Origin of the sequence: Dyella sp. LX-66 (assembly GCF_018599165.1) — a bacterium.
GTDB classification, from domain to species: domain Bacteria; phylum Pseudomonadota; class Gammaproteobacteria; order Xanthomonadales; family Rhodanobacteraceae; genus Dyella_D; species Dyella_D marensis.
In genome coordinates this window covers 514,314-570,154 of the sequence record NZ_JAHFVJ010000001.1, presented here as the reverse complement: position 1 = coordinate 570,154, position 55,841 = coordinate 514,314, and the positions used below count along the sequence as shown (strand labels likewise).

General features: G+C 65.9%; 55 protein-coding genes and 1 tRNA gene (2 of these 56 cut by a window edge). 38 read left to right on the top strand and 18 right to left on the bottom strand.

Features of this window, described 5'->3' with window-relative positions; all coding sequences use genetic code 11:
- From KK141_RS02530 to KK141_RS02520, 3 genes are all read left to right on the top strand, one after another.
- Positions 1 to 395, top strand: the 3' portion of a protein-coding gene (locus KK141_RS02530; RefSeq protein WP_214570805.1) for a hypothetical protein. Its footprint begins 40 nt before the window's first position; the window shows 395 of its 435 coding nt (coding positions 41–435); its start codon lies beyond the left edge, outside the window; its stop codon occupies positions 393 to 395.
- A gap of 113 nt (positions 396 to 508) precedes the next feature.
- Complete coding sequence (locus tag KK141_RS02525; RefSeq protein ID WP_214570804.1) at positions 509 to 1,174, top strand: hemolysin III family protein; 666 nt, start codon at positions 509 to 511, stop codon at positions 1,172 to 1,174.
- Positions 1,171 to 1,518, top strand: a complete 348-nt coding sequence (locus KK141_RS02520; RefSeq protein ID WP_345777570.1) for a TfoX/Sxy family protein — start codon at positions 1,171 to 1,173, stop codon at positions 1,516 to 1,518. Before KK141_RS02525 ends, KK141_RS02520 begins: the two co-directional genes overlap by 4 nt.
- Before the next feature lie 38 nt (positions 1,519 to 1,556).
- On the opposite strand, the gene KK141_RS02515 is transcribed toward KK141_RS02520, so the two are convergent.
- Both KK141_RS02515 and KK141_RS02510 read right to left on the bottom strand, forming a co-directional pair.
- Positions 1,557 to 3,332, bottom strand: coding sequence for a DUF885 domain-containing protein (locus tag KK141_RS02515; protein WP_214570803.1), 1,776 nt, complete (start codon positions 3,330 to 3,332; stop codon positions 1,557 to 1,559).
- A gap of 82 nt (positions 3,333 to 3,414) precedes the next feature.
- Positions 3,415 to 3,897 (bottom strand): DUF456 family protein, encoded by a 483-nt coding sequence (locus KK141_RS02510; protein ID WP_214570802.1) that lies wholly within the window; start codon positions 3,895 to 3,897, stop codon positions 3,415 to 3,417.
- 95 nt (positions 3,898 to 3,992) lie between these two features.
- Here KK141_RS02510 and KK141_RS02505 point away from each other — a divergent pair, with 95 nt between their 5' ends.
- Complete coding sequence (locus KK141_RS02505; protein WP_214570801.1) at positions 3,993 to 4,649, top strand: serine/threonine protein kinase; 657 nt, start codon at positions 3,993 to 3,995, stop codon at positions 4,647 to 4,649.
- A 16-nt stretch (positions 4,650 to 4,665) separates the two neighbouring features.
- On the opposite strand, the gene KK141_RS02500 is transcribed toward KK141_RS02505, so the two are convergent.
- Positions 4,666 to 5,442, bottom strand: coding sequence for a ferredoxin--NADP reductase (locus KK141_RS02500; protein ID WP_167258573.1), 777 nt, complete (start codon positions 5,440 to 5,442; stop codon positions 4,666 to 4,668).
- A 560-nt stretch (positions 5,443 to 6,002) separates the two neighbouring features.
- Here KK141_RS02500 and KK141_RS02495 point away from each other — a divergent pair.
- A complete protein-coding gene (locus tag KK141_RS02495) occupies positions 6,003 to 6,677 on the top strand; it encodes a response regulator (protein ID WP_214570800.1) in 675 nt (224 codons plus the stop codon).
- A 196-nt stretch (positions 6,678 to 6,873) separates the two neighbouring features.
- On the top strand, positions 6,874 to 10,767 hold the full coding sequence (locus KK141_RS02490; RefSeq protein WP_214570799.1) for a transporter substrate-binding domain-containing protein: 3,894 nt from the start codon (positions 6,874 to 6,876) through the stop codon (positions 10,765 to 10,767).
- Between the two features lie 944 nt (positions 10,768 to 11,711).
- On the opposite strand, the gene KK141_RS02485 is transcribed toward KK141_RS02490, so the two are convergent.
- From KK141_RS02485 to umuD, 4 genes are read right to left on the bottom strand one after another with little or no spacing between them, the layout of a single operon-like run.
- On the bottom strand, positions 11,712 to 14,807 hold the full coding sequence (locus KK141_RS02485) for an error-prone DNA polymerase (RefSeq protein WP_214570798.1): 3,096 nt from the start codon (positions 14,805 to 14,807) through the stop codon (positions 11,712 to 11,714).
- Entirely contained in the window at positions 14,804 to 16,216 is a 1,413-nt protein-coding gene (locus KK141_RS02480; RefSeq protein ID WP_214570797.1) for a DNA polymerase Y family protein, read from the bottom strand. The genes KK141_RS02485 and KK141_RS02480 overlap by 4 nt, the downstream gene beginning before the upstream one ends.
- A 4-nt stretch (positions 16,217 to 16,220) precedes the next feature.
- Positions 16,221 to 16,853, bottom strand: a complete 633-nt coding sequence (gene imuA / locus KK141_RS02475) for a translesion DNA synthesis-associated protein ImuA (protein WP_214570796.1) — start codon at positions 16,851 to 16,853, stop codon at positions 16,221 to 16,223.
- A gap of 7 nt (positions 16,854 to 16,860) precedes the next feature.
- The gene (gene umuD, locus KK141_RS02470) at positions 16,861 to 17,430 is read right to left on the bottom strand and encodes a translesion error-prone DNA polymerase V autoproteolytic subunit (RefSeq protein WP_250901491.1); all 570 of its coding nucleotides are present in this window, start codon (positions 17,428 to 17,430) and stop codon (positions 16,861 to 16,863) included.
- 166 nt (positions 17,431 to 17,596) lie between these two features.
- Here umuD and KK141_RS02465 point away from each other — a divergent pair, with 166 nt between their 5' ends.
- The 4 genes from KK141_RS02465 (at position 17,597) to chrA (ending at position 21,287) form a co-directional block, all read left to right on the top strand.
- Positions 17,597 to 18,028: a hypothetical protein gene (locus tag KK141_RS02465; RefSeq protein WP_214570795.1), complete on the top strand. Its 432-nt coding sequence runs from the start codon at positions 17,597 to 17,599 to the stop codon at positions 18,026 to 18,028.
- The gene (locus tag KK141_RS02460; protein WP_214570794.1) at positions 18,021 to 18,233 is read left to right on the top strand and encodes a helix-turn-helix transcriptional regulator; all 213 of its coding nucleotides are present in this window, start codon (positions 18,021 to 18,023) and stop codon (positions 18,231 to 18,233) included. The genes KK141_RS02465 and KK141_RS02460 overlap by 8 nt, the downstream gene beginning before the upstream one ends.
- A 254-nt stretch (positions 18,234 to 18,487) precedes the next feature.
- Positions 18,488 to 19,873, top strand: a complete 1,386-nt coding sequence (locus KK141_RS02455) for a serine hydrolase domain-containing protein (protein WP_214570793.1) — start codon at positions 18,488 to 18,490, stop codon at positions 19,871 to 19,873.
- A gap of 205 nt (positions 19,874 to 20,078) precedes the next feature.
- Positions 20,079 to 21,287, top strand: coding sequence for a chromate efflux transporter (chrA, locus tag KK141_RS02450; protein ID WP_214570792.1), 1,209 nt, complete (start codon positions 20,079 to 20,081; stop codon positions 21,285 to 21,287).
- 48 nt (positions 21,288 to 21,335) lie between these two features.
- On the opposite strand, the gene KK141_RS02445 is transcribed toward chrA, so the two are convergent.
- Positions 21,336 to 21,566, bottom strand: coding sequence for a hypothetical protein (locus tag KK141_RS02445; protein ID WP_214570791.1), 231 nt, complete (start codon positions 21,564 to 21,566; stop codon positions 21,336 to 21,338).
- A gap of 210 nt (positions 21,567 to 21,776) precedes the next feature.
- On the opposite strand from KK141_RS02445, the gene KK141_RS02440 reads away from it, so the two are divergent.
- The 5 genes from KK141_RS02440 (at position 21,777) to KK141_RS02420 (ending at position 25,292) form a co-directional block, all read left to right on the top strand.
- Positions 21,777 to 22,322 (top strand): TetR/AcrR family transcriptional regulator, encoded by a 546-nt coding sequence (locus tag KK141_RS02440; RefSeq protein ID WP_214570790.1) that lies wholly within the window; start codon positions 21,777 to 21,779, stop codon positions 22,320 to 22,322.
- A gap of 139 nt (positions 22,323 to 22,461) precedes the next feature.
- A complete protein-coding gene (locus KK141_RS02435; RefSeq protein WP_214570789.1) occupies positions 22,462 to 23,628 on the top strand; it encodes a M23 family metallopeptidase in 1,167 nt (388 codons plus the stop codon).
- Between the two features lie 118 nt (positions 23,629 to 23,746).
- Positions 23,747 to 24,061 carry a hypothetical protein gene (locus KK141_RS02430; protein ID WP_214570788.1) on the top strand — a complete coding sequence of 105 codons (315 nt, stop codon included), beginning with the start codon at positions 23,747 to 23,749 and terminating at the stop codon, positions 24,059 to 24,061.
- 39 nt (positions 24,062 to 24,100) lie between these two features.
- Positions 24,101 to 24,409: a hypothetical protein gene (locus tag KK141_RS02425; protein ID WP_214570787.1), complete on the top strand. Its 309-nt coding sequence runs from the start codon at positions 24,101 to 24,103 to the stop codon at positions 24,407 to 24,409.
- 565 nt (positions 24,410 to 24,974) lie between these two features.
- Positions 24,975 to 25,292: a hypothetical protein gene (locus KK141_RS02420; protein WP_214570786.1), complete on the top strand. Its 318-nt coding sequence runs from the start codon at positions 24,975 to 24,977 to the stop codon at positions 25,290 to 25,292.
- A 293-nt stretch (positions 25,293 to 25,585) separates the two neighbouring features.
- Here the strand turns inward: KK141_RS02420 and KK141_RS02415 are convergent, their stop codons facing one another.
- On the bottom strand, positions 25,586 to 26,506 hold the full coding sequence (locus KK141_RS02415) for an alpha/beta hydrolase (RefSeq protein ID WP_214570785.1): 921 nt from the start codon (positions 26,504 to 26,506) through the stop codon (positions 25,586 to 25,588).
- Positions 26,507 to 26,940: 434 nt separating this feature from the next.
- On the opposite strand from KK141_RS02415, the gene KK141_RS02410 reads away from it, so the two are divergent.
- The 5 genes from KK141_RS02410 to KK141_RS02390 all read left to right on the top strand — a co-directional run bounded on the left by KK141_RS02410 (position 26,941) and on the right by KK141_RS02390 (position 31,039).
- Positions 26,941 to 28,113 (top strand): hypothetical protein, encoded by a 1,173-nt coding sequence (locus KK141_RS02410; protein ID WP_214570784.1) that lies wholly within the window; start codon positions 26,941 to 26,943, stop codon positions 28,111 to 28,113.
- Positions 28,114 to 28,284: 171 nt separating this feature from the next.
- On the top strand, positions 28,285 to 28,896 hold the full coding sequence (locus KK141_RS02405) for a hypothetical protein (RefSeq protein WP_214570783.1): 612 nt from the start codon (positions 28,285 to 28,287) through the stop codon (positions 28,894 to 28,896).
- A gap of 45 nt (positions 28,897 to 28,941) precedes the next feature.
- Complete coding sequence (locus tag KK141_RS02400; RefSeq protein WP_214570782.1) at positions 28,942 to 29,712, top strand: NAD(P)-binding domain-containing protein; 771 nt, start codon at positions 28,942 to 28,944, stop codon at positions 29,710 to 29,712.
- Between the two features lie 12 nt (positions 29,713 to 29,724).
- Entirely contained in the window at positions 29,725 to 29,979 is a 255-nt protein-coding gene (locus tag KK141_RS02395) for a hypothetical protein (RefSeq protein WP_214570781.1), read from the top strand.
- A 301-nt stretch (positions 29,980 to 30,280) separates the two neighbouring features.
- Positions 30,281 to 31,039, top strand: coding sequence for a hypothetical protein (locus KK141_RS02390; protein ID WP_250901490.1), 759 nt, complete (start codon positions 30,281 to 30,283; stop codon positions 31,037 to 31,039).
- 28 nt (positions 31,040 to 31,067) lie between these two features.
- On the opposite strand, the gene KK141_RS02385 is transcribed toward KK141_RS02390, so the two are convergent.
- A complete protein-coding gene (locus KK141_RS02385) occupies positions 31,068 to 31,778 on the bottom strand; it encodes an rRNA pseudouridine synthase (RefSeq protein ID WP_214570780.1) in 711 nt (236 codons plus the stop codon).
- Between the two features lie 134 nt (positions 31,779 to 31,912).
- Between KK141_RS02385 and KK141_RS02380 the strand changes: the two genes are divergently transcribed.
- Positions 31,913 to 32,782, top strand: coding sequence for a hypothetical protein (locus tag KK141_RS02380; protein ID WP_214570779.1), 870 nt, complete (start codon positions 31,913 to 31,915; stop codon positions 32,780 to 32,782).
- A 168-nt stretch (positions 32,783 to 32,950) separates the two neighbouring features.
- On the opposite strand, the gene KK141_RS02375 is transcribed toward KK141_RS02380, so the two are convergent.
- Positions 32,951 to 33,910 (bottom strand): LysR family transcriptional regulator, encoded by a 960-nt coding sequence (locus tag KK141_RS02375; RefSeq protein WP_214570778.1) that lies wholly within the window; start codon positions 33,908 to 33,910, stop codon positions 32,951 to 32,953.
- A gap of 130 nt (positions 33,911 to 34,040) precedes the next feature.
- Between KK141_RS02375 and KK141_RS02370 the strand changes: the two genes are divergently transcribed.
- Entirely contained in the window at positions 34,041 to 34,436 is a 396-nt protein-coding gene (locus KK141_RS02370; RefSeq protein WP_214570777.1) for a RidA family protein, read from the top strand.
- 143 nt (positions 34,437 to 34,579) lie between these two features.
- A complete protein-coding gene (locus tag KK141_RS02365) occupies positions 34,580 to 35,227 on the top strand; it encodes a dihydrofolate reductase family protein (RefSeq protein WP_214570776.1) in 648 nt (215 codons plus the stop codon).
- Between the two features lie 43 nt (positions 35,228 to 35,270).
- Here the strand turns inward: KK141_RS02365 and KK141_RS02360 are convergent, their stop codons facing one another.
- Entirely contained in the window at positions 35,271 to 35,828 is a 558-nt protein-coding gene (locus tag KK141_RS02360) for a TetR/AcrR family transcriptional regulator (RefSeq protein WP_214570775.1), read from the bottom strand.
- A gap of 119 nt (positions 35,829 to 35,947) precedes the next feature.
- Between KK141_RS02360 and KK141_RS02355 the strand changes: the two genes are divergently transcribed.
- From KK141_RS02355 to KK141_RS02335, 5 genes are all read left to right on the top strand, one after another.
- Entirely contained in the window at positions 35,948 to 36,394 is a 447-nt protein-coding gene (locus tag KK141_RS02355) for a VOC family protein (RefSeq protein ID WP_214570774.1), read from the top strand.
- A gap of 845 nt (positions 36,395 to 37,239) precedes the next feature.
- Positions 37,240 to 38,223 (top strand): tRNA dihydrouridine(20/20a) synthase DusA, encoded by a 984-nt coding sequence (gene dusA / locus KK141_RS02350; protein WP_214570773.1) that lies wholly within the window; start codon positions 37,240 to 37,242, stop codon positions 38,221 to 38,223.
- A gap of 168 nt (positions 38,224 to 38,391) precedes the next feature.
- Positions 38,392 to 38,625, top strand: coding sequence for a hypothetical protein (locus KK141_RS02345; RefSeq protein WP_250901488.1), 234 nt, complete (start codon positions 38,392 to 38,394; stop codon positions 38,623 to 38,625).
- The gene (locus tag KK141_RS02340) at positions 38,625 to 39,317 is read left to right on the top strand and encodes a response regulator transcription factor (RefSeq protein WP_026635803.1); all 693 of its coding nucleotides are present in this window, start codon (positions 38,625 to 38,627) and stop codon (positions 39,315 to 39,317) included. Before KK141_RS02345 ends, KK141_RS02340 begins: the two co-directional genes overlap by 1 nt.
- A gap of 46 nt (positions 39,318 to 39,363) precedes the next feature.
- Positions 39,364 to 40,701: an ATP-binding protein gene (locus tag KK141_RS02335; RefSeq protein WP_250901487.1), complete on the top strand. Its 1,338-nt coding sequence runs from the start codon at positions 39,364 to 39,366 to the stop codon at positions 40,699 to 40,701.
- 3 nt (positions 40,702 to 40,704) lie between these two features.
- Here the strand turns inward: KK141_RS02335 and KK141_RS02330 are convergent, their stop codons facing one another.
- Both KK141_RS02330 and KK141_RS02325 read right to left on the bottom strand, forming a co-directional pair.
- Positions 40,705 to 41,472, bottom strand: coding sequence for a M90 family metallopeptidase (locus tag KK141_RS02330; RefSeq protein ID WP_214570770.1), 768 nt, complete (start codon positions 41,470 to 41,472; stop codon positions 40,705 to 40,707).
- 9 nt (positions 41,473 to 41,481) lie between these two features.
- Positions 41,482 to 41,796, bottom strand: a complete 315-nt coding sequence (locus KK141_RS02325; RefSeq protein WP_250901486.1) for a hypothetical protein — start codon at positions 41,794 to 41,796, stop codon at positions 41,482 to 41,484.
- Positions 41,797 to 42,039: 243 nt separating this feature from the next.
- Here KK141_RS02325 and KK141_RS02320 point away from each other — a divergent pair, with 243 nt between their 5' ends.
- The 9 genes from KK141_RS02320 to KK141_RS02280 all read left to right on the top strand — a co-directional run bounded on the left by KK141_RS02320 (position 42,040) and on the right by KK141_RS02280 (position 50,853).
- Positions 42,040 to 43,011 (top strand): biotin--[acetyl-CoA-carboxylase] ligase, encoded by a 972-nt coding sequence (locus KK141_RS02320; RefSeq protein ID WP_214570769.1) that lies wholly within the window; start codon positions 42,040 to 42,042, stop codon positions 43,009 to 43,011.
- Complete coding sequence (locus KK141_RS02315) at positions 43,008 to 43,766, top strand: type III pantothenate kinase (RefSeq protein ID WP_214570768.1); 759 nt, start codon at positions 43,008 to 43,010, stop codon at positions 43,764 to 43,766. The genes KK141_RS02320 and KK141_RS02315 overlap by 4 nt, the downstream gene beginning before the upstream one ends.
- Before the next feature lie 36 nt (positions 43,767 to 43,802).
- The gene (locus KK141_RS02310) at positions 43,803 to 44,549 is read left to right on the top strand and encodes an SPOR domain-containing protein (RefSeq protein WP_214570767.1); all 747 of its coding nucleotides are present in this window, start codon (positions 43,803 to 43,805) and stop codon (positions 44,547 to 44,549) included.
- 41 nt (positions 44,550 to 44,590) lie between these two features.
- Positions 44,591 to 44,666: transfer RNA gene (locus KK141_RS02305), tRNA-Thr, on the top strand.
- 150 nt (positions 44,667 to 44,816) lie between these two features.
- Positions 44,817 to 46,979 carry a sensor domain-containing diguanylate cyclase gene (locus KK141_RS02300; RefSeq protein WP_214570766.1) on the top strand — a complete coding sequence of 721 codons (2,163 nt, stop codon included), beginning with the start codon at positions 44,817 to 44,819 and terminating at the stop codon, positions 46,977 to 46,979.
- Between the two features lie 86 nt (positions 46,980 to 47,065).
- Positions 47,066 to 48,034, top strand: a complete 969-nt coding sequence (locus KK141_RS02295) for a patatin-like phospholipase family protein (protein ID WP_214570765.1) — start codon at positions 47,066 to 47,068, stop codon at positions 48,032 to 48,034.
- A gap of 108 nt (positions 48,035 to 48,142) precedes the next feature.
- On the top strand, positions 48,143 to 49,057 hold the full coding sequence (gene rocF / locus KK141_RS02290; RefSeq protein WP_214570764.1) for an arginase: 915 nt from the start codon (positions 48,143 to 48,145) through the stop codon (positions 49,055 to 49,057).
- Positions 49,058 to 49,099: 42 nt separating this feature from the next.
- Complete coding sequence (locus KK141_RS02285; RefSeq protein WP_214570763.1) at positions 49,100 to 50,470, top strand: tryptophan--tRNA ligase; 1,371 nt, start codon at positions 49,100 to 49,102, stop codon at positions 50,468 to 50,470.
- A gap of 53 nt (positions 50,471 to 50,523) precedes the next feature.
- The gene (locus tag KK141_RS02280; protein ID WP_214570762.1) at positions 50,524 to 50,853 is read left to right on the top strand and encodes a hypothetical protein; all 330 of its coding nucleotides are present in this window, start codon (positions 50,524 to 50,526) and stop codon (positions 50,851 to 50,853) included.
- Between the two features lie 434 nt (positions 50,854 to 51,287).
- Here the strand turns inward: KK141_RS02280 and KK141_RS02275 are convergent, their stop codons facing one another.
- From KK141_RS02275 to pdhA, 4 genes are all read right to left on the bottom strand, one after another.
- Positions 51,288 to 51,671: a VOC family protein gene (locus KK141_RS02275; RefSeq protein ID WP_214570761.1), complete on the bottom strand. Its 384-nt coding sequence runs from the start codon at positions 51,669 to 51,671 to the stop codon at positions 51,288 to 51,290.
- A 113-nt stretch (positions 51,672 to 51,784) separates the two neighbouring features.
- Complete coding sequence (locus tag KK141_RS02270; RefSeq protein ID WP_214570760.1) at positions 51,785 to 53,170, bottom strand: dihydrolipoamide acetyltransferase family protein; 1,386 nt, start codon at positions 53,168 to 53,170, stop codon at positions 51,785 to 51,787.
- Positions 53,171 to 53,210: 40 nt separating this feature from the next.
- Positions 53,211 to 54,191, bottom strand: coding sequence for an alpha-ketoacid dehydrogenase subunit beta (locus KK141_RS02265; RefSeq protein ID WP_167257127.1), 981 nt, complete (start codon positions 54,189 to 54,191; stop codon positions 53,211 to 53,213).
- A gap of 3 nt (positions 54,192 to 54,194) precedes the next feature.
- Positions 54,195 to 55,280, bottom strand: coding sequence for a pyruvate dehydrogenase (acetyl-transferring) E1 component subunit alpha (pdhA, locus tag KK141_RS02260; RefSeq protein ID WP_214570759.1), 1,086 nt, complete (start codon positions 55,278 to 55,280; stop codon positions 54,195 to 54,197).
- A 221-nt stretch (positions 55,281 to 55,501) separates the two neighbouring features.
- Between pdhA and KK141_RS02255 the strand changes: the two genes are divergently transcribed.
- Positions 55,502 to 55,841, top strand: the 5' end (the start) of a protein-coding gene (locus KK141_RS02255; protein WP_214570758.1) for a tryptophan 2,3-dioxygenase family protein. The gene runs 509 nt beyond the window's last position; the window shows 340 of its 849 coding nt (coding positions 1–340); the start codon lies at positions 55,502 to 55,504; its stop codon lies off the right edge, out of view.

Here is a 55,841-nt window from a genome sequence, read left to right as displayed (position 1 = left end):
CCCTCTTTGCGGCGCTGCCGGCGCCGGCCCATGCGGCCGACGTGTCCTGCCGGATGGACTTCCAGGTCTCCGGCTGGTCGGTCTTCTACCAGACGGCTTCCGGCAGCGGCACGGTCCATTGCGACAACGGCCAGAGCATGGCGGTGCGCATCCGCGTCAAGGGCGGCGGCCTCACCTTCGGCAAGACCAAGATCACCCACGGCGTGGGCAAGTTCACCGGCGTCGACGGCATCGGCGAGATCAAGGGGCATTACGCCAATGCCCAGGTCCATGCCGGCGCGGAAAAATCCGCCGCGGCCCAGGTGCTGACCAAGGGCAATGTCTCGCTGGCGCTCAGCGGTACCGGCGAGGGCTGGAACATCGGCATCGCGTTCGGCGCCTTCATCATCGAATAGCGCACGGTTTCCTTCGCCGCGCCCACCGTGCGCGGCAGTATGCAAGCCCCGGCCGCGCGGGTAAGGTGGGCGGGAGCGCCAGCCGGCGCATCCCCGCTTTCGAGGAAGTCCCCATGTCGGTTTCGTCCAGCGCCGCCCCGCGCTATGCCTTCGGCGACGAACTTGCCAGCAGCGTGCTGCATGGCATCGGCATCCTGCTCAGCATCGCCGGACTCGCCACCCTGGTCGCCTATGCCGCGGTGCTGGGCGATGCGCGCGCGGTGGTGGCCAGCGCGGTGTTCGGCAGCACGCTGATCCTGTGCTACACGGCCTCCACGCTGTACCACGCCATTCCCGGCGAGCTACCCAAGCGCGTGCTGCGCACGCTCGACCATATCGCCATCTTCCTGCTGATCGCCGGCACCTATACGCCGTTCACCCTGATCGCCCTGCCGGGCGCATGGGGCTGGAGCCTGTTCGGTGCGATCTGGGCGCTGGCCATCGCCGGCAGCGCGCTGGAGCTGGGCCTGCTCAAGCGCTCGCGCAAGCTTGCCGTGCTGCTGTACGTGGCGATGGGCTGGGTCGGCATGATCGCGTTCAAGCCGCTCAGCGCGCACCTGGAAACCGGTGGCATGGTGCTGCTGATCGCCGGCGGCGTGGCCTATACCGCGGGCGTGCCGTTCTACCTGGCGCGGCGCATGCCGTATCACCACACGGTGTGGCATTTCTTCGTGCTCGCCGGCAGCGTGCTGCATTACCTGGCGGTGCTGCTGTACGTGATTCCCGACCAGGCCGCGTGAGCGCGGCCCGCCAGGACCTGGAAGACGCCGCCACGCATCTGGGCCTGGCCCACGAGCTGCGCTTCAAGCCGATGTTCGGCGGCCTGTTCGTCTACTTCGCCGAACGGCCCTGCGCGTGGATCGACGCGCAGGGGCTGGCACTGAAAGTCGCGCCGGAACAACAGGCCGAACTGCTCGAGATCGAAGGCGTCACCCGCTTCGTCCACGCCGAAGGCGCCAAGCCGAGCCGGCAATACCTGCGGCTTCCGCCCGCGCTCACCCGCGACACGCCCGTGTTCGCCGCCTGGCTGGAACGCAGCCTGCACGCGCCGCAAAAAAAGCCGGCGCGCAAGCGCCGGCCTTGAGCTGCATCGAAGCGAGCCGCCCGTGCGGGCGGCCTGCTTCAGCGCTTCTTGTTGTATTGCGGAATGAACTGCGTGCGCACCGCTTCGGCCAGCTGTTCCGGCGGTAGCAGGCCCTGGCCGATCACGAAGTCGTTGAAGGCCTTGCGGTCGAAACGCGAACCCAGCGCCAGCTCGGTTTCCAGGCGCAGCTGCTGCAGGCGCATGTAGCCGTAGAAATACGCCGTGGCCTGGCCGGGGCTGTTGAAGGTGTAGCGGTCCAGTTCCTGCCGCGCCATGGCTTCCGACAGACCCACCTCGTGAGTGAGCACGTCGTGCGCGCGCTCGCGCGTGATCAGTCCCAGGTTGAGCATCGGGTCCAGGTACGCGCGCGCCGCGCGCAGCATGCGCGCCTGCAGCGCGCCGAACTGGCCGGCCGGCGGCTCGTACGGCAGCGTTTCGGCTTCCGCATACAGCGCCCAGCCTTCCACGTTCACGCTGTTGAAGGCGAACAGGCTGCGCGCCAGCGATACGCCGCGCTCCACCATCGCCGCGAACTGCAGCTCGTGTCCGGGACGGCCTTCGTGCGCGGTCAGCGTCCAGGCGGCGGCCTTGTAGGTGAAGTCGTCGTAGGAGTCGGAACTGCCCGACTTCGACGAAGGATTACCCATGGTCAGCACGAAGGTGCCCTGTTCGCCCTTGTTGTTGACGAAGGGCGGCGGATCCATATGTGGCGCCGGCACGGCCGCGGCTTCCGCCTCGGACGCCATGCGGATGGCCATCTTGCGGTCGGGCAGGGTGACGATGCGCTCGCGGCGGATGATCTCTTCGATCTTGCCGATCACCTCGTGGTACCAGGGCATCACCTGGTCCTTGGTCAGCTGCTGCTTTTTCAGCGCCTTCATCACGTCGCGGTAGTCGGTGGCCTGGATGTTCTCGGCCTTGGCCACCACCGGCGCCATCATCTGCATGGCCTGGCGCAGCTCGACGAATTCCAGCTCGGCCTGCTTGATCAGTTCCTGCGGCGGGATATCGATGCCGACCTGCTTGAGGTTATAGGCGTACAGCGGCTCCGGCAGGCGGAAGTCGGCGCGGGTACGCGGCAGCACGGTGCTGCGGATCCAGGCGTCGTAGTCCTTCAGCTGGCTGTCCAGTGCGTCGAGCGCCGCCTTGCCGTCGGGCGTATCCAGCTTGTACTTGGCGAACAGCTGGCGGATGCCGTCGGCGTAGCGCTGGGTATTGGCCAGCTTCTGCTCGATCTCGCCCTTGTACGGGCCGAGCAGCGACTTGTTGTCCAGCCGCTCGGTGGTGCGCGCCTTGGCCAGCGTGGCGATCGGCTCGCAACCCGGCGCCTTGCCGACGTAGCACTGCAGGCGGTTGAGCGCGAGCGCGCGGCGCTTGGGATCGACGTCGTCCTTCAGCAGCACGAACTCGCCGTTGAAAATCAGCTGCGCCACGTCCTGCACCGGCAGCATGTACTGGCGGTTGAGGTCGATGCCCTCGATCTGCTCGTCCACCGACTTGACCATGATCTGCAGATCCTGCCGCACGTTGGCGTCCTTCTCGGCCACCAGCAGCTTCTGCAGCTTGCCCTTCACCTCGACCATGGCCGCACGCGTGCGCTCGTCGATGCCGGGCTTGAGGTCGGCGACCTTGTCGTCGTAGCCCGGGATGCCGATCTGCGAGGCGGATTCGGGCGAGAAGCGCGCGGTCGCGTCGAGCAGCACCTTGGCGTCGGCATTGCTGCGTTCGATCCATTCGGGCGACTTGGCTTGCGCGTGGGCGGAACCGGCCGCCGCCAGCGCGGCGGCGATCACGAAGGCGAGAGGTCTGGACATGGAAGGATTCCCTGTAAGGTCTGGCCAGCCTAGGCGGCCGGCGGGTTGCGTGCCTGTGCCGAATGGCGGGGCGCCAGGCCGGTCAGCCGATCAGCATGGCGAAGCCGAACAGCCCGATCATCAACAGCGAAATCACCAGCTTCACCAGGGTGCCGAACAACAGCCCCAGCCAGGTGCCCACGCCCACATGAGCCGAGCGCAGCACGCTCTTGCCCGAGGCCAGCTCCCCCGCCAGCGCACCGAGAAACGGCCCCAGCAGCAGCCCCGGTATGCCGAAAAACATGCCGACCACCGTGCCCAGCGAGGCACCCCACAGCGCCGCCTTGCTCGCCCCGACCCGCTTGGCCCCCAGCACGCCGGCCATGAAATCCACCAGCACGCCGAACGCGCCCAGCGCGCCGATCACCAGCAGCCAGCCGGTGCCCACGCGCTGGTATTCGTTCACCGCCGCGGCCAGCCAGATGCCGCCGAAGATCATGGGGATGCCCGGCAGCGCCGGCAGGATGTTGCCGACCACGCCGCCGATCATCAGCAGGGCGGCCAGCACGTAGAGGGCGATATCCATACAGCTCCCGGCGCGTGACGGTGGAGGATCGGCCACAATAGGCCGCATTGCGCATGGCGGGCGAGTGTACCCCGCCGCCGCTCGCGGGAAGCCACGTGGACAGCACCGACGACACCCATCTGCTCAAGGCCGACGAACTGGGCCGCATCGAACTCACGCGCCGCGACGGCGTGCCGGTGATCCGCCGCGACATCGGCGGCGCCCGCTGGTGGGCGCGCGCGTTTGCGCGCCGCGCCGCGGCCCGCGAGGCGCGCGCGCTGGCCAAGCTCGCCGGCGTGGACGGCGTGCCGGCGCTGCTGGGCTGGAACGGAAAGGAATTGCTGCGCGGCTATATCGCCGGCGCGCCGATGCAGCAGGCGCAGCCGCGCGACCGGGCGTATTACCGCGATGCGCTGCGTTTGCTGGCGGCCCTGCACCGCCGCGGCATCGTGCACAACGACCTGGCCAAGGAACCGAACTGGCTGGTGCGCAAGGACGGCAGCCCGGCCCTGGTGGATTTCCAGATCGCCTGGACCCGCGGCCGCCGCGGCGCGCTGTTCCGCCTGCTGGCGCGTGAGGACCTGCGCCATCTGCTCAAGCACAAGCGCACGTACTGCGCCGACGCACTGAGCGCGCGCCAGCGCGCCATCCTCGCCACGCCGGCGCCGCATGCGCGGCTGTGGCGCGCCACCTTCAAGCGGCTGTACAAGCTGGTGGCGCGGCGGATCTTCGGCTACTGGGACAACGAGGGGCAGGGGCGCATCCGCCAGTGACGGCGCGCCCGCCGCGTCACTTCTCGACGAAGGCGCGTTCCACCACGTAGTCACCCGGCTCGCGCGTGCGCGGCGAGGCGTGGAAGCCGCGGCCGTCGAGCAGGGCGCAGGCGTCTTCGAGCATCGACGGGCTGCCGCAGAGCATCACGCGGTCGGTGTCGGGGTTCAGCGGCGGCAGGCCGATGGTCTGGCTCATCAGGCCGTCGGCGATGGCGTCGGTGATGCGGCCGCGGTTGCGGAACGGCTCGCGCGTGACGCTGGGGTAATAGATCAGCTTCTCGCGCACCAGCTCGCCCAGGTATTCGTGCGCGGGCAGCTCGCGTTCGAGGTAGTCCGAATAGGCCAGGTCGTTGACGTGGCGCACGCCGTGGGCGAGCACGATCTTGTCGAAGCGCTCGTAGGTATCCGGATCGCGGATGACGCTGAGGAACGGCGCCAGGCCCGTGCCGGTGCCCAGCAGATAAAGATGCCGGCCCGGCTTCAGGTCGTTCAGCACCAGGGTGCCGGTGGGCTTGCGGCTCACCGTCACCGGGTCGCCGGGCTTCAGGTGCTGCAGGCGCGAGGTGAGCGGCCCGTTCGGCACCTTGATGCTGAAGAACTCCAGGTGTTCTTCCCAGTGCGCGCTGGCGATCGAATACGCGCGCATCAGCGGACGGCCCTCCGTTTCCAGGCCGATCATCACGAACTGTCCGCTGTCGAAGCGGAAGCCGGGGTCGCGCGTCGTGCGGAAGCTGAAGAGGGTGTCGTTCCAGTGGTGCACGTCGATCACGTGCTCCGTTGCCAATGCGACCATGGGGTTACCGTTGATCTCAAGAAGATTCGTATAAGAACCGCGCGGCGGGCGCGCCAGGCGCCGCCGAAGCGCGAACTCGTTAGCGCGAACTCGTCAGCGTGGACTCGTTGGGGTGGCGAGGGCTGCCTGACGAGCACTGCCGGACGGCAGTCGATGCGGCTCATTATGCCATCTGCCGGCCGGAAGCGCCGAAGCCGCGCCCGGGGCGGCGATCTGGCGACCCCGAAAGCCCGGACGCGGCAGACCAGGAAAATTCTAAATCTTGGCGTAATCGGAGAAATCCGAAGCGAATTCGATACATTTTCGGACAAATGGGACCCAGCCGCGGATGCCCATGCACCGTCCGTTGGAGTTGAATGAAGACTTCGCACAGCCGTTCGCGACGGTTCGCGAAATGCAGGGAACGGCCACGCTCGTTCCACCCTGGCAGCACCATCCAGCGCCATTCGTTTTCTCTTACGGAAAACACCGCGGGTATCGCGGTTCGAGGTGGTGGTGGACGCTTTCCCAGAGGCACGGACGCATGGCATGGGGATCGGCGTACAGACGAGGGCAGCGTGATGATTCGAGTCATCGTGGCGGACGACCACCCGGTGGTGGTGATCGGCGTCAGGACCGTGCTGGAGCGGCACGGCGACATCAAGGTGGTCGGCGAGGCCTGCAACGGCAGCGAGCTGATCGACCGGCTCGACCGGCTGCCCTGCGATGTGATCATCACCGACTTCTCCATGCCGGGCGACGCGCCCGACGAGCTCTCCGGCGAGAGCGCCAGCGAACCGCGCCACGCCGATGGCCTGCCGCTGATCACCTTGCTGGCCACGCGCTATCCGCAGATTCCGGTGATCGTGCTGACCATGCTCAACAACGTGGCCGTGCTGCGCGCGATCCGCGAGAAGGGCATGAAGGGCCTGGCCTACAAGAAGTCGTTCGCCACCGACCTGCCCAATGCGGTGCGCGCGGTGAAGCGGGGCGATACCTACGTCAGTCCCAGCCTGCGCGAGCGCTTCCATCAGCGGGAGCACTCTCCGGAAACCATCGCAAAGGAACTTTCTCCCTGCGAGATGGAAGTGCTGCGCCTGTACGGCATGGCCCAGCTCACCGTGACGCAGATCGCCGAGCGCCTGCATCGCAGCATCAAAACGGTGAGCGCGCAGAAGCGCAGCGGCATGAAGAAGCTGGGCATCCTCCACGACAGCGCGATCGGCGAATACCTGGAAAAGCTCGGCTTTCGCTGACGCATCATCGTGCTCGGATTTTTCTATGTCGTTTTCAGAACACGCTGATTTACTCGCTGCGAAAGGCCTGATTACGGCAGCCGCTCCGGCCGTGCATGCTGCCCGGCCCATCCAAGCGGAGCGTTGCGCGGGGGCGGTTCGGCGGCAGATGCCGGGGCTGGCGCCCCGCCATCGTTATTCATAGGAAGGTCTTTGCATGGCTTGGCTGCGCTGGTGGCTGTTCGCGATGATGCTGTGCGCCGTACGCTGCGCCGCGGCCGACGGCGTGGTGCTCACGCCGGAAGAGGAGCGCTGGCTCACCGAACATCCGGTGATCGTGGTGGGCAGCTACCAGGAGGGTTTCGCGCCGTTCGAAAGCGTGGTCGAAGGCCGCGTGCAGGGCATGGGCCCGGACTACCTGGCCAGGCTGGCCGACATGCTCGGCGTGCGCGTCGCCTATCGCGTGTATCCGGATTGGCCGGCCCTGCTGAAAGCCGCGCAGGCCGGCTCGGTCGATCTGCTGATGAATATCTCGCCGACCGCCGACCGCGCCGCGCACCTGCAGTTCAGCCAGCCTTACTTCGAGGACTTTCCCGCCCTGGTCACGCGCGCCGGCAACGAGCGTGTGAAGGACATGGCCGGCCTGCGCGACGCCACCCTGGTGAGCCTGGCCCAGGACGCCACCGCCGAAACCGCGCGCGCCTACATCCCCGGAGTGAAGCTGGTGCACGCCGGCAGCACGCGCGATGCGCTGCGCATGGTCGCGGACGGGCGTGCCGAGGGCTATATCGAGAACCCCTACGCCGAGCGGTTGGCGATCGACGCGGCCGGCCTGCAGAACCAGCTTCACGTCGGCCCGCTGGTGGCGCTGCCGATCTCCGCGCTGTGCCTGGCCGCGCCGCACGACCGCGCGCCGCTGATCGGCGCCATCGACAAGGCGCTGGCCCTGCTCACCAACGAGGACCACGCGCGCCTGCGCGCGCCCTGGCTCAACGGCGACCTGCGCCACCCGCGCAGCGACGACGCCGCCGTGCCGCTCAGCGAGGACGAGCGCGCCTGGCTGCGCAAGCTGCCGCCGCTGCGCGTGACCATGGACCCGACCTCACCGCCGTTCACCCTGCTGGACCGCAACGGCCAGCCCGCGGGCATCTCCAGCGACTACCTGCGCGAGATCGCGCGGGCGCTGGATCTGCGCCTCACCTACGTGCCGGCGCGCAACTGGGGCGAGGTGATCCGTGGCATGGCCGAGAGCAAGGTGGACCTGATCCCCGCGGTGTCGCCGGTCAGTCCCGAGCAGTCCGCGCTGATGGACTTCTCCGTGGGCTATCTGGATTACCCGGTGATGATCGTCACCCGCACCGAGGCCAATCCCATCACCGGCCCCTACGACATGGCCGGCTGGACCGTCGCCGCCAATCTGTCGCGGCAGGACATCCGGGCCATGACCGGGCGCATGCGCGGGGTGAACGTGGTCGGCGTGGCCAGCACCGAGGAAGGCCTGTCCAAGGTCGCGGACGGCTCCGCCAACGCTTTCGTGGGCGACATCGCCAACGCCGACTTCGTCATCCGCGAGCGTTTTCCCGGACGCCTGAAGATCAACGCCCCCACCGAGGACCACGTGGTGCTCACCATGGGCGTGGCCAAGCGCTACGCCCCGCTGGTACCGCTGATCAACCGCGTGCTGGTGAACATGCCGGAGCGCAAGCAGCAGTCCATCCGCAACACCTGGCTGGCCGCGCACTACACCTTCGGCGGCAGCTGGAAGGAGATCGCGCACAAGACCCTGCCGGTGATCGCGATCGTGCTGCTGTTCCTGCTGACGGTGTCCTACGCGTACTTCCGGCTGCGCCGCGAGACCAGCAAGCGGCGGCGCACCGAGGAGCAGCTCACCGACGTCACCCGCCATCTGCCGGCGGTGGTCTACAAGTTCCGCTACACGCGCGAGGAAGGCGTGCGCTTCCTGTTCGTCGGCGGCAATCCGGAGCCGATGTTCGGCATCGGCGCGCAGGTGTTCATCGACGGCAAGCGCGGCGCGCTGTCGGCCATCGTCGAGGAAGACCGTGCGCCCTTGCTGGCCGAAGTGGAACGCGCCGCCAGCAGCATGATGCCGTTCCAGGCGGTGGTGCGCGTGCGGGCCTGGGGCGGCCTGCGCTGGGTGTCGACCAGCGCGACGCCGCGCCTGGTCGAGGGCGTGGTGCATTTCAGCGGCTGCTGGGTCGACACCACCGAGCAGCATCAGCAGGCCGAGCAGCTGGCGCGCGCCAAGGAACAGGCCGAGACCGCCACCCAGGCCAAGACCGAATTCCTCGCCACCATGAGCCACGAGATCCGCACGCCGATGAGCGGCGTGATCGGCATGCTGGAACTGCTGGCCCACACGCCGTTGAACGAAGAGCAGCGCCGCATGCTGGGCACGGTGGAGGCCTCGGCGGCGGCGCTGCTGCAGATCCTCGACGACGTGCTGGACTTCTCCAAGATGGAAGCCGGCCGGCTGAGCATCGAGTACGTGCCGGTGGACGTGCGCGATCTGATCGACAGCACGGTGAGCGTGCTGTCGGCGCAGGCGCATCGCAAGGGGCTGGCGCTGGCGGTGGACATCGACGAGCGCCTGGCCGGCGAGGTCAGCGCGGAGAACGTGCGGCTGCGCCAGATCGTGCTCAATCTTGTCAGCAATGCCATCAAGTTCACCATGCTCGGCGCGGTGCGCGTGTACGTGAAGGTGCTGGAGGACAGCGGCGCCAGCCAGCAGGTGCGTGTCAGCGTGGTCGATACCGGCATCGGCATGTCGCCGGACCAGCTGTACCGCCTGTTCCAGCCGTTTACCCAGGCGGAGTCGTCGACGACGCGCCGCTATGGCGGCACCGGGCTGGGTTTGTATATCTGCCGCAGGTTGGTGGAGCTGATGGGCGGCACCATCGCGGTGGAGAGCGAGGTGAATCTCGGCACCGGCATGCACGTGGAGCTGAGCATGCCGATCCACCGCCGCGAACTCTCGCATCACGCGCTGCGCGGGCGAACGGTGCGCATCGAAGTGGCGGATCCCGCCGTGGCGCTGGCCTTGCGGCGCTATGTGCTGGCGCTGGGCATGAGCGTGGACGACGGCGATGCGGCGCGCGGCCGGCACGGCAGGCTTGGCGGCGAGCATCCGGACCTGCTCTTCGTCGACGAGCAGTTCGGCGCCGGCCGTCCCGCCGCGGCCGGCACCTGCATCGCGGTCACCGCCATTCCCGATCCGCACGGTTACACCAGCAGCGCCGCGGGCGTCACCGTCACCAGCAATCCGCTGAAGTGGTCCACCTTCGCCATTGCCTGCCAGCGCGCGCTGGGCCTGGCCGTGGGCGAGAGCGAGCGCGAAGCGCTGCTCGGCGCCAGCGCCGGCACCGACGGACGCGTGCTGGTGGCCGAGGACAATCCGATCAACCAGGCCTTGATCGCCGCCCAGCTGGACAAGCTCGGCTATGCCTGCGACGTGGTGGCCAACGGCAAGCAGGCGCTCGACGCGCTGGAGCAGCGCAGCTACGGCCTGCTCATCACCGATTGCCACATGCCGCTGATGGACGGCTACGAACTGGCCCGCGCCGTGCGCCGCCGCGAGAACCACAGCGGCCGCCACCTGCTGGTGCTGGCGATGACCGCCAACGCCATGCCCGGCGAACTGGAACGCTGCACCAACGCCGGCATGGACGACTTCCTGCCCAAGCCCGTCCGCATGCCCGAACTGCGCGCAAAACTGGAGCGCCTGTTCGGCGTCGGCTCGGCGGCGGTGCGGCCGGTGTTCGAGGTGGACCTGGGCATGCTGCGAGAGAGCTTCGGCGACGACCATGTGATCCAGTCCCTGGTGACCGGCTTCGTGCGCACGACGCGCGTGGATCTGCTGACGCTGGATGTGCTGGTGGACCAGCGGCGGCCGCTGGATGTGGCGCATTGGGTGCACCGCTTGCTGGGCGGCTTGCAGTTGTTCGGGAGCAATCCGCTGACGGAGGAGGGGCAGGCGCTGGAGATGGCGCTGAAGTCGGAGGACCGCTATGAGGTGATGGCGGATGCGTTGGCGTTTCGGAGGAGGGTCGAGGGGTACCTCGACAGGTTGGAGGTGGTTGCGCGGGCGCTGTGAGGGGTGAGGCTGCGCCTCTTGCTCGTCATCCCGGCGTAGGCCGGGATCCTTTTGCGGTATCGCTTGGTTTTCGCGTTAACGCGAGCTGGCCGCTTATGCAGCGGGCATTTCGGGCGCCTGCCGGCGCCCGAGTCACTTTCTCTTTGCTGGCTCAAAGAGAAAGTAACCAAAGAGAAATAGCCTCAGAGCAACTGCTCGCGACGCAACTAGAAGGAGCGGTGGGCGTCTGCGGTAACTTGATTAACCTGGGTCTACACGAAACGACGGTGCGTTTACGTGGCGCGTTCTTCAACGTGCCGTGGCGAAGAGGATGTTCAAGGACTGGTACCAGCTTCTGCTCTTCGTTCCTGCCTGCCTCACGACTTCACCCCTCTCCCCTCCGGGGAGAGGGCAGGGTGAGGGGCCGGGCGGAGCGGAAGGTTCGTCATGCCTCACCCGCAAAGACCTAAAAATCTGCAAAGCCTTACAGATCAGGTTGAGGAGAGTTCCACTGCCGCGCTCCGCCCGACGCCTCACCCCGACCCTCTCCCCGGAGGGGAGAGGGAGAAGTGCGGTGGTGGAGCATGCAGGAACGAAAAGCAAAAGCCGCCTCAGTCGCTGAACGTCCTCTTCGCCACGGCACGTTGAAGTGCGCGTCACGTAAACGCACTTTCGCTTCGTATAGACCCAGGTTAATCAAGTTACCGCAGCCGCCCACCGCTCCTTCTAGTCGCGTCGCGAGCCGTTGCTCTTAGGCCATTTCTTTTGGGTTACTTTTTCTTTGGGCCAGCAAAGAAAAAGTGACTCGGGCGCCGGCAGGCGTCCGAAATGCCCGCTGCATAAGCGGCCCATTCGCGATAACGCGAAAACCAAGCGACACCGCAAAAAGGACCCCGGCCTACGCCGGAATGACGAGCAAGGCGCCCCACGCCAGAGTGACGAAAGGCAGTCGCGCCCAGCGACACCTAATGAAAATCCCGGGACCGCGCGTCCAACGCCCCTAAAAGTGGACTCAAGTCCACCAACTTCTTCGCGATCAGATGGCAGACGCCATCCACCGTCTCCCAGTGCCCCTCCACGCCGAGCAGGCGCGCCTCCAGATACGCTCGATGCTGCCGCTCGGCGACCTGTCGCCACACCACCACATTCACCGGACCATGCTCATCCTCGAGCGTAATAAAGGTCACCCCACTAGCCGTCTGCGGCTGCTGCCGCTGAGTGACCAACCCGGCGATACGGGCCGGCATCTTGTGCTGCAGTCCGGTGAGCTGCTTCGAATCCAGGAAGCGCTGCGCGCGCAACCGCGTCCGCAGCAGGCGCAGCGGGTGGGGGCCGAGGCTGAGCCCCGTGTGGGCGTAATCGGCCAGCAGGTTCTCCGCTGCCGTCGGTGGCGGCAAGGCAACCGCTTCCTCGGCGGGGCTGCTGCGCCCGAACAGCGGGAGCTGTGCTTCCACGCCGCTGACGGCCCACTTCGCGCGATGGCGGTGGCCGGCAAGTCCGCGCAAGGCGCCGGCATCGGCGAACAGGTCCTGGTGGCGGCGGTCCAGGCTGGCGCGGGTGCACAGGTCGACGATGTCGGCGAACGGTGACTGCGCGCGCGATTGCTCGACGCGCCGCGCCATGGCTTCAGAGCAGCCGCGCACCTGGCGCAGGCCCAGGCGCAGGGCGAAGCCGCCCTGGCTGCGCGGGTCGCGTTCCAGCGTGCAGTCCCAGTCGCTGTAGCGCAGATCGACTGGCAGCACGGCCACCTTGTGGTGTTTTACGTCCTGCACGATCTGGCTGGCGCTGTAGAAGCCCATGGGTTGTGCGTTGAGCAGGGCGCAGGCGAACGCGGCGGGGTAATGGCATTTCAGCCAGGCGCTGGCGTAGGCGAGCTTGGCGAAGCCGGCGGCGTGGCTTTCGGGGAAGCCGTAGCTGCCGAAGCCTTTGATCTGTTCGAAGATCTGCGCGGCGAAGGTTTCGCTGTAGCCGTTCTTGGCCATGCCTGCGAAAAGCCGGTCGCGATGCTTTTCCATGCCGCCGTGGCGTTTCCATGCGGCCATGGCGCGGCGCAGTTCGTCCGCCTGGGGGCCGCTGTAGCCGGCGGCCACCATGGCGATGCGCATCACCTGTTCCTGGAACAGCGGTACGCCCAGCGTGCGTTCGAGTACTTCCTGCAGCGCGTCCGAAGGATAGGAGACCTTTTCTTCGCCACGCCGCCGGCGCAGATACGGATGCACCATGTCGCCCTGGATCGGGCCGGGCCGGACGATCGCTACCTGGATCACCAGGTCGTAGTAATTCTTCGGTTTCAGCCGCGGCAGCATCGACATCTGCGCACGGCTTTCGATCTGGAACACGCCGATGGTGTCGGCCTTCTGCACCATGGTGTAGGTCGGTTCGTCATCGATCGGGATCGACGCCAGCGTGTGCGACACCCCCTCATGCTGCTTCATCAGATCGAAGCACTTACGCACGCACGTCAGCATACCCAGCGCCAGGCAATCCACCTTGAGCAGGTTCATCCGGTCCAGATCGTCCTTGTCCCACTGGATGATCGTGCGGTCCTGCATCGCCGCGTTTTCCACCGGCACCAGCTCCGACAGCGGCGCATCGGAGATCACGAAGCCGCCCACGTGCTGCGAGAGATGCCGCGGAAAGCCGCGTAGTTCCTCGGTCAACAAAATCACCCGTTCCAGCAGCGGACTGTCCGGATCCAGCCCCGCCTCCTGCAGGTGCTCGCGCAGCGAGCCGCCGTTGCGCCACGCAAACACATCGCTCAGCGACGCCACCTGGTCGGTCGACAAGCCCAGCGCCTTGCCCACGTCGCGCGCCGCGCTGCGGCCGCGATAGCTGATCACCGTGGCGGCCAGCGCGGTGCGCTCGCGGCCGTACTTGCGATAGATGTACTGGATTACTTCCTCGCGCCGCTCGTGCTCGAAATCGATATCGATATCCGGCGGTTCGGGGCGGTTGTATTTGTGATCCTTGCGGCTGGCCGACATGAAGCGCTCGGTCAGCAGCTGCGCCTCGTCGGGGCTCACGCTGGTCACGCCCAGCGCATAGCACACCACCGAATTGGCGGCCGAGCCGCGGCCCTGGCACAGGATGTCGATGCTGCGCGCATAACGGACGATATCTTCCACCGTAAGGAAGTAATGCTCGTAGTCCAGTTCGCGGATCAGCGCCAGCTCGATCTCGATCTGCTTGCGGTTCTTCTCGCTGATGCCATCGGGCCAGCGCCGCTGGATGCCCTCCTCGGTGAGCTTGCGCAGCCACGATGCCGCCGTATGCCCCTCCGGCACCAACTCTGCCGGATAGCGGTACTGCAACTGGTCCATGTTGAAGCTGCAGCGCTCCGCAATCCGCACCGTCTCCGCCAGCAGCTGCGCTGGATACATATCCGCCAGCGCATCGCGGGCACGCAGATGCCGCTCTCCATTCTTGAACAGCACCGCTCCGGCCTGCGCCACGGTAAGCCCGTGGCGGATCGCGGTAAGCGTGTCCTGCAGCGCCCGCCGCCCGCGCACATGCATATGCACGTCGCCCGCGGCGACCGCCGGAATGCCGAGCTCACCGGCCAGCGCTTCGAGCCGGTGCAGGCGTGCCGCATCGTCCGGCCCGCGATGCAATTCCACCGCCAGCCACAAACGGCCGGCGAAGCGTTCGGCCAGCCAACGGCCGTCCGCGGCATTCGGCTCGTGGTCCGGCAGCCATAGCGCCAGCGTGCCGGGCAGGCCGTCGGCGAGGTCGGCGCGGGTCAGGTGATAGGTGCCCTTGGCCGAGGCGCGGCGGCCGCGCGTGATCAAACGGCATAGCGAGGCATAGCCTTCGCGCGTTTCGCACAGCAGCACGAAACGTAATTCGTCATTCAATTTGAATTCCGAACCCACGATCAGCGGCAGCTCGCTGGCCAGCGACGCTTCGTACGCACGCACGATGCCGGCCAGCGAACACTCGTCGGTGATCGCCAGCGCGCGATAGCCGCAGGCCTTGGCCCGCTCGAACAGTTCGCCCGCGCTGGACGCTCCGCGCTGGAACGAGAAATTCGACAGGCAGTGCAGTTCCGCGTAGTCCGTCATGCGAACCACCCGTGCAGCATCCACGGCCCGTGTTCGCCGATCGAACAGAACACCCAGGCGCGCTGCCCCTGCGCGGTTTCCACCACGTAGTAATCGCGGCGCAGGCCGCCGCCGTCCCACCAGCCGGTTTCCAGCCGCTCGGGGCCGGCCAGGATGCGCGGCGGCGGGCCGCGCAGCGGGATCGGCGTGTCCAGCAGCCAGGTCGGGCGCGGCAGCGGCGTGGGCGTGCCGATGAATTGCGCCTGCATGTCGGCGGTCTGCGCGCGTTCCGGACGCGGGTCGGTGCTGGCGCGCAGCTTGCCCACGGCCTGGTCGCCCAGGCGCGCGCGCAGGCGTTCGCGCAACTGCTCCGCCGGCAGCGCGTGCAGCGGACGCGTGTCGAACAGATCGCGCCCGGCCGGCACGAACGGCGGCAGCTCGTGCGCCACCAGCCGCATCGCCACCACCGGTTGCGGCAGGGTGATGCGGTCCAGGCGGCCGCGCGCGTGTTCGAACAGCATGGCCGGTTCGCGTTCGGGCGCGAGCAGGCCGATCGAGACGTCGGTGGAACTGCCGTCGCGATGGATCAGCCGCAGCATGAAGCGCTGCACGCCGCCATCGCGTCCGGCCAGATACGCGCCGAGATCGCCGGTCAGCCGGCGCAGCGGAAACACCAGCGCTTCCACGTGCTCGATCTCGTGCGCCCATTCCATCCCCAGGTCCAGCCGGTCCGGCGGGCGATAGAACGGCAGCACTTCCTGCGTAGCGCCGGTGAGGTAATCCAGATGCGCGGTGAGCTCGTCGCCGAAGCGCCGGCGCAGGCCATCGCGCGGCGTGCGCAGCAGCTGGCCCAGCGTGCGCAGGCCCATGCCGGCGAGACTGTCGGCCGCCTGTCCGGGCAGGCGCGCCTTGCCCACCGGCACGGACAGCAGCGCGCTGTGCAGCGCATCCGGCGTGGTCACCGCCAGGCCGTCGTGCATGCCAGCCAGCACGTGAGCGCCGCGCGCGGTGGGCGCAAGTGCGATGTGGTGGCGGAAGCCCAGCTCGGTCAGGTCGTTGCGCAGCTGGCGTTCGAACTTCGGCCAGGGCCCGAACAGGCCCAGGCTCTTGCTGACTTCCAGCACGATCGCGCGCGGCCACAGCGCCACCTCGGCGCTGTAGCGGTAGGCCCAGGCGGCGAGCAGGCGATGCCAGCGTTCGGTGGCCGCGGGGTCGTATTCCACCGCGTCGAAATGCGCCAGCAGCGCCTGCGCCGCGGCGAGCTTCTGTCCGGGGCGCAAGCCCGCCGCGCGCGCGGATGCATTGGCGGCGTAGACGCTGCGCGCCTGCGCGGAGCCGGTGACCAGCACCAGCGGCTCGTCCGACGGCGGGCGGCGGCGCAGTACGCCGTCCAGTGCAAGATGCGGCAGCAGGATGCAGGCCCAGAGCATGGCGTCAGCGCCCGCTTTCGGCGGGGAAGGGAATCGCCATGGCCGGCGGCTGCCCGCCGCGGCATTTGCGGATGCGCAGCTGCCGCACCGGCGCGGTTTCCACTTCCAGCCGCAGTGCCGCCGGCGAAGCCTGCGGTGCGTGGCGGCGGTCGCGGAACAGGAAGCCGAGCGCGCGGCCGTGATCGGCGGCGACCTGCAGGCGGCGCAGCGCGCGGTCGTCCGCCTGCTGCGGCCAGGCCAGCACGGCCGCGCAGCTGCCGGAGCGCAGGCATTGCTCGGCGGCCCACAGCGCGTCGCGTGGCGTATCGGTGCGCACGATGTCCACGCGCGACATCGCCACGCCGCGGTTTTCCCAGCCGGCGACGCAAGGCGCGTAAGGCGGAGCGATCACCGCGATCACGCCATCGGCCTGCGTCAGCCGCGCCAAGGTAGGCAGCACCAGTTGCAGCTCGCCCACGCCGTCGGCGGGCAGCAGGATTTCGCTCAGCGCATGCTCCGGCCAGCCGCCGGCGGGCAGCGCGGCGTCCAGCTCCGCCCAGCCGGTGGGCTGGCTGCCGGGTTCCGCGGCGGGCGCGGCGCGGCCGTGCCAGACCTGGCGACCGGCGAACAGCGCATCGAGGGCGACGACCTGGCCCATCGCCCGCTCAACGCAGCTGGCGCAGGCAGCGGGTGACGACGCCCCATAGTTCCAGCGTTTCGCCTTCCTTGAACACGATGGGCTTGAAGTGCGCGTTTTCCGGCAGCAGGGCGATCTTGCCGTCGACCTGGCCGAGCCGCTTGATCGACAGCTCGCCGTTGACGATGGCCACCACGATGTCGCCCTGGCGTGGCTTGAGCGCGCGGTCCACCAGCACTTCGTCACCGTCGAAGATGCCCGCACCGATCATCGACCAGCCGGACACGCGCACGATGAAGGTGCTCGGTTCGTGCCCCGCGATGATCAGGTGCTGGTTGAGATCGACGACATCCGCGACGTCGTCGTCCGCCGCGCTGGGCAGGCCCGCCGGCACGCGGCTGCTGAAGGCGGTGAGCGCCACCGTGGAAGGCAGCAGGGACAGCGGCCGCGGCGTGTCCAGCGAGCTGCCCTGGCGGTAGGCGTCCAGGTAGGCCAGCACGGTCGGCACCTGGCTTTCGGGAACGCGCAGGCGCTGGGTCGATTCGCTGGAGGGGCGGCCGGCGCCGGGGCGGGAGCCACCGTGGGAGGGAGGAGACATGGCTGCGGCAGCTTGAATAGCGGGTCGGTAATCAAGATAGCACCGGCATCATCTCAGCGCTTGAGATACCTCGGGTTCGGCGATAAGAAATTTCTTCAAGTAAAAAATATTTGACATCAAGTTATCTTTGGCGGACATTGCGGCCACGCCAAGAGGGGACACGCCCATGCTGCCGAGAGAACGCTTTGCCTGGATCTGGACCGCCGCGCTCATCGTGGTCGGCGCCGCCTATTTCATTGCGGTGGGGGTGCAGCAGCAGGCGCACGCCGAACTGAGCTTCCTCACCCGCATCGCCACCCTGGCGGTCGCCCTGGGTTCGCTCGGCGTGATCGCCGGCGGCGAGCGGCTGTACGCCCGCCTGGGTGGCGGCGGCCACCGCTACGAGGCGCCGGACGAGCGCGAGCGCTTCATGGATGCCCGCGCGTCCACCTTCGCCTACTACGTGCTGATGGCCGGGATGCTGGTGGTCGGTTTCGTCATGCCGTTCAAGCACAGCGGCTGGGACATCGTGCACGGCGCCCTGCTGGCCGTGATCGCCGCCGAGGTCGTCCACCACGGCTCGCTGGCCCTCGCCTACCGCCGGGGCTGGCGTGTCTGAGAAGCGCCTGACCAACAACATCCGCACGCTGCGCTTCATGGCCGGCGAGATGACCCAGGCGGATCTGGGGCAGCGCGTCGGTTTGACCCGGCAGACCATTGCCGCGGTGGAGGCGGGGAAGTATTCGCCGACGCTGGAGACGGCGTTTCGGATTGCCGAGGTGTTTGGCAAGCCGTTGGATGACGTGTTCCGGTGGGAAAGCTGACGGGGCAGGGGTGACGAACGGGGCAGGCTTGAGTTCACGCGTCTCGCTACGCTCACTGGAATGCCGCTCAACGCCAGGTTTTGAATCCTTCTCCCTCAGGGAGAAGGTGGCGGCAGCCGGATGAGGGTTCGGGCGGAGTGGGGCGCACCGCTTCGGCCGTACCCTCTCCCCAACTCCTCTCTCCCACGGGGACTACCTTCGGGTCGCCGGAGGGAGAGGGGCTTTAGGTCAGGCTTCGATTATGGAGGGGCGATATGTTTCGTCGTGGCCTGATCGTGTTCGCTCTGATGGCTGCCTCGGTGGCCTCCGCGTCCGACGCCAACGTCGCCGCCCAGGCCCGCACCGCGTTGGAACACGCGGTTCCAGCCACTGACGGCCCCGGTGTGGTGGTGCTGATCGCCAAGGGCGATACGGTGCTGTTCCGCGAAGCGCGCGGACAGGCGCAGATCGAGCTGGGTGTGCCGCTTGCTGCCGACCAGGTGTTCCGCATCGCGTCGATCACCAAGATCTTTACCGCGGCGACGGTGCTGAAACTGGCCGAGCAGGGAAAGCTTTCCCTGGACGACAAGCTGGCCAAATATTTCCCCGGGATTCCTTCCGCCGATCGCATCACCCTGCGCCAATTGCTGAGCCACACGGCCGGCGTTTCCGATGTCGCCAAAAATCCGCAGCCCGGTTTCATGCGGCGCGATATCGATACGGCCACGCAGGTCGCCGAGATCGCCAAGCGCGATCCCGCTTTCGAACCCGGCACGCGCTGGGCGTATTCCAACGCCGGCTACATTCTGCTCGGCGCGGTGATTGAAAAAGTCACGGGGCAACCGTGGCATGAGGCGATGCGTCAGCTCGTGCTGGAGCCGGTGGGGACGGCGCAGATCCGCTACGGCGATGGTGCTGCGCTGATCGCCGGGCGTGTTGCCGGCTACAGCACCGACAATCCTGCGCACCGTGTCGAGAACGCATCCTTCATCAGTTCGAGCATTCCGGCGGCAGCTGGCGGGCTGGTTGCCACGGCTGACGATCTGATGCGCTGGATACGCGCGCTGGCCGGCGGCCGCGTGGTGAGCGAAACCAGCTTCCGTGCGATGACGACACCGGCGCAGCCGGTCGAATCACCGGCGCATCGCTATGGCCTGGGCATGTATCTGTGGCGGGTGCGGGACAGCGAGATGGTCGGCCATACCGGCCAGATCAATGGTTTTGCTTCCGCGCTTGCCTATCTTCCGAAGCAGGACGTCACGGTGGTGGTGCTCGCCAACGACGACAACTTCGACGCGCGCACCATGGCGCGGCGGTTGGCGGCGATCGCGATCGGCAAGCCGTATGTGGATCCGGTAGGTGTTGCGCCGTCGGACGACATGGTCAACGCACTGGTGGGGCAGTACCGCATCGACGGCAAGACGACGGAAACCTTGTCGGTGAAGGACGGGCGGCTATATGCCCAGCGCAGCCAGCACAACCTCGTGCCGCTGCAGATGACGGCGGATGGAAAGCTGTACTTCGTGCCGGACGAGCTGAGTTACTTCGCGCCGGTGCGCGATGCGCATGGGAAGGTAGTTCGGCTGGATTATTTCGATGGCGGCGATAATCCGGCGCAGCCGATGCCGAGCATGGCGGAGGCGGTTGCGCCGACACCGTGATGGGATGAGGAGGCGTGCCACAACCGCATCGAAGAGCAAGTGGCCAATGCCTATGACGGCGGCCCGGTGCACGTGGAGACCGTCAGCCATTACACGCGGATCCCCGACGCCGACGCGGCCAGGGAAACCCACGCGCAATAGGCTTGTGCTACGAAGTCGCGCAGTGGGATAAGGATGGCGGCTCGATGGGCTGGTCGGCTTGCGTATGAACAAGGCTGCGAAAACCTCGCCTCCTGGCACTGCCTGGGAAGTCGGCGCCATCTTTCTTCGCCTGGGGCTGACTTCGTTCGGCGGACCGATCGCCCATCTGGGGTATTTCCGTCGCGAGTTCGTGCAGCGTCGCCGCTGGCTCGATGAGGAACATTTCGCGCAGCTGCTGGCGCTGTGCCAGTTCCTGCCGGGGCCGGCCAGCAGCCAGCTTGGTTTTTCGATCGGCCTGCTGCGCGCCGGTTGGGCGGGTGCGCTGGCGGCGTTCGTTGCATTCACCTTGCCCTCGGCGCTGCTGCTGTTTGCGTTCGCCGAGTTCAGCGGGCAACTGGCGGGGCCGTGGGGGCAGGCCGTGGTCCATGGCTTGAAGCTGGTGGCGGTGGCGGTCGTTGCCCAGGGCTTGCTCGGCATGGCGCGCAGCTTGTGTCCCGACCTGCCGCGGGCCTTGCTGGCGGTGCTGGCCGCTGTACTGATGATCTTCAGCACGCTGCCGGCGATGCAGTTGCTGGTGGTGGCGGGTGGAGCGGCGCTTGGGCCGCTGATCTGCCGGCAGGTGCTTGCCCGGCAGGGCGAGACGTTTGCGTTGGCGTATGGGGCACGCACCGGCTCGGTGCTTCTGTTCGCGTATGGAGCGTTGCTGGTGGCGGCGCTGGTGTTGTCGCCGCTGTTGCCGCCCTTGGGGCAGATGGCCGGCGCTTTTTATCGGACCGGTGCGCTGGTGTTCGGCGGTGGCCACGTGGTGCTGCCACTGCTCAAGCACGCCATCGTCGATCCCGGCTGGGTCAGCCCGGACACCTTCCTTACCGGCTATGGCGCCGCGCAGGCGGTGCCGGGGCCGATGTTCACGCTGTCGTCCTTCCTGGGTAAGCAGATGTATGGCGGGCAGGGCGGTGCGGCCGGCGCGGCCATCGGCGTGCTGTCGATCTTCCTGCCGGGCTTGCTGGCGGTGTCCGGAACGCTGCCGTTCTGGCGGGTTTTGGCGGCGCGCGATCGGGCGGCGCGGATGCTGGCCGGCGTCAATGCGGCCGTGGTCGGCCTGCTCGCGGCGGCGTTCTACGATCCCGTGTGGGTCAGTGCGGTGGGCAATATCGGGGATGTTGCGATTGCCGCGGTGGGTTTCGCCGGCCTGGTGGCGTTGCGCTGGCCCGCGTGGGCCGTGGTGATCTGGTGCGTGGGCGCTTCGCTCGCGCGCCACGCGCTTGCGTGATGCCGAATCGACAGGGAAATCCGTTCCCCTGCACCGCGATTAGTCAATTCAAATGACTTGATCGGTGATGCGCACATGCGCATCGGTGATGTGGAACCCGTACCTGACGATATCGTCCAGGCATTCGCCCGAGTCGATGCCAGGCATCGCGCGCTCGCGCTCCAGTTCCGCCGATTTCAGGGCATTCCAAGGGGCGAATTGCGCGGGCAGGTTGGCGCCCGTGGCGTCCGCCGTTACGCCGAACACGCGACCGGGGCCGCGGAAAACATGGACTAGCATGGTGCTTGCTCCTGGCCTTGGTCATTCAAATTGATTTATCGATGCGCAGGCGAATCGGGCATGGCTACCATGGGGCCGATATCGCGCCGTTCCTGCGGTTGGTGATATTGAATATACACGTGTATATGTAATTTACAAGCGACCACCATGACCACGCGTTCCTACTCCAGCCCCGTCCGTGCCGCCGCCGCCGCCGAAAAGCGCGAGCGCGTGCTGCAGGCCGCCATGCAATTTCTCCGTGAGTCGGACAGCGCCGCCAACTTTTCGCTGGAGATGGTGGCCAAGCTCGCGGGCGTGACGCGCCTGACCGTCTACAACCAGTTCGGCTCGCGCCGCGGGCTGATGGAAGCGGTCTTCGACGAAATCGCACTGCGCGGGCAGATGGGCCGGCTGCGGCATGTGCGGGAACAGGCCGATCCGCGCGAAGGGCTCGACCAGCTGGTGCAGATCTGCTGCGAGTTCTGGAGCAGCGACCCCGCGCTGCGGCATATCTACGACGCCATGGCGCCGGACCAGGAATTCGCCCAGGCCTTGATCGCGCGCAACGAGCGGCGCCGGCTGCTGATCGGAAGCCTGGTCGAAAAAGTGGCCGGCAAAGGCACGCGTGTTCAGCCGCGCCGCGATGCGGTCGATCTGATCTTTGCCCTTACCAGCTTTGCGATGTTCCGGCAGCTGGCGGAGGGCCGTTCGGCGAGCGAGGTCAGCGCATTGATCAAGGCTGCCGCACATGCGGCGCTCGATCGGCTCGCCAAGTGATGACGGTCGCACCGAACGGCACCTACGCCGCACCGGCCAGTGCGCTAAGGTAGGCCGCGGACACCAAGCCAAGGGAGCCCAGGGGCATTTGGATTGGACGTCGCGTTCACCATATCGATGCGCCTTTGGGGGAGTTCGAATGATTCGCAGGTCTGCGGTGGCGATGCTGATCGCCTTGTCTTGTTGCGTGCCAGGGATTCATGCGGAAAAGGCGCTTGCTCCGGTGGAAGCGCGGGTGCCTTTTGCGCCCGAAGGGTTTACCGGGACGGATGGCGCGGTCCATCTGGCTTACGAACTGCATATCACCAATTTCTATGGCGATACGGGTGCGCTGAAACCGAAAGGCCTGCAGGTCTTCGGCGATGACGCGAAGACGCCGTTGCTGGTGCTCGATAAAAACCAGTTGTCCCAATTCGTCCGGCCCGCGCCCGCGGAGCATGCGCCGGTGTCGATTGCTCCCGGCAAGCGCGCAGTCGTCTTCGTATGGATCACGCTGTCTGCCGGCGCGGCTTTACCGCACACGCTGCGCCACCATATCGAATTCGATACCGAGAAAAAGACCGTCACCACGCTCGATGGCGCGACGGTAAAGGTCGACAGCCAGAAGCCGATGACGCTGGGGCCGCCTCTGCGCGGCGGACGCTGGCTGGCGCACGAAGGGCCCGGCAATGCGCATTCGCATCACTGGGGCAGCCTGGTGGCGGTGAATGGCGATCTGACGATTCCGCAGCGTTATGCACTGGATCTGGTTGGCGTCGACGACTCAGGCCATGCAATGCGGCCGGGCGTCAAGGATATGCAGAAGACCACGTATGCGGATTGGATCGGTTATGGCGCGGAAGTGATCGCCGTGACCGATGGCGTGGTGCGCGATACCCGCGACGGCGAGCAGGAACACAAACCGCTGAGCCCGCAGCCCGAGCCTTCGTCGCTGACCGCGGACGGCCTGTTCGGCAATTACGTGGTGCTGGAACTTCAGCCCGGTGTATTCGCCACGTATGCTCATTTGAAGAAGGGCAGCGTCAAGGTCAAGCCAGGCGACCATGTTCATCGAGGGCAGTCGCTCGGGCAGCTCGGCCAGTCCGGGAATTCGGCCGCGCCGCATCTGCATTTTCAGTTGTCGACGGCGGTGACCTTCGAAGGGTCGGAAGGGCTGCCTTACGTATTCGAGAGCTTCGATTATCTCGGGCCGGAATCGGAGGCGCAGTTGTTCGGGCAGGGCGAGGCGTGGAAGGAGTCGACGGTGGGGCAGCGGAAGCTGCAGATGCCGTTGAACGATGTGGTGGTGCGGTTTGCGAATCCGTAGCGCCAGTTAAAGCCCAGCCCGGCAAGGCGACGTCAGGTCATGGATTGAACGAGGGGTGGGAAACATGGCAGTGCTTGAGCGCCTTAAGCGATGGTGGTCCGCACGGCGTCCGCTGCCTATGGATCAGCGGCTCGCCGTGGAAATGGACGAAGAGGGTGTGCGCGTCCATGTGATTGAGCGCATGAGTCCGGATTGGGAGCAGAGCTTTCGCTGGGACGAAGTTGCCAAAGTGTGTTTCAAGGATATGGGGATATACGACTCCGACGTCCTCATTATTCATCTAAGGGATAAGGCGCAACCGGTGGCGATCCTTACGGAAGCGCGCGGCGGAAACGACCTGTTCGGTGCATTGTGCGATAGAGGGCTCTTCCCACCGCATGTCATGCGCGCGGCAATCCGCGAGACCAATGGGGGCATGCATTGCTGGCCCTGATTTGCGTTTGGAGGGAATGAGCGGGGCGCGATACATCATTTGCTCGACTTCAATTCGTGCGGGCGCAAGCTGATCACAAGGACGGGAGGTGGTTCGCTCAAAAGTCTTCGCGCCGAAGATGTCGACGGCGCTAGAAAAGGCCTGGAGTCGCGACTGAACAGCCATGTTTATGAGCTGGCCTTGATGAAGAGGACAGGTCACGATCCGAAGGGCGATACATCCAAGGCGCTATCGGCGATCGCCAAGTACCGGGAGACGTATCGCTGGACCAGCGGCAATCCAGAAGTGGACAAATTAACCACGAATGCTCTGAACGAGGCGATCAGCGGCTCGTCGAAGGATCGCTGACCTCAATGCCATCGGATATGTCTGTAAATTGCACCTCGTGCGCACAACACGAGCGTGCGCCTACAGACAACCGAAAATCCATTTGATAGCGTGGCAGGCGTTGCTCGCGGTGTGTTTTCAAGTCGCGTCGCGAGCAGCCATGGCAGTAATGCTGTGAGAAGCGCGGGTCGCAGGAGTTGGCCCTCCTACGACCCGCTGACCATCACCAACTAACGAGGAGTTGATCATGGCTATGCCAGATCATACGGTACTTGCACGCTCGCCGATCCCCAGGGCGACACACCCACCGGCCATCCGGGCTGTCCGACGACCACGCGGACGCGGTTGAAGAACCGCGGTTTAAGAATTTTCGTAGGAAAGAATCCGAGCCGTCTTACCCGGCACGTCGCCTTGCGCGACGGCGAAAATCTCTAAAGCCGCAACCCACTTCCTCAATCAAGCCGCCCGGCGCCCCTTCCATGGGCCGCCGGTAAACCCCGAGTCCGTAAGGTCGGCGGCGCGTCGTGCTGTCTGGCGGCGCGCCGTTTTACGCGGCGAGGGCGCGGTGCTTAGCAAGGAGTTACTTATGGATATGTTTGGCGAACCGTGGATCGTGCGTAACGCTGCTTATTATTCCGATCCCGAGGCGGGGCCGGATGCTTTGTTGAACGATGCGACGGAGTGGTTGCAGTACGCGTATCACTCGATTCGGGTTCTGGCGGATTTGGTGCAGGAGAACCGCGATATCGATGCAAAGCGCTTGCCCGTGATGCTGGAGGGGATCGGGGTGTTTATCGATATGGGCGCAAGGTGCGCGGCGCAGGCGCATTTGCGGATGCAGTGGTTGGAGGTCGAACGCGATGCGGCCTGTTCGACAACCGAGGCCGATCCGGACGCCTCATAAACTTACTCGCGACACCCTCTCAACCCCCTCTCCCCGCCGGGGAGAGGGTTAGGGTGAGGGGCCGGGCGGAGCGATGCGCGGAGGGTCGCTACAAGCGGCAAAGCTTTTCTCATCGCCCCGTAGAAGCGTTACCGCGAGCACCCGCCCCTCATCTGCCTGCGACCGAAGGGAGTCCCGTGGGACCGGCATCTTCCTCGCTCCTCAGAGCCGCGCACATCCATGTGCGCTCCCCGCGTGCTCCCCGGCGGGGAGAAGAGTTCCATGACCAGCTGTATTCGATCCGGCATAACGTCCTACTTCACCGATTTGCCATCGATAAAACTATGAATCGCCGAAACCGTGGTCTCCGTAGCCTCCTCCATCAACCAATGCCCCGCACCGGGAACCACCAGCTCGGTGACATTAGTCGCGGCATTACGCATCACTATCGCCTCATTCGACCCAAACGACTTCTCACCGCCCACCGCCAGCACCGGCATGGTGAGCTTGGTTGCCATCGCGGCCTTGTTGTCCTCGGCATCCTTGCGAATGGCGCGGAACTGCAGGAAGGCGTCGTGCATGGCGCCAGGTCTGGCATAAAGCTCGGCGTAATGCTGCCGCGTAGCCTCGTCGATCTTCGACGGCGTGCCGGCGAATTCATTCCAGAACCGGTCCAGGTAAATACGCTCGCGGCCGGCCACGAGGCGCTCCATGTCCGGGCCGCCAAAATCGAAATGCCACAGCGCCGGCCAGCGCACGATCTGATCCCACGGCGGAATACCGGGAACGGGGGCATCCATCACCACCAGCCGGTCCGTCTTGTCCGGGTAACGGGCGGCATAGGCATACGCCACCATGGTGCCGATGTCGTGGCCCACGACGGCGGCGTGGTCGATACCCAGCTTGGTCAGCACGCCACGCACATCGGCGGCCTGCGATCGTTTGTCATAACCCTCTTCGGGATGCGACGACAAACCCATGCCGCGCAGATCCGGCACCACGACCGTGTGGTTGCGCATCAGGTCCGTCGCCAGCGGCGCCCACATATCGCCGGTGTCGCCAAAGCCATGCAGCAGCACGACGGCGGGGCCTTTGCCGCCGACGCGCACATGGATGGTGGCGCCCTTGGTCTCGATATCCTGCACGCGAAACGACGAGGGGAACGGTTGAACGCCGGCGGCAGCTGGAACGCTCGATGCGGCCAGCAGGCACGCGATCAGGAAGCGGCGAATCATGGCTAGACTCCCAAGGCAGTGAATGACTGATGGATGGTTCCCCGGCACTGGACGGTGCGGCTTGCCTGCCTCGTCCAGCGGCTAGTTCAGGGTGGGGGCTGTCACGTACATGTGATCGCTGGCGCCACCGTCCCGCCCTCGGCCGCAGATCGCTGCGCCGTGGCTCGGGTAGTGTGGCAGGTAGTGTTCGTGACCGCCCTTAGGGATAGGTTGCGCCGGGCCGGACCCGGTGACGTGCCACTGGCACGACGGACTCGTTCGATCATGTCGAACGAGTCCCCTGGCCTCAGGCGGAACCGGCCACGCTAGCTGGTGACTTCCAGCATGTGTAGCGCCGGCGGATCGAGCCTAGCCTACGAAGCTTGCCGTTCCGCGGATCCGCTATGAAGACATGGAGTCGGTGGTGCCTTGCGCTGGCCGGAATGCTTTGCGTCATGCCTTTGCTGGCGCAATCGGCGTCCTTCCAGTTTCTTGAGAAGCCGGGCGCGTATCCGGTGGGATTGAAAGTGGTCGAGCAATACGACCGCTCGCGCAACTTTCCTGCTTTATCCGATGCCTCGGGCAAGCTGCCTGCGAAGGGCGGCCCCAGGCCGTTGCAAACGCTGATCTGGTACCCGTCGCGCGCTGGCGCCGGCAAGCCCATGACCGTCGGCGACTATGCCCGGCTGGCGGATACGGAGCTTCATTTCGGTGCCCCCGATGAGAAGGGGAACAAATGGCGCATGCAGCTGAAGGCGTCCTTTGATATCCCGCTATGGGCTGTGCGCGACGCCCAGCCAGCGAAAGGGCGTTACCCGGTGCTGATCTATGCACCCAGCGACTCGTCCATCGCCTGGGAAAATGCCGATCTATGCGAATACCTGGCCAGCCATGGCTATATCGTGATCGCCAGTCCGTCGATGGGTGTTTCGACACGCGATATGACAGACGATCTCGACGGCATTCATGCTCAGGCTCGCGATATCTCGTTTCTGATCTCGTACGCCAGCACGCTGCCGAATGCGGATGCCGCACATGTCGTTGTGGTGAGCTGGAGCTGGGGCGGCATTTCGAGCCTGTTTGCCGCGGCGAGGGATCCCCGTATCGGCGCTTTGCTGGAAATGGACGGCAGCATGCGCTACTTCCCGGGGCTGGTGAAAAAGGCCGGGGACGTTCATCCGGAAAAGCTGGGCATCCCGCTGCTGTTCTTCACTTCCGAGTATCCGAACTATTTTGAGGATATGGACGGCTATGACGGCCCACCGGGCGACTTGGTGGGGCCGAGCGTACTTAACGCCTGGAAGCATGGCGATCTGTACACCGTGAATATGGTCGGCATGGCGCACGGCGAGTTCAGCTCGATGTTCCAGCGGCGCAAGAGCGCGGAGTGTTTTGCGGAAGACCAGATCGCCGATTACGGCAGGGATGACGCCAATCAGGGCTATGCATGGGTAGCTCGCTATAGCCTCAGCTTTCTCGATGCCGTTACGAAGCACGATGCGATGGCAGGTGCTTTTCTTAAAAGAACGCCGGCGGAAAACGGAGTACCGAAGCACTTCATGGCGATTCGATTTCGGGCCGCGCAGCAGCCAGCCGCCATCCCGGCGGAGGAGAAAACCAGCCCATAGTGCCGGGATCGTTCCGGCTAGACTCTGGATTCACGGCGTCGGCTAAGCCAATGCCTGCCCGGTACAGATAGCCAGGGTACTCATATCAAGTCGTTGCCGAGCCTTATCGGGATACGGTGACCTGACTTTCCGGTTGGATTACCCCGTTCATTTCGATGGAGGATTGCTTAGATGGCTCTATCTCTCACCAAGCCGCTGATTGCCTTGTCGCTGGTTTCGAATGCCCTGCTGATGGTCTTGCTGCTTACTGGATTTGCGTCGCAGCGGGCGACCAAGTTCGACGAAATCACCGTCCACCGCATCAATGTCGTCGAACCCGACGGCACCTTGCGCATGGTCATTTCGAACAAGAAAGACCTTCCCGGCGTGATCATCAAGGGCAAGGAGCAGCCGCCGAGCGATCGGCCGCAGGCCGGCATGATTTTCTATAACGATGAGGGTACGGAGAACGGCGGCCTGATCTTCGGTGGGCATAAGGACGCCAGCGGCAACGTGGTCGATTCCGGCGGGAGCTTGTCCTTCGATAAATACGGTGCGAACCAGATCGTCCAGCTCGCGGGTGTCGACGACAAGACGGACAAGTTCGCCGGCCTGGCGGTCAGTGACGATCATCGGCGTGTCTGGGTTGGCCGCACGGAGGAGGGGGATTCGATGCTTTCCCTCATGGATGCCACGGGGCATAAGCGCATTGTTCTGCGCGTCGCGCCGGATGGGCATTCGAGCATGGAGTTTCTGGATGCCGAAGGGAAAGTCGTTAAAAGCATGAGTCCGGACAGCATGTAAGCGCAGGACTGTGAGTGCGGACTGACCGGTCTGAGGGAGTGCGTGATGCTTGGTGTCATCGGTATAGGTGCGGTCGCTGCCGCAATCGTGGCGGGTTTGAGCGAGGACAAGGATCCGCCGCGGATTCTGCTTTCGCCTCGCAATGCGGGTGTGGCGGCGAAGCTGGCGGCGGCGTATCCGAACGTTCGCGTGGCGGGCAGCAATCAAGAGGTGGTCGACGGGGCTGGCGTCGTCCTTTTATGCGTGCGTCCTGCCGATGCACGGCAGGTGATGGCGGAGCTCACTTTCGGGGATCAGAGCCTGATCAGTGTGATGGCTGGTATTCCGATCCGTGGCCTGCAGCAGCTGGCGCCTTCGGTGAAGAACATAGCGCGAGCTATTCCGCTGCCGTCCGTAGCAAACCGGCGCGGTATCACGCCTTTGTATCCGGCCATCGAACCTGCGCGTAGCTTGTTTGGCCGGCTCGGCCGCGTGATCGACGTGGCAGATGAAACGGCTTTCGATCATTTCTCGGCCGCGACGGCCACGCTTGCCGCGCATTTCCTCTATTTGAAAGAGATAAGTAGCTGGCTTGAGGCCAAGGGCATCGCGCCATCGGAAGCGCAGAACTACGTCGCGGCGATGTTTGGCGAGCTTGCGACGTCCCTGCAGGGCCATGACACGGATTTCAGCGAGCTACTGCGAGAGCATGCGACGCCGGGCGGGATCAACGAGCTGTTCTGCCGGGTGGTGGGTGAGGAGGGTGTCTGGACGGCGGTCGATCTTGGTTTGGGCCGGGTCCGGCAGGCGCTCCACGATCGGCAAAGCCATTGGTAGGGCGGGTGACACATGATCGATAAGAAGCTTCAGCCAGTGGAATGGGCCGCCTTCATGTACGAACTTGAGGATGCGTTGGAGCATCTAGGGAACATGATCAAGGAAATCGAGCAGACGCCCGACTATGACGAAGCTAGCTTTCGAGTAGATCTCGGGCATGTTTACGCGCATCTCAACCGGGCTTGGCGGCGAAGCGCGAAGGATCTTCCCGACAGTGAGCGGGAGTGGGCTTCCCAGTTCCCGGATGATCTGACTCCTATGGGTTGATGTTGGCTATCGGTGCAAGGTCGATAAATTCCTATCTTTGATCTCGCGGTAGTTTGTTGAACAGGAGAAACCGGCATCCAGCGGACCGCGGCCATCCGCACCCATATCGAAGACGTGCTGCTGGAGTTTCCCCGGGGTTCCTGAAAGCTCGGCGTCAGCTACCAGCGCTCAAGTGGCAGCGAGAAAGCGGGCGCCCTGAGATTTTTATCTGACGTGTCGAATTCCGGCTTGCTCGTTCGTCGGCTTCCTGAAAGCAGCCCATCGGGCTGACTGGAACACACCCATGGCCAGGAGGAGTCCCATGCAACGAGCGAAGCACGTCGTCAAAGTCATGAGCATTGCGCTGCTTGCGTTATCCGCTGCATCGCAACAGGCGTTGTCGCAGGATGCGAAGAAGCCCGATGCGGCGGCGCCGTATCCGAAGATGGCCCCGATCGATCAATACCTGATGGCGAATCGGGACGCTGAGATAGCCCTGGCGCGCAGTGCGGCGCCGGCGTCGATTTCCGGCGACGCCACGGTCCTGGTATTGGGCCGCAAAGGCTACGAGACGGCGGTCGAAGGCAAGAACGGGTTTGTCTGCGTGGTGGCCAGAGGCTGGCTGGGGCCGTTCGATTGGCCCGAGTTCTGGAGCCCGAAAATACGCGCCGCCGATTGCCTGAATCCCCAGGCCGCGCGTTCGATCGTGCCGATCTTCCAGCTGCGCGCCAAGCTGGCGATGGCGGGTCGCTCCAAGGAGGACATGCTGTCGGCGGTCAAAGCTGCGTACCAGAGCAAACAGCTGCCGGCCCTGGAAGGCGGCGCGATGGATTACATGATGTCCAAATCGTCGTATCTGACCGACGAAGGGGACCATAACATGCCCCATCTGATGTTCGACACCTTGGTAAAGGATGGCAAGGATTGGGGCTCGGGTGCCGATGGCTCGCCGGTCATGTCCAGCCCGTATTGGTACTTCGCTCCGGACCAGACCAATATGAAAGGGCTGCCGCCTATCCTGGTGTTTCTGGTCGGAACCGGAACCTGGTCCGACGGGACGCCGGTACAGATGCATCACTGATGCCGGGCATCAGCAGGCCGGCATCTCTTCAAAACCGATCGGTGCTGGCCAGATAACGCCACTGTCCCGGCTGTAGCCGGGACATGGGTATGCGGCCGATGCGGATGCGCTTCATCGCCAGCACCTTCAATCCCACGGCCTGGCACATGCGCTCGATCCGGTCGGGCGCAATCCGCTTCAAGGCGAAGCGCAGGTGGGTTTCGTTCTGCCAGCTCACCTTGATGGGCGGCAGCGCGTAATGGTCGAAGCTGAGTCCGTGGTTGAGCAGGGCAAGGCCATTCGGCGCCAGCTTGCCTGACACTTCGACCACGATTTCCTGTTCGATGCGGTCGAAGTCTTCCTCCAGGCGGCGCTTCACCCGCCAGTCCTGCGTGAATACCAGCAGGCCGCTGGCCTGGTCCGGCAAGGACAGCGGGCATTCCAGGCGCGCGAAATGGCGCTTCAGCATGCGGACGCCGGAGGCGTCGTCGGGCGAGTGGCTTTCCTCGCGAATCAGCGCGCGGGCTTCCTCGACCGTTGCGCCGGCGGGTTTATGGAGAGCCACCGTAACGGGTTCGGCGGGTTCGAGCTGAGCGTTGGGGTCGATCTCGATGTGCTGTTCCAGCACCTTGAACTGAGGCTCCTCCACCGTCACGCCATCCACTCGCACCCAGCCGCCCTCGATATACATTTCCGCCTCGCGCCGCGAGCATTGAGCCAGGGCGGCGACACGTTTGGCGAGGCGTACGGGTTCGGTCATGAGTGCTGCCGGTGAGAGAGCTGAGCCATTATAGGCGGGCGCCCGGTTTCAACCCAAAGCGGTTTGCGCAAGCCCGAATGATTGTTCCGCGGCGGCACGATCGGGAGCCGCCTTGCCCAGGCTAAAGAATCATCATGAAGATCGCACGTAGCGCAAGGCTTGCCGTTGCCCTGGTCGCCGGCATGGTCAGCAGTTATCCCGGCCCCGCAGCGCTTGCGGCAGGTGCCGACAAGCAGCCATCCGTGGCGGCGTCGTTCGCCGCATTCTGGCGAGCGGCCGAGGGGCATTCCTTCGAGCAGCAGCTGGCAGCCTGGGACCGGGACGTCGAGAGGCCGCGCAGCGATCTGTATGCATCGGTAGTCTGGGAGGCGCCGCATCACCAGGATTGGCTTGTGCGCAAGCAGCGCTTTCTGCGTGCGCGTTTTGCCGCATACCCTCAGCTGTCAGCGGGTATACCGGCTGAAGAGCAGGCTCTGAGCCGGGTACTGGACCAGACGGTTCCGCGCTTTCGCCGCATGTTTCCCGAAGCCAGCCAGCAACCTCCCGTGCAAATGCTGCTCGCGCCGAATTTCGATGCAAAAAGCGGTGTGCTGGCCGATGGCAAGCCTGTCCTGATTTTTGCAGTGGATTCGTTGTTGTTGGAGCAAGCCGATCTTGGCGTTGTGGTTCCGCATGAGCTTTTTCATCTCTTTCATGCGCAGCACGCCGGCTTCAGCAATGACGGCGTGATGCCCGGCGTGGCGCTGACCGTTCCGCTGTTCGAGGAGGGACTGGCGACGTATGTAAGCGGCCAGCTCTCGCCGGGGTACGATGACGGTGCGCTGCTGCTGCAAGCGGATTTGGGCGGCATTCCAGCGAGCCGGCTGGCTGAGGTGGCCCGCCGTTTTCTCGCCGATGCGCGTTTCAAGGCGATCGATAGCGAACACCCTGACGCTTTCAGGAAATGGTTCAACGCAGCTGCAACGCCTTATCAACAAGATCTACCCAACCGCGCCGGCTATTGACTGGGCCTGCAGTTGATTCGACATTTGCGGCGTACCTACACCCTTGCGCAAATAACGTCCTGGACACCGGCTCAGGCGGATGCCCGTGTGATGGCGGCGTTGCGTGAGCTTGGCGGGGAGCGCCCCGATGGACAGCGGCAATAGGCGGGGCGGGATTCCTGCACTGCCTCAATCCTTATGCGGACCGCTCTTTTGTATTTTCGAGCTGCGGCCGGTGAGGTCGATCGGGGCATGCTGCGCCATCAGCTCCACCATCCAATCGATGAAGACGCGGAGCTTCGCACTTATGTGCCGGTTCGGCGGGAACGCCAGATAGAGCGGCATGCGGTCCATATGCCAGGTCTCGAACAGCGGTATAAGCGCACCTCGGCTTACGTGCTCCCTGGCCATGTAATGCGGCAGCCAGAGCGCCCCCAGACCGGCGAGTCCGGCTTCGAGATAGGCATTGCCATCGTCTACGGACAGCACGTAGCGCCCCAGTATCCGTACGGTTTCGGTATCTCTATGCATGGCATAGGGCAGGGGCTTGCCGGTGCGCGACCACACGTAGCCGACGATGCGGTGGTGTGGGCCTTCCAGGTCCCGCGGATGCAAGGGCGTTCCGCTTCGTGCCAGATAGCTTGGCGCCGCGTACATGCCGAGTTGAAGATCGCCGATATGCCTGGCTTTCAGCGACAGCGAAGTGAGTTCGCCACCGCGCACGACACAATCGACGTTCTCGCCGATGACATCGACCATGCGATCGCTGACGCCCATGTCCAGCTGGATATCGGGATAGCGCGTGTGGAATGCGGGCAGCGCGGGGATGAGGATCACGCGAGCCAGCGGACTTGGCACATCCACCCGTAATTTGCCTTTGGGTGATGTGGTCGCGGCGGAGAGGCTGTTGTCGGCATCGTCCAGATCCGCGAGCAGCCTGATCGCGCGCTCGTAATAGGCCATTCCGTCCGCGGTCGCATTGACCTTGCGCGTGGTGCGATTGAGCAGCTGGACGCGCAACCGGGCTTCCAGCTGCTGTATGAGCTGGGTCACGGCGGTCTTGCTTATGCCCAGTGTTTCCGCGGCCTTGGTAAAGCTGCCGGTCTCCACGACCCGGACGAAGGCCTGCATCGCATCGAACCGGTCCATCGTTGCTTCCGTGGGGGCTGGGATTGTTTGGATTCTACAAACAGTGTGAGCCGGGAATGGCTGTTTATTGCCGGAAGGCTGCTGCCTAGAGTGTGCCTCTCTCGTTGTCGATACCGTTGGAGGCTGATTTATGGCAACACGCGACGTTGTTTTCCCCGCTGGCCGCCGCGCGCTTTACGAGCGCAATCGTTATTCGCCGGCCATCCGCTCGAATGGCTTTCTGTTCGTTTCCGGACAGGTCGGCAGCCGCGACGACGGCTCGCCCGAGCCGGATCTGGAACGGCAGGTCGCGTTCGCGTTCGAGCATTTGAACGAGGTATTGGCCGCGGCCGGATGTACGTTCGAGGACGTGGTGGATGTGACCGTCTTCATGGTCGATCCCGAGTCGATATTCGAGAGGGTCTGGAGCGTGGTGCCGAACTACTGGGGCGATGCTCCGCATCCGACGCTGACGGCGGTGGGTGTGACCTGGCTTTATGGGTTTCAGTTCGAGATCAAGGTGGTGGCCAAGTTGCCTGGGGAATAGTTCGATAAGCACCTTGGTCACGTTGCGCGCCCGGCTCCGTTGGAGCGGTCAATTGGTGATTGACAGCTAACCGGAACGCATCCAAGGTCCGTCACGGGCCATGAGTGCGTGGCCACATCATGAGTCCGTTCGACGGAGGGTTTATGACCAAGCTGGTGGTAAGAAGCCTCGCTGTATCCCTCGACGGCTATGCCGCCGGCCCCGACCAGAGCCTGGAGAATCCGCTGGGTGTGCGCGGTCCGGAACTAATGCAATGGTTTTTCCCCACGCGTACGTGGCGCGCGATGCAAGGCGGCGAAGGCGGCGAAACCGGTGTCGATGATGGGATCGCCCAGCAAGGTTTTGCGGAAGTCGGCGCCTGGATCCTCGGCCGCAATATGTTCGGTCCGGTGCGCGGGCCTTGGCCGGATGACAGCTGGAAAGGCTGGTGGGGTGACGAGCCGCCGTATCACGTGCCGGTGTTCGTGCTGACGCATTACGCGCGCGAACCGTTGGTGATGGAGGGTGGCACGGTGTTTCATTTCGTCACCGACGGCATTGAGTCCGCTGTGAAGCACGCCATTGTGGCGGCTGAAGGCAAGGATGTGCGTATTGGCGGCGGAGCATCGACCATCCGGCAATTGCTGAGCGCATCGCTGATCGATGAAATGCATCTCGCGGTGGGGCCGGTGCTGCTGGGCAGGGGAGAGCCTCTGTTTCATGGACTCGATATGCATGCACTTGGCTATCGCTGCGACAAAGTGGTCCCCGGTGAGCGTGCTACGCATATGTTTTTGCGTAAAGGTCCATAGCGAGATACGGACGAAATAGCGCTCCGCGATACGCACTGTTCTCTCATGCCGATCTTCCCAGCGCAGCAAGGATCACTTTGCGTGCATGGAGCAAGTCGGATTTGAGATCGCTCGGGGAGACTTCTACGAACCCGAGCCCCTTGAGCAAAAAAATGCCTTCAACTGCCAATAACGCGTGACGGATTTCCGCGGTTTTGCCACGCGGTCGAAGTGGATCGAGCAGTGCGTGATAAAAGCTCCGTATCGACTCGAGCATGTCGGGGGCGTGCACCAGTGCCGTGACGAGAAAAGCCGCTTTTTGCGTCGAGGTGTCGTCCTCGCTCAATGCTTCTTCGATATGGGCGAGGGCCAGTTCGGCTGGCCCGGTGGGGCCATTGCCGAGCCGCCGACGGACGGCGTCCTGGAAGCGAGCCAGTTCTCGCTCCAGTACCGCATGCATCAGGCCGTCCTTGGTTGCGAAGGTGTAGACCAGGCCGCCTTTGCTGATGCCTGCACGTTCGGCGACGGCATCGAGCGTGAAATTCCGCCCGCCGGATTCCACGATGACCGCTTCGGCGGCATCCAGAACGCTGTCTTTGTCGATTTCTTTTTTTCGAGCCACGCTGACCTCTTGCTTTTCCGACTGGCTGGTCGCATATTATTTCCGACTGAGCAGTCAGATTAATGCGATGGGGCGGGCGCCACAAGGCAGCCGCCGCGAACTCACCTGAAGGAAAACCGATGAAAGAATTTGAAGCGGAAAGTCCCTTGCCGGCCGCGGCGCTTGGGCACTTTGTCATGAAAGTCCGGAAAGTCGAGGTCAGCTACCCGTTCTATGCGGGCCTGGGTCTGCGTGAGGCCGGCACGTTCCCTGGAATGGCGATCATCGAGCTGCGGGGCGGCACGCATCTGCTGCTGTTTCAAAAGGGCGAGGAGCAGAGCGATGCGCTGCTGGACGGCCGTAATGGCCAGAGGCCCGAATTCCTTAGCGAAAGAATCGATCTGATGATTGCGGGTCACGCAAAAGTAGATCTGGAACGCTATAGAGTCGATCTGGTTGGCAAAGGATATTCGCCCGCCGAGATCGCCGACGAAACGCTATACGGCCACCATTATTTTTCGATGCAAGACCCCGATGGCAACGGCATCACTTTCTATACCAGCCACTGCGGCGACAAGCCTGTGTGACGTGTGCGGCCCGTTAAGTGGCCGCTGATGGCGGTTCACTGGACGGCCAGCGATGAAATGGCCAGTGCAAGGGGCCTGCGGACGGCCTGTTTGAGCGAACAGTTATGGCTGCCCTCGCCATCGCCCCGCCTCGAACAGCATGAGCCAAGGAGCTTGCTGGTTGGGAGAGGCTGCTCTAAGGCGAAATGGCGGAGAGATAGCCGCCCGCGCCCATAGCTCCTGAAACATGTTTTGGCTAATGACGGCTGGCTCGCCCCAATGTTTGCGCCAAGTCTCACCGAACCGGAAATCGGCCAGCGTGCCAAACTGATCGTCCCAGTGCTTGCGGTCATACCGTGTGAGATAACCGTTCGCGTACTCGTCAACTTGCCTCGATGCAAAGCCATCGTCACCAAGCTCGATGTAGCGAATGAACTGGCCCCAAGCGAAAGACTCCCTCAGAGCCTGCGCCGCCTGAAGGGGAGATTTATGGTATCGAACTGAGCCGATCTGAGAAGGCATAGCGCTTGAGGTAATTGGCCGCTGCCATAAAGGACATCAGATTAGCGTGGTAAGTCGGAGCGGTCTATTTCGGCCCTTTAGTGAGCCCAGGTTAGCCAACCTGGCAGGCCACATCATCATGATCGGCATGCATGATCTACACCGGTACCGTGATCATCGGCTTCGGTACGCCCGATCACCACAGGTACACCCGATCATCAGCATCGTGCATGTGTGATCACCGCCGGCCGAATGATCCGCGCGAATTGGTCCGCTGATCAGATTTTATCGGTCCTGTGATGCGCTCCAACGCTAGGCGAGCGTCATAACTTCCCCGCCTTGAGCATGCAGGTAGAATATTTGCCATGCATGCCATCAATAAAAATGACTTCCAGCTATCGGTTGCACCGATGATGGATTGGACCGACCGCCACTGCCGTTACTTCCACCGCCTGATCTCCCCCCACGCCCGCCTCTACACCGAAATGGTGACCAGCGCCGCTCTGGTGCGCGGCAAGCAGCTGCGTCTGCTCGAACACAGCCAGCAGGAACACCCGGTGGCGTTGCAGCTCGGTGGCAGCGATCCGGTGGAACTGGCGGAGGCGGCGCGGCATGGCGCTACGGCGGGCTATGACGAAATCAATCTCAACGTCGGCTGCCCTTCCGATCGCGTGCAATCCGGCAAGTTCGGCGCCTGCCTGATGCGCGAACCCGCGCTGGTGGGCGACTGCGTGAAAGCCATGCGCGATGCGGTCGATATCCCGGTTACCGTGAAATGCCGCATCGGCGTCGACGACCAGGACGAATACGCCGACCTGCAGCATTTCACCGAAACCATGATCGCCGCCGGCGTGGAAATCCTGGTGGTGCATGCGCGCAAGGCCTGGCTGCAGGGCCTCAGCCCGAAGGAAAACCGCGAGATCCCGCCGCTGGATTACGAGCGCGTCTACCGCCTCAAGCGCGAGTTCCCGCAGCTGGTCATCGTCATCAACGGCGGCATCACCACGGCCGAGCAGGTGCAGGCCCATCTGGGGCAGGTGGATGGGGTAATGCTCGGCCGCGCGGCTTACCACGACCCCTACGTCCTGGCCCGGGTCGAAGCCGCCCTCTACGGCCAGCCGCTGCCGGACCGGGACGACACCCTGCGCCACATGCGTCCCTATATCGAAGCCGAGCTGGCCCGGGGCACCGCCCTCAAGCACATCACCCGCCATCTGCTTGGGCTTTACCAGGGTGAGCCGGGTGCGCGCGGGTTCCGCCGGCTGCTCAGCGAGCAGGCCCATCTGCCCGATGCGGGCTGGGAGCTGCTGGAGCGGGCCATGCTGCCCAGGCGGGCTGTAGCGGCGTGACAGCGGTGGGCGATCGGGTCAGTATTCAGGCCCGGTTCCATAGTCTGAACGAGGATAGCCTCCGTTCCCCGGGCTTTTGTTGGCGATATGAAGACAATCCTGCGCATTTCGGCTCTTTTGTTGCTCCTGGTGACCGCTACGGCGGCTGCGCAGGCGCAGGAGCCGTCCATGACGCTCGAGCAGGCCGTGAACCAGGTGCAGCAGGAGACCGGCGGCAAGGTGCTGTCGGCCAGCACCGTGCGGCGCGGCCGCAACGCGTTCGAGCACCGGATCAAGGTGCTCACGCCCTCCGGCCACGTGCGCGTGGTCACCGTGAACACGGAAGCGGGCAAGGCCCCGGCTTCCTCGGAATCCACCAAGAACCCGGCCGGCGACGGCGAGGGCAATAAGGAGAAACACTGATGCGCATCCTTCTGGTAGAGGACGAGGCGCCGCTGCGCGAAACGCTCGCCGCACGCCTGAAGCGCGACGGCTTTGCCGTCGACGCGGCACAGGACGGCGAAGAAGGCCTCTATCTCGGCCGCGAAGTGCCGTTCGACCTGGCGATCATCGACCTGGGCCTGCCGAAGATGTCGGGCATGGACCTGGTCAAGGCGCTGCGCGAAGTCGGCCAGCGCTATCCGATCCTGATCCTCACCGCCCGCGGCAGCTGGCAGGACAAGGTCGAGGGCCTCAAGCACGGCGCCGACGACTACCTGGTCAAGCCGTTCCATGTGGAAGAACTGCTGGCGCGCATCAACGCGCTGGTGCGCCGCGCCAGCGGCTGGTCCAAGCCGGTGCTGGCCTGCGGCCCGATCAAGCTGGACACCACCGCGCAGACGGTGTCGGTGGAAGGCAAGCTGGTCGACCTCACCAGCTATGAGTACAAGGTGCTGGAATACCTGATGCTGCACGCGGGCGAGCTGGTCTCCAAGGCCGACCTCACCGAGCACATCTACCAGCAGGACTTCGACCGCGACTCCAATGTGCTGGAGGTCTTCATCGGCCGTCTGCGCAGGAAGCTCGACCCGGAAGGCACCCTCAAGCCCATCGAGACGGTACGTGGACGCGGATACCGCTTTGCCATCCCCCGCAGCGAAAACGAAGGCGAATGATCCCGACCAGCCGCGCCGCCCGTTCTCACTGGCGGCGCGCGCTGCGTTGGCCACCGGCTTTGTGCTGGCGGCCTTTCTTGGCGTCGTAGGCCTTACCCTCTCGCGTTCCAGCGCGGAGACCGCGCTGAAGGAATTGCAGGACCGCCTGCAGAACTACGTGGTTGCCTACCTGGCCGGCACCGAAGTGGGCCGCTCCGGCAAGGTGCTGCTGCCTGACACGCCGCCCGATCCGCGCTTTTCCCAGCCGGGTTCGGGCCTGTATGCGCTCGCCTTGGGCGAGAACGGCGCCAAGCTGGAATCGCCCTCGGCGATCGGGCGCGACTTTGCGTTTCTGAAGCGGCTGGAGCCGGGGCAGAGCCAGTTCGTCGGCCCGATCGATACGCGCATGGGGCGGCTGTACTACTACGCCTACGGCGTGGCGCTGGACACCTCCGAGAAGAAGTCGGTGAAGCTCACCTTCATGGTGGCGCAGGCGGAGGACCAGCTCGAAGGGCAGAACGCGGTATTTCGGCGCAGTCTGATCTTCTGGCTGGCCACGCTGGGCGTGATGCTGATCCTGCTGCAGCTGTTGCTGCTGCGCTGGAGCCTCACGCCATTGCGCAAGGTGGCCAGCGACATGAGCCGCGTCGAACGCGGCGAGGCTGAGGAGCTCGACAGCCGCTATCCGCTGGAGCTCACCGGCCTCACCGAACGCATCAACGCCTTTATCGACAGCGAGCGCGAACAGCGCACGCGCTACCGCAACACGCTGGCCGACCTGGCGCACAGCCTGAAGACGCCGCTGGCGGTGATCCGCTCGCGGCTCGAAGCGGCCGACGGCAATGTGTCGCGGGTGCGCACCGACGTGGTCGACCAGGTGCGCCGCATGGACGAACTGGTCGCCTACCAGCTCGCCCGCGCCGCCACCACCGGCCGGCAGACTTTCGCCTCGGCCATTCCCATCGCCGGCCACGCGGAAGACCTGGTGCAGAGCCTGGAAAAGGTCTACGCCGCGAAGAACGTGCTGTGCGAATTCGACATCGACGAAGGTGCCGCCTTCTACGGCGAGCAGGGCGACCTGCTCGAACTGATGGGCAACCTGCTGGAAAACGCCTTCAAGTGGGCCGGCCACCGCGTGCTGCTGGTGGTGAAGGTGGAGCCGGTCGCCGGCCGCCAGCGCGCGGGCCTCTTGCTGAGCGTGGAAGACGACGGCCCCGGCATCGACGACGACAAGATCGAGAAGGTGCTCCAGCGCGGCGTGCGCGGCGACGAGCGCGTGCAGGGCCACGGCATCGGCCTGTCGATCGTGCAGGACATCATCAAGGCCTACCGCGGCGAGCTGAGCGTGGACCGCTCGCCGGAATTCGGCGGCGCGCGCTTCAGCGTGAGGTTGCCGCCGAGCTGAGGCTCAGCACGGCGCCGGCGAGGGGCCGTAGTAAGCGTCGAGCAGGGCGGCGACCATCGGGTCGGCGCGCTTGAGCACGCCCGGCTGCGACCAGTGCAGTTCGCTCACCACGGCGAAGAACTCGTCCGGGCCTTCTGCGGCGTAAGGATCGATCAGCGTGTCGCGCCCGCGCGCCACGTCGTTGGAGAGGTGGTCGTAGGCGCGCTGGAAGGCCACGATCCAGTCGCGCCGGCTGATCTCTTCCGGCAGCGGCGGCACGCCGTCCGGGGCGCCGTCGAGCATGTCGAACTTGTGCGCCATCTCGTGCACGACCACGTTGTAGCCGTCCCAGGGTTGCTCCAGGTCCAGCTGCACGTCGGCCAGGGAAAGAATCAGCGGGCCGCGTTCCCAGGCTTCGCCGATCAGCACGTCGTCCGCCTCGCTCACCACGCCGCTGTGCTCGTCGTGGTGGCTGCGGCGCACCTTGAACTCGCCGGGGTAGACCAGGATCTCGCGCCAGCCGCGCAAGCCGGTGCTGCCCTGGCGCAGGGCCGGCAGGCAGGCCTGCAGGGCGATCAGCAGGCGCAGGCGGTCGTCCAGCTCGGCGCCGGCCAGCGGGTGGAAGCGTTTGCGGGCGAGGAAATGGGCGGCGATGCGGCGCAGTTCGTTCTGGCGGTCGTCGTCGAGGCGGCGCGCCAAAGGGCACGCGGAGAGCGTGCGGCGCCATAGAACGTCAGGAATTGCCGGCGGGTCGAAGCGCGACAGCCACTGTCGCCACCAGGCCCCCGCCACAGGAACGGCTTACTGGATGGAGCCCGGCAGCAGCGACTGCCAGCCCAGGCTGATGCGGCGGCTGCGCTGCGTGCCGGACGAGCCGCTGCCGCCGACGGGGCAGTTCTCGCTGGAGGAGCCGGAAGCGGGAGTGTTCTGCGTGTTGCTGTCGCGCGGCACGCCGAGCGCGTCGCCGCCGTTGCCGCTGACTTCGTGGGGAACGGCGCTGTCCACGCCGGAACGCTGCAGGCCGCCCAATTCCTGGGTATCGGCGTCCATGGCCGATGCGGCACCGATGCCGCTGGCGCCCAGAACACACGCGAACAGGAACTGTCTGATGCCCATGGCGGCTCAACCCCTTGATCCGCAAGCCAAGGAACGGATCGTCGCAGAATCGTCCCTAGGATGCCAGTGCCGGAGCTTTGCCGTGCCGGGGCGCGCCAGTCCCACAAGTACTGGGCGCGGCGGGCAGAGGGCGGCTACTCGGCGTCCGGCCCACGCTCTAAGATGCCGCCCCATGCAAGCGATTGACCCTTCCCTGGCCGGGCCTGCCCTGCGCCGGGCTCACCACGACGGCGGGCGCCCCTGATGCAGGCGCGCGAACTGCTGGCGCTGCTCGCGGCGGGCGAGGCCTTGTCGGGCGAGCGCCTGGCCGAACAGGGCGGGGTGACCCGCGCCGCCATCTGGAAGCAGATCCAGGCCCTGCGTTCGCGCGGCGTGCCGATCGAAGCGCGCGGCGCCGCCGGCTACCGGCTGCCCTGGCCGCTGCAGATGCTGGACGCCCGGCGCATCCGCGCCGCCGTGCCGGCGCCATGGCGCAAGCGGCTGGGCGAGCTGGAAGTGCACTGGGAGCTGGATTCCACCTCCAGCGAACTGCAGCGCCGCGGCGCCGAACTGCCCGACCTGAGCGTGATGATCGCCGAGACCCAGAGCGCCGGCCGTGGCCGCCGCGGGCGCGCCTGGCTGTCGCCGCCGGGGCTGAATCTGTATCTGTCCTGCCTGAAGCGCTTCGATGGCGGCTTCGCCACGCTGTCCGGCTTGTCGCTGGCGGTGGGCGTGATCCTGCTGCGCGCGCTGGAATCGCTGGGCATCGCCGAGGCCGGCCTGAAGTGGCCGAACGACGCGCTGGCGCGCGGCGGCAAGCTGGCCGGCATCCTGGTCGAGCTGAGCGGGGAATATCAGGGGCCGTGCGCGGCGGTGATCGGCATCGGCCTCAACCTGCGCCTGACCGACGCGCTGCGCGAACAGGCCGGCCAGCCCGCTTGCGACCTGGCCACCCTGGCCGGCGGCGAGCCGCCGGAGCGCAACGATGTGGCCGCCGCGCTGATTACCGCTCTGGCCGAAGGCCTGACCCAGTTCGAGCGCGAAGGCTTCGCCGGTTTCGTCGCCGACTACGCCGCGCGCGACCTGTTGCTGGACGCGCCGCTGCGCGTACAAGGCGCGCAGGGCGTGCTCGAAGGCATCGGCGCGGGCGTGGACGAGCGCGGCGCGCTGCTGGTGAACGCGGCCGACGGCCTGCACCGCATCGACAGTGCGGACGTGTCGGTACGCCGCGCATGAGGCTGCTGCTGGATCTGGGCAATACCCGTCTGAAATGGGCCGTGCGCGACGGCGCCGCGTGGCATTCGCGGGGCGCGGTGAGTTGGGACAGCGACATCGCTGCCGCTTTAAGCGAAGCCTGGCGCGAACTGCCGGCGCTGGACGACGTGGTGGGCGCCTCAGTGGTCGACGCCGCGCGCGAAGCCGCCGTGGCCGATGCGGTGCGCGCGGCCGGTTCGCCAGCTCCGTTCTGGCTGCGCACTCCGGCCGCCGCCTGTGGCGTGCGCAACGCCTACGACGAACCGCAGCGCCTGGGCGTGGACCGCTTCCTCGCCATGGTCGCCGCCTACGACGCCGGCCATGCGCCGTGCATCCTGGCTGGCGTCGGCACCGCGCTCACGTTGGACGCGCTGGCCGCGGACGGCCGCCATCTCGGTGGCCTGATCGCCCCCGGCCCGCAGCTGATGCAGCAGTCGCTGGTCGGCGCCACCGCACGGGTACGCCCGGAGCGCCCCGGCGAGGTACTGGACGCCGCCGCCAATACCGCCGACGCCGTGGCCTCCGGCTGCTGGCAGGCCGCGGCGGCGCTGATCGAACGCTTTGCGCGGCGCATGAGCCACCCCCTGGGTGGCAACCCTTCGCTGCGCCTGGGCGGCGGCGATGCCGCGGCCCTGCTGCCCCTGCTGGAATGTCCTGCCGCGCTGGCGGAGGACGGCGTGCTCCACGGTCTGGCCGTGTGGGCGAATGCGCATCCGGCTGCCGTGCGCGCTCTCTAGAATGGCGCGTTGCCGTTTCCTCACCTGGGTCGTTGCATGGTTCTGCGTCTGCTGTTCGTTCTGCTGATCGCGCTGAATATCGCCGTGGGCGCGTGGCTGTGGCTGGGCCAGGACGACACGCACGGCCGCAGCGCCGCCGATCCGGACGTGCCCACCCTGCATCTGCTGGCCGAGCGCCCCGCGCCGCCGGCCAGCGCACCCGAGGCCGCCGCCACCGTGCAGGCGCCCGCCGCCGCCGCGCAGCCCGCCGCACCGGCCAGCAGTGCCGCCAAGGCGCCGGCCCAGGCGCAGGCCACGCTGGCGCCGACGCCGTCGCGCTCCAACACCTACACCTGCATCTCGATCGGCCCGTTTGCCACGCCGGTGGACCTGCACAACGCCCGCAACGCGCTCACCGCGCAGGCCGCGCGCATGCGCTCGCGCCAGGAGCAGACCACGCAGACGCGCGGCTGGTGGGTCTACCTGCCGGCCAGCGCCAGCCGCGACCAGGCGCTGGCGCAGGCGCGCCGGCTGAGCGCGGCGAATATCGGCGACTACTTCGTGGTCGGCTCCGGCGGCCAGCCCAACACCATCTCGCTGGGCCTGTTCAAGGACCCGGCCAACGCACGCAAGCGCCGCGACGAAGTGGCCTCGGCCGGCTTCCCCGCGCAGATGACCGAGCGCACCGAGACCGTGCCCGAGTATTGGCTGGACCTGGCTGTCGCCGAAGCCGCGCACTTCGACTGGCGCAGCCGCCTGCGCAATGCCGCGGGCGTGGGTTCGCACAGCACTGGATGTTTCTGAGCGCGCCCGCCGGGAGCGACCTGCTAGACTGCGCCTCCCTCGCCGGCATAGCTCAGTTGGTAGAGCAACCGCCTTGTAAGCGGTAGGTCGTCTGTTCGAGTCAGACTGTCGGCACCATCCCCGCGGCGCCGCGCGCCCATCCATATCGCGCTCATACAGATGCGGCCCGTGTGGCCGCAACCTAGCGCAGTCCACATTTTTTTCAGCGCCCGCTCGCTATATAAACACCCGCACGGAATCGGCACGCCTCTCCTGAAAGGAATTGCGATGCAGCTGCGGATAGACCCGAACCTGCGCTGGACGCGCTGGGCCGAAGCCTCGGCGCTGTTTGCCGCCGTGCTCGCGGCCACGGCGTACTCGCTGCTGCTGACGCGCCATACCGGCAGCAACGTCACCATGTGGATCGCCGACGGCGTGGTCGTCGGCGCCTTGCTGCGCGTGTCCGACGACCGCTGGCCGCGTTATCTGGCCGCCGCGTTCGCGGGCTATTTCACCGGCAAGATGCTGCTGGGCGACCCGTTGATCTCCAGCACCCTGCTGGGGCTGGTCAATGGGGCGGAGGTGATGATCGTGGCGCGCGGCGTGCGCCGCAGCTTCCCGCGCATCGAGGACGACACGCCGTTCCTGCGCCTGGGCCAGGCCGCGATGCTGTCGACCCTGGCCGCATCGCTGGTGTCGGCGCTGCTCGCCGCCTTCGTGCTCTACGCCACCGCCAATACCGATTTCTGGACCACCTTCGACTGGTGGTTCCGTTCGCACCTGCTGGGCATGGTGATCGTGGCCACGCTCACCCTGGTGGTGCTGGTGCAGGGCTGGCGCATGCTCGGCCGGCGCGGCCATCGCCTGGTGCTGCTGCGCGATTTGCTGTTGCTGGGCGCAACGACCGCCTTCGTATTCGCGCAGTCGCGCTATCCGCTGCTGTTCGTGGTGTTCGCGCCACTGCTCTACGTGGTGATACGCCACCGCTTCCCGGGGCTGGTGATCGGCGTGGCGGTGGTGACGCTCACCGCCAATATCGCCATGGCCATGAGCGGCGGTCCGCTCGGCCTGATTCCCGGCGCCAGCGCGGTGGAGCGTTCGCTGCTGGGGCAGTCCTTCCTTGGCATGGTGTGCCTGGTGGCGGTGCCGATCGCGCTGGCCCAGGCCGACCGCCGCCGCCTGGCGCGGCGCGTGCGCGACAGCGAAGTGCGCTACCGCCTGCTGGCCGATTACGCCAGCGACCTGGTCATGCGCATCGCGCGCGACGGCTCGCGGCGCTACGTGTCGCCGTCGATCAAGGACCTGCTCGGCTGGGACGTGGGCGAGTTCATGCCGCCGCGCCCCGATCTGATCCACCCCGACGACCGCGAACGCGTGGCCGAAGCGGTGGAGCAGCTGTGGGCCACCGAACGCATGTCGCTCACCCGCTACCGCCTGCGCCACAAGAAGGGCTACTACGTGTGGATCGAGGCGCTGGTGCGCGTGATGCCCAGCCCGGAACACGCCGGCGAGATGGAGCTGATCTACACCGGCCGCGACATCACCGAAAGCATCGTCGCCGAGCAGGCGCTGGCCGACAGCGAGACCCGCCTGCGCCGCATCACCGACAAGGTGCCCGCGCTGATCACCCACGTGGGCACGGACGAGCGCTACATCTTCGTCAGCGGCTATGCGCGCGAGATCACCGGGCAGGAGCCGGACCTGATGGTCGGGCGCACCGTGCGCGAAACGCGCGGCGCCGGTCTCTACGGCCTGCTCAAGCCGCATATCGCGGCGGCGCTGCAGGGACGGGAGACCACCTTCGAGTACGAGTTCGAACGCGACGGTCGCTATTTCTATCTGCAGACCACGTATCTGCCGGCCACCTCGGTCACCGGCGAGAACATCGGCTTCTATGCGCTGACCACCGACGTCACCCGCATCAAGCTGGCCGAGCAGAAGCTCTCTTTCCTTGCGCATTACGACACGCTGACCAACCTGGCCAACCGCCGCTACTTCACCGAATGCGCGCATGCGGCGCTGGAACGCGCGGCGGTGACGCGCGCGCCGATGCTGCTGATGCTGATCGACGTGGACTACTTCAAGCAGATCAACGACGGCCATGGCCACGCCTCCGGCGATGCGGTGCTGCGCGAGGTGGCGAGGCGGCTGAAGGCGTCGGTGCGCAAGTCGGATCTGGTGGCGCGGCTGGGCGGCGACGAGTTCGTCATCCTGTGCGACGACGTGGACGCCACCTACGCCGCGGAAAGCCTGGCCGGCAAAGTGATCGCCTCGATGGCCGCACCGATCTCGCTCGATGCCGCGCGGCTGAAGGTGACGCTCAGCGTGGGTGCGGCGCTGTGCCGCGATACCGCCTCGCTGGACGAACTGGTGCAGCGGGCCGACGAGGCGCTGTACGAGGCGAAGGAAGCGGGGCGTGCGTGCTATCGCCTGGTGGTCGAAGGCTTGTAGTGGAGGGCTGTAAGCAAGACTTCACTTGACCCCGCCGCAAGCCGCCGGGAAGATCGCGTGATGCAACGCAGCAATGCTCCCGCGCCATGCTCACGCTGAAACTCGCCCTGCAAGGCGGCGGTGCGCACGGTGCATTCACCTGGGGCGCGCTGACCCGCCTGCTGGAGCTGCCCGGTTTGGCGGTGGAAGCGATCAGCGGCACCAGCAGCGGTGCGATGAATGCGGCCGCCTTCGCCCAGGGCTGGGCGCGCGGCGGTGCGGCGGGTGCGCGCGCTTCGCTCGATGCGTTCTGGCTGGGCCTGGGCGGGCGCAATGCGGTGGCGGACTGGTGGCATGCGCAGTCGCGCTTGTTCGGCGATGCCTTGCCGTGGCCGCAGCCGCCGGCGTCCGCGGCCGGCGGCGGCATCAATCCGCTGCGTTCGATGGTGGAGGAGTTCTTCGACGAGGACGTGCTGCGCCACGGCCCGGTGGCGCTGTATGTCGCCGCCACGCGCATGCGCGACGGCGCGCTGGAAGTGTTTTCCGGCGCGCGTCTCAGCCACGACGCCCTGCTGGCCTCGGCCAGCCTGCCGCCGTGGTTTGCGCCCACAGAGATCGCTGGCGAGGCGTACTGGGACGGCGGTTTCGCCGGCAATCCCGCGCTGGAGCCGCTGCTCGGCATCGGCGGCGACGACCTGCTGTGCGTGCTGCTGCAGCCGCAGCTGCGCCAGGCCATGCCGCGCAATCCGCGCGAGGCGCTGATGCTGTCGGCCGAGCTTTCCTTCGGCGCCGCGTTCGCGCGCGAGCTGCGCGATCTCGGCGCGGCTCGCGCACAGGCCGCGCGCCACCTGTGGCCGAATGCCGCGGAGCGCAAGCTGCGCGAGCTGCGCCTGCACCTGATCGCGCCGGACGAAGGCCTGGCCGCGCTCGGCCATTCCGCCGCCGACACGCGCACCAGCCAGCTGCGTGCCCTGCACGACCTGGGCCGGGACACCGCCGGGCGCTGGCTGGCGCGCCATGCGGCGGACCTGGGCCGGTGCGGCAGCTTCGCCCTGGACCTCGGCGCCGGCGTTTGACGCGGTTTTTGCCCCGGGGAACCCGCGCAGGCGTTCTTGTAGACTTGGGCGATGCCGCCGCCAGCGCGCGGGCGTGCATCCCTTAAGACTTTGAACGACCGAGGAAGCATGGGTAATCAGGCTGTATCGCTGATCGGTGCGCCCACCGATATCGGAGCGGGGCACCGCGGTGCCTCGATGGGTCCCGAGGCCCTGCGCGTGGCCAATCTGCAGGCGCGGCTGAAGGCGCGCGGCATCGACGTGGTCGACCGCGGCAATCTGCAGGGGCCGATGAATCCGTGGGAGCCGCCGCGCGAGGGCTATCGCCACCTGTCCGCCGTGGTGGAGTGGAATCGCGCGGTATACGAATCGATCTACGCGGAACTCGGCCTGGGCCGCCTGCCGGTGATGCTCGGCGGCGACCACTGCCTGGCGATCGGCTCGATCACCGCCGTGGCGCGCCATTGCCGCGAGCAGAACAAGAAGCTGCGCGTGCTGTGGCTGGACGCGCACGCCGACTTCAACACCGCCCAGGTCACGCCCTCCGGCAATATCCACGGCATGCCGGTGGCCTGCTTGTGCGGCATGGGTCCGGACGAACTGACCGGTCTGGGCGGCAGCAAGCCCGCCACCACGCCGGACGTGTTCCGCCAGATCGGCATCCGCTCGGTTGACGAAGGCGAGAAGCGCCTGGTGCGCGAGGCGCGCGTGAGCATCTTCGACATGCGCCAGATCGACGAATCCGGCATGAAGCGCGTGATGGAGGAAGCGCTGGAAGGCGTCGACGCCGACACCCATCTGCACGTGAGCTTCGACGTGGATTTCCTCGATCCGGCCATCGCGCCGGGCGTGGGCACCACCGTGCGCGGCGGCCCGAACTACCGCGAAGCGCAGCTGTGCATGGAGATGATCGCCGACACCGGCCGCCTCGCCTCGCTGGACATCGTGGAATTGAACCCGGCCTTCGACAAGCGCAACCAGACCGCCAAGCTGGCGGTGGACCTGGTCGAATCGATGTTCGGCAAATCCACGCTGATCCGCTGAGCCCGGTTCCGATACGCCCGTAACGACAACAAGAAGAGACCCATGCGAACCCGTGTACTGACCGGCATCACCACCACCGGCACGCCGCACCTGGGCAACTACGTCGGCGCGATCCGCCCCGCCGTGGCCGCCAGCCTCCGTCCGGAAGTGGATGCGTTCTACTTCATGGCCGACTACCACGCGCTGATCAAGAGCGACGACCCGGCGCGCATCGAGCGTTCGCGCCTGGAGATCGCCGCCACGTGGCTGGCCGCGGGGCTGGATCCGGATCGCGTCACCTTCTATCGCCAGTCGGACATCCCGGAGATTCCGGAACTCACCTGGTTCCTCACCTGCGTCACCGCCAAGGGCCTGCTCAACCGCGCGCATGCCTACAAGGCGGCGGTGGACAAGAACACCGAAGCGGGCGAGGACGTCGATGCGGGCGTCACCGCCGGTCTGTACATGTATCCGGTGCTGATGGCGGCGGACATCCTCGCCTTCAACGCGCACAAGGTGCCGGTGGGGCGCGACCAGATCCAGCACATCGAGATGGCGCGCGATATCGCGCAGCGCTTCAACCATATCTACGGCGGCGATTACTTCGTGCTGCCGGAAGTGGTGATCGAGGAACAGGTGGCCACGCTGCCCGGGCTCGATGGCCGCAAGATGTCCAAGAGCTACGACAACACCATTCCGCTGTTCGCCGGCGGCCAGAAGCATCTGCGCGACAGCATCATGCGCATCGTCACCGACTCGCGCCTGCCGGGCGAGCCGAAGGATCCGGACAGCTCCTCGCTGTTCACCATCTTCCGCGCGTTCGCCACCGAGGCCGAAGCCGGCGCCTTCCATCAGGCGCTGCTCGACGGCATCGGTTGGGGCGAGGCGAAGCAGGTGCTGTTCGAGCGCATCGAGGCGGACGTGGCGCCGATGCGCGAGCGCTACGACGAGCTGATGTCCAAGCCCGAGCGCATCGAAGCGATCCTGCGCGAAGGTGCGCTGAAGGCCCGTGCCATTGCCGCGCCGAAGATCGCGGAATTGCGCGATGCGATCGGCCTGCGTTCGGGTATCGCGGTGGCGGCGGCTCCCGCGCCGGCGGCCGGCAAGGCCGAAGGCCGGGCGGGCAAATTGCCGCGCTTCGCCAGTTTCCGCGAGGCCGATGGTAGCTTCCGTTTCCGCCTGTTCTCCGCCGAGGGCGAGGAGCTGCTGCTGTCGAAGTCGTTCGCCGATCCGAAGGCGGCGGGTACCTACCAGAAGAAGCTGAAGGGTCCTGGCGCTATCGCGGCTGTGTTGCAGGTGCAGCCGCGTGCGCTGCATCTGGAACTGGATGGCGAGTTTGTCGGCAGCACGCCGGAGTATGGCGATGAGCCGGCCCGCGATGGGGCGCTGGAGCGGTTGCGCGAGGCGCTGGATCAGCTGTCCGCGCAGGAGTGAGCGCGTGGTGGGTCACGCGGGGCGATGACATGGTTCCTGGGGTGATCTGACTGATGCGTTATCTCGCGATTTTGTTGTTGGCACCGTGGTTGGTGATTTTGGGGTGGGCCTATTGGGCCTACCCCAAGGGTCTGCCGCGGACCACTGCGCGGCGGGCGTTTGATCTGTTGGCGGTGATGGGTGCCGCGGTGGCGGCTGTAGGGTCGGCGGTTGCCGGGTTTGAGGCGGCGGTGGTGCCCTCGGTTGGGCAGTTTGGGCCGCCTAGTGGGGCGATTTGGCAGCAGGTGTTGCCTGCGCTGTATGGGTATGGCGCCTGTGTCGCTGTGCTGGTGGTGGCGTTGTTGCTGCGTGCGCTGATTTGGGGGCGCAGGCGCGTCGACTGATTTTTGCTCGTTATCCCGGCGTAGGCCGGGATCCAGTGGCGACCACGTTTGATTGTCGCGATAGCGCGATTTGGCCGCTTATGCAGCGGGCATTTCGGACGCCTGCCGGCGCCCGAGTCACTTTCTCTTTGCTGGCTCAAAGAGAAAGTAACCAAAGAGAAATAGCCTTAGAGCAAAGGCTCGCGACGCGACTAGAACGAGCAGTGAGCGTCTGCGGTAAACGGATTAACCTGGGTCTACACGAAACGACAGTGCGTTTACGTAACGCGCGCTTCAACGTGCCGTTGCCGAGAGGACGTTCAGCGACTGAGGCAGCTTTTGCTCTTCGCTCCTGTATGCGACGCCACATCACTTCTCCCTCTCCCCTCCGGGGAGAGGGTCGGGGTGAGGGGCCGGGCGGAGCGAGAAGTTGAAGCTAAGGACAGCGGTCAAGCTCACTCCCACTTGTTCAAATGCGGCCCAAATTGCTCGCGCTGCTTTTTCACTACGCAGAAGCGATGGCCGCTCGGCGCCTGCATCACCCACCAGCGTCCATGCACGCATTCGAGGCGTTTTGCGCCGAGCTGTTCCAGGCGTGTGGCTTCTGCTTCCAGGTCGTCCGTTTCGATGTCCAGGTGCACGCGGCTCTCATGTGCCACGCGTTGCAGCAGGATGATCGGTTCGTCGGCGAGGGTGGCCAGTTCGGCGTATTTGCCGTCGCCGTCCTGGTCGTAGCTGACGATGGGTTTGCCCAGGGCCTGGCTCCAGAAGTCGGCGGCTTGCTTGAGGTCGGCGGACTGGCAGTCGAGGACCAGGGTGCTGAGGCGGCTGTGGTGCATGGTGCGGTCTCCGGAGAAGGAAGCACGGCGCACTATAGGCGCGGCCATGTCGAGCGGGCGCGCAAAAAGAAAGGCGCCTCGCGGCGCCTTTCTTTCTATCGATCGCCATCGCCTCAGTTCGGCAGCGACAGATCGTCCAGCAGCGCCTTGAGGAAGCGCGCGGCTTCGCCGCCGGTGGCGGCGCGGTGGTCGAAGGTGAGGCTGATCGGCATGCGGCGGTGCACTTCGATGCCGCCCATCACGGCCACCACGTCGTGGCACAGCTTGCCGGCGCCGATGATGGCGACGGTCGGCGGTACCACCACCGGCGTGGCATAGCGGCCGGCGAACATGCCGAAGTTGGACAGGCTGATGGTGTAGCCGCTCAGCTCCGAGGCCGGAATCGAACGGTCTTCCACCTGCGAGCGCAGGCGCTTGATCGCCGCGCGCACGCCGGCGCCGTCCAGCACGTCGGCATTGCGCAGGGCCGGCACGAACAGGCCGTCGTCGGTGTCCACGGCGATGCCGATGTCCACGTGCGGATGCAGGGTGCGGGTGAGGTTCTTGCCGTCGAACCAGGCATTGAGTGCCGGCACCGCCTTGCACGCGGCGACGATGGAGCGGATCAGGCGGGCGGTGATGTCCTGCTTGCCGATCCAGGCGTGCAGGTCGGCATCGTCCACCAGGGTGGTCGGCACCACGTTGGCGTGGGCCTCGGCCATCACGCGCGCCATATTGCGGCGCACGCCCTTGAGCTGTTCCGGCTGGCCGCTGGCCTGCACGCTCGGCGGCGCGGTGCGCACCGGCTTGCCGGCGAGCGACACGGCCGTGCGCGACGGCGCGGGGCCCGGCTCGGGCAGTTCCGGCGCCAGGTGGCGGCCGGCCGAAGCCGGCACCGCGCGCGCCGGAGCGGCGCCGAGAGGGGCCGAGCCGTTGGCGGCAGCGGTCTTCACGTCCTGCAGGGTGACCACGCCATCGGCGCCGGTGGCGCGCACGCGGGTGAGGTCGACCTTGAGCTTCTTGGCCAGGGCACGCACCGCCGGCACGGCCTTCACGCCGCCGGCGCTGCTGACCTGCTCCACGTGCACGGTGTTGCCGCTGACCATGGCGCCGACCACGGTGCCTTCGTCCTCGCGCTCGCCCTTGGCTTCCACTTCGCCGCCTTCGTCGGAGGCGACCACCTTGGCGGCGTTGTCCGGCGCGGGGCTGCCCACGCTCTTCTTCGGGCCGTGGTGGTGGCCGGTGGCTTCGGCCTCGGCGCGCTGCTTGGCGTTCGGATCGGGTTCGAAGTCGGCCAGCGCGGAGCCGGTCTCGATGATGTCGCCCGGCGCGCCGTACAGCTTCTTCACCGTGCCGGTGTAGGGCGACGGCACGTCGACCACCGCCTTGGCGGTTTCCATCGAGCACAGCGGTGCGTCGAGCTTGATGTAGTCGCCTTCCTTCACGTGCCACTCGACGATGGTGGCGTCGGGCAGGCCTTCGCCGAGGTCGGGCAGGTGGAATGTCTTGATGTCGGCCATGGTTATGTTCCGGTAATCAGGCTTTGGATGGTGGCGTCGCTCAGGAAGCGGCCAGCGTGCGCTTGGCCGCCTCGACCACGCGCTCGGTGCTGGGCATGTACTTCATTTCCAGGCGGAACAGCGGAATGTGCGTGTCGTAGCCGGTAACGCGCTCGACCGGCGCCAACAGCTCGTACAGGCATTCCTCGGCCACGCGCGCGGCGATCTCGGCGCCGAAGCCGGCGGTCTTGGGGGCTTCGTGCACGATCACGCAGCGGCCGGTCTTCTGCACGGATTCGGCGATGGTGTCGAAATCGAGCGGGGTCAGCGTGGCCACGTCGATCACTTCGGCGCTGATGCCTTCGGCGGCCAGTTCGTCGGCGGCTTCGAGAGCCTCCTTCACCTGCGCGCCCCAGGTCACGATGGTGACGTCGGTGCCGTCGCGCAGCACGAAGCACACGTCCAGCGGCAGCGCCTCGCCGTCGTCCGGCACTTCTTCCTTGTACTGGCGGTAGATGCGCTTGGGCTCGAAGAACATCACCGGATCCGGATCGCGGATCGCCGCCAGCAGCAGGCCGTAGGCGCGCGCCGGCGAGGAGGGCATCACCACGCGCAGGCCGGGGATGTTGGTGAACAGGTGCTCGTTCGCTTCGGAGTGGTGCTCCGGCGCGCGGATGCCGCCGCCCCACGGGGCGCGCCACACGGCCGGCACGGTGATGCGGCCGCGGGTGCGGTTGCGCAGGCGCGCGGCGTGGCAGGCGATCTGCTCCATCATCGGATAGATGAAGCCTTCGAACTGCGCCTCGGCCACCGGCTTCATGCCCTGCGCGGCCATGCCGACGGTGACGCCGGCGATGGTGGTTTCGTCGAGCGGGGTGTCCAGCACGCGCAGCTCGCCGAACTTCTCCTGCAGGCCCTGGGTGGCGCGGAACACGCCGCCGTTGACGCCCACGTCCTCGCCCAGCACCACGACGCTCGGGTCGTGGGCCATTTCATAGGCGAGCGCCTGGGTGACGGCTTCGATAAGAGTGATCTGTGCCATGGCTTAGTGGGCCTTCTTGTCGAGCGAAATGGCGAGGTCGCGCTGCTTGGCGAGGTCCGCCGGCACTTCGGCAAAGGTGTAGTCGAACATCGCGGTGACGGGCTGGGTCTTGGTCTCGAGGTAGGCGTTGACCTCGTTGTCCATCCACTCGTCGCACTCGGCCTTCCAGGCTTCTTCCTTGGCGTCGTCCCACACGTTCTTGGCCACCAGCCAGGCGCGCAGGCGCTTCATCGGCTCCTTGGCCCAGGCGTCCTTCACTTCCTGCTCGCCGCGGTAGCGGCGGGCGTCGTCGGCGGTGGTGTGGTCCGACAGGCGGTAGGTGACCAGCTCCAGCACGCTGCCGCCCTCGCCGTTGCGGGCGCGGTCGAGCGCGTCTTCCATGGCCTTGCGCACGGCGATGATGTCGTTGCCGTCCACCTGGATCGAGAACAGGCCCGCGGCGATGCCCTTCTGCGCCAGCGTGGGCGCGCCGGACTGGATCTTGCGCGGCACCGAGATGGCCCACTGGTTGTTCACGATCACCGCCACCATCGGCAGGTTCTGCGCGCCGGCGATATTGATGGCGCCGTAGAAGTCGCCCTTGGACGAGCCGCCGTCGCCGATGGTGCACACGGCCACGCGCTTCTCGTTGCGGATCTTGAAGGCCAGCGCGGAACCGGCCGCATGCAGGCACTGCGTGGCGATCGGCACCGACCAGGCGAAGTCGTGGCGCGCCGGTTCCTTCTGGTAGTCGTTGCCGCGCTCGTCGCCGCCCCAGTACATGTACACCTCGCGCGGCTGCACGCCGCGGTACAGCTGCGCGCCGTATTCGCGGTAGCTGGGGGCGAACACGTCTTCGGGCTTCATCGCGCTGCCGATGCCCACGTGCGCGGCCTCGTGGCCCAGGCAGCTGGCATAGGTGCCGAGCTTGCCGGTGCGCTGCAGCGCCACCGACTTGGCGTCGAACACGCGGGTGGACAGCATCAGCTTGTACAGCTCGACCATGTGGTCGAGGTCTTTGGCGAAGGCGGGCAGGTCGTCACGGACCTGGTTGCCCTCGGCATCGAGATACTGCAGGTATTCGATTTCGAACTTGGCGGCGATGGACACGACTCGCTCCGGGAGTGAGTAAAGACGAAAACGGGGTGAGGGAGTTGCGGACCGGCGGCGACCCATCCAGTGGGGTCAAGCGCGCCTGTAGGGCCCTGACAAGACGGCAATTGAAGCAGGGCGGCATGTTGCGCCGCAAGGCACGGTGCAACATCCAGGGCGGGTAGGGGGCTTGCGTTAAACCCAGGTAACATGCTGGTTTTCCCCGTGATCGGAACGTCATGACCGACAATCGGCGCGACCTGGAAGCCGGCATCGAGACCGACCTGCAGGGCCGGCTCACCTACGGCGGCTACCTGCGGCTGGACGCGCTGCTGTCGGCGCAGCAGCCCCTGAGCCAGCCGCCGCATCACGACGAGATGCTCTTCATCGTGCAGCACCAGGTGGCGGAGCTGTGGATGAAGCTGATCATTCACGAGTTGAAGTCGGCCATCGATCATCTGCACAGGGATGACATCGATCCGTGCCTGAAGATCCTGGCCCGGGTCAAACAGGTGCAGCGCCAGCTGTACGAACAGTGGGGCGTGCTGGAGACGCTCACCCCGTCGGAATACCTGGAAT

Bases quoted from the DNA above. Each gene is read 5' to 3' on its own strand.
- KK141_RS02525 (WP_214570804.1), top strand. From the start codon at position 509: ATGTCGGTTTCGTCCAGCGCCGCCCCGCGCTATGCCTTCGGCGACGAA.
- KK141_RS02515 (WP_214570803.1), bottom strand. From the start codon at position 3,332: ATGTCCAGACCTCTCGCCTTCGTGATCGCCGCCGCGCTGGCGGCGGCC.
- KK141_RS02510 (WP_214570802.1), bottom strand. From the start codon at position 3,897: ATGGATATCGCCCTCTACGTGCTGGCCGCCCTGCTGATGATCGGCGGC.
- KK141_RS02500 (WP_167258573.1), bottom strand. From the start codon at position 5,442: ATGGTCGCATTGGCAACGGAGCACGTGATCGACGTGCACCACTGGAAC.
- KK141_RS02495 (WP_214570800.1), top strand. From the start codon at position 6,003: ATGATTCGAGTCATCGTGGCGGACGACCACCCGGTGGTGGTGATCGGC.
- KK141_RS02490 (WP_214570799.1), top strand. From the start codon at position 6,874: ATGGCTTGGCTGCGCTGGTGGCTGTTCGCGATGATGCTGTGCGCCGTA.
- KK141_RS02485 (WP_214570798.1), bottom strand. From the start codon at position 14,807: ATGACGGACTACGCGGAACTGCACTGCCTGTCGAATTTCTCGTTCCAG.
- KK141_RS02480 (WP_214570797.1), bottom strand. From the start codon at position 16,216: ATGCTCTGGGCCTGCATCCTGCTGCCGCATCTTGCACTGGACGGCGTA.
- imuA (WP_214570796.1), bottom strand. From the start codon at position 16,853: ATGGGCCAGGTCGTCGCCCTCGATGCGCTGTTCGCCGGTCGCCAGGTC.
- umuD (WP_250901491.1), bottom strand. From the start codon at position 17,430: ATGTCTCCTCCCTCCCACGGTGGCTCCCGCCCCGGCGCCGGCCGCCCC.
- KK141_RS02465 (WP_214570795.1), top strand. From the start codon at position 17,597: ATGCTGCCGAGAGAACGCTTTGCCTGGATCTGGACCGCCGCGCTCATC.
- KK141_RS02455 (WP_214570793.1), top strand. From the start codon at position 18,488: ATGTTTCGTCGTGGCCTGATCGTGTTCGCTCTGATGGCTGCCTCGGTG.
- chrA (WP_214570792.1), top strand. From the start codon at position 20,079: ATGAACAAGGCTGCGAAAACCTCGCCTCCTGGCACTGCCTGGGAAGTC.
- KK141_RS02445 (WP_214570791.1), bottom strand. From the start codon at position 21,566: ATGCTAGTCCATGTTTTCCGCGGCCCCGGTCGCGTGTTCGGCGTAACG.
- KK141_RS02435 (WP_214570789.1), top strand. From the start codon at position 22,462: ATGATTCGCAGGTCTGCGGTGGCGATGCTGATCGCCTTGTCTTGTTGC.
- KK141_RS02430 (WP_214570788.1), top strand. From the start codon at position 23,747: ATGGATCAGCGGCTCGCCGTGGAAATGGACGAAGAGGGTGTGCGCGTC.
- KK141_RS02420 (WP_214570786.1), top strand. From the start codon at position 24,975: ATGGATATGTTTGGCGAACCGTGGATCGTGCGTAACGCTGCTTATTAT.
- KK141_RS02415 (WP_214570785.1), bottom strand. From the start codon at position 26,506: ATGATTCGCCGCTTCCTGATCGCGTGCCTGCTGGCCGCATCGAGCGTT.
- KK141_RS02410 (WP_214570784.1), top strand. From the start codon at position 26,941: ATGCCTTTGCTGGCGCAATCGGCGTCCTTCCAGTTTCTTGAGAAGCCG.
- KK141_RS02405 (WP_214570783.1), top strand. From the start codon at position 28,285: ATGGCTCTATCTCTCACCAAGCCGCTGATTGCCTTGTCGCTGGTTTCG.
- KK141_RS02400 (WP_214570782.1), top strand. From the start codon at position 28,942: ATGCTTGGTGTCATCGGTATAGGTGCGGTCGCTGCCGCAATCGTGGCG.
- KK141_RS02395 (WP_214570781.1), top strand. From the start codon at position 29,725: ATGATCGATAAGAAGCTTCAGCCAGTGGAATGGGCCGCCTTCATGTAC.
- KK141_RS02390 (WP_250901490.1), top strand. From the start codon at position 30,281: ATGCAACGAGCGAAGCACGTCGTCAAAGTCATGAGCATTGCGCTGCTT.
- KK141_RS02385 (WP_214570780.1), bottom strand. From the start codon at position 31,778: ATGACCGAACCCGTACGCCTCGCCAAACGTGTCGCCGCCCTGGCTCAA.
- KK141_RS02380 (WP_214570779.1), top strand. From the start codon at position 31,913: ATGAAGATCGCACGTAGCGCAAGGCTTGCCGTTGCCCTGGTCGCCGGC.
- KK141_RS02375 (WP_214570778.1), bottom strand. From the start codon at position 33,910: ATGGACCGGTTCGATGCGATGCAGGCCTTCGTCCGGGTCGTGGAGACC.
- KK141_RS02370 (WP_214570777.1), top strand. From the start codon at position 34,041: ATGGCAACACGCGACGTTGTTTTCCCCGCTGGCCGCCGCGCGCTTTAC.
- KK141_RS02365 (WP_214570776.1), top strand. From the start codon at position 34,580: ATGACCAAGCTGGTGGTAAGAAGCCTCGCTGTATCCCTCGACGGCTAT.
- KK141_RS02355 (WP_214570774.1), top strand. From the start codon at position 35,948: ATGAAAGAATTTGAAGCGGAAAGTCCCTTGCCGGCCGCGGCGCTTGGG.
- dusA (WP_214570773.1), top strand. From the start codon at position 37,240: ATGCATGCCATCAATAAAAATGACTTCCAGCTATCGGTTGCACCGATG.
- KK141_RS02345 (WP_250901488.1), top strand. From the start codon at position 38,392: ATGACGCTCGAGCAGGCCGTGAACCAGGTGCAGCAGGAGACCGGCGGC.
- KK141_RS02340 (WP_026635803.1), top strand. From the start codon at position 38,625: ATGCGCATCCTTCTGGTAGAGGACGAGGCGCCGCTGCGCGAAACGCTC.
- KK141_RS02325 (WP_250901486.1), bottom strand. From the start codon at position 41,796: ATGGGCATCAGACAGTTCCTGTTCGCGTGTGTTCTGGGCGCCAGCGGC.
- KK141_RS02320 (WP_214570769.1), top strand. From the start codon at position 42,040: ATGCAGGCGCGCGAACTGCTGGCGCTGCTCGCGGCGGGCGAGGCCTTG.
- KK141_RS02315 (WP_214570768.1), top strand. From the start codon at position 43,008: ATGAGGCTGCTGCTGGATCTGGGCAATACCCGTCTGAAATGGGCCGTG.
- KK141_RS02310 (WP_214570767.1), top strand. From the start codon at position 43,803: ATGGTTCTGCGTCTGCTGTTCGTTCTGCTGATCGCGCTGAATATCGCC.
- KK141_RS02300 (WP_214570766.1), top strand. From the start codon at position 44,817: ATGCAGCTGCGGATAGACCCGAACCTGCGCTGGACGCGCTGGGCCGAA.
- KK141_RS02295 (WP_214570765.1), top strand. From the start codon at position 47,066: ATGCTCACGCTGAAACTCGCCCTGCAAGGCGGCGGTGCGCACGGTGCA.
- rocF (WP_214570764.1), top strand. From the start codon at position 48,143: ATGGGTAATCAGGCTGTATCGCTGATCGGTGCGCCCACCGATATCGGA.
- KK141_RS02285 (WP_214570763.1), top strand. From the start codon at position 49,100: ATGCGAACCCGTGTACTGACCGGCATCACCACCACCGGCACGCCGCAC.
- KK141_RS02280 (WP_214570762.1), top strand. From the start codon at position 50,524: ATGCGTTATCTCGCGATTTTGTTGTTGGCACCGTGGTTGGTGATTTTG.
- KK141_RS02275 (WP_214570761.1), bottom strand. From the start codon at position 51,671: ATGCACCACAGCCGCCTCAGCACCCTGGTCCTCGACTGCCAGTCCGCC.
- KK141_RS02270 (WP_214570760.1), bottom strand. From the start codon at position 53,170: ATGGCCGACATCAAGACATTCCACCTGCCCGACCTCGGCGAAGGCCTG.
- KK141_RS02265 (WP_167257127.1), bottom strand. From the start codon at position 54,191: ATGGCACAGATCACTCTTATCGAAGCCGTCACCCAGGCGCTCGCCTAT.